This is a genomic window from Thalassotalea sp. ND16A, assembly GCF_000764205.1.
Classification (GTDB): Bacteria; Pseudomonadota; Gammaproteobacteria; order Enterobacterales; family Alteromonadaceae; genus Thalassotalea_A.
Window position 1 is genome coordinate 1 of record NZ_JQDZ01000097.1, and the last position, 57671, is coordinate 57671.

50 protein-coding genes are annotated in these 57671 nt (G+C 42.9%); 11 read left to right on the forward strand and 39 right to left on the reverse strand.

All coding sequences use genetic code 11. The annotated features are described in order from the left end of the window. Positions 1-261 precede the first annotated feature (261 nt). The 4 genes from ppnN (at position 262) to ND16A_RS05555 (ending at position 4286) form a co-directional block, all read left to right on the forward strand. Positions 262-1626 (forward strand): nucleotide 5'-monophosphate nucleosidase PpnN, encoded by a 1365-nt coding sequence (ppnN, locus tag ND16A_RS05570; protein WP_033078387.1) that lies wholly within the window; start codon positions 262-264, stop codon positions 1624-1626. Between the two features lie 30 nt (positions 1627-1656). Beyond that, positions 1657-2475: a flap endonuclease Xni gene (gene xni / locus ND16A_RS05565; protein WP_033078388.1), complete on the forward strand. Its 819-nt coding sequence runs from the start codon at positions 1657-1659 to the stop codon at positions 2473-2475. Positions 2476-2651: 176 nt separating this feature from the next. Then, the gene (locus ND16A_RS05560) at positions 2652-3041 is read left to right on the forward strand and encodes a DUF3192 domain-containing protein (protein WP_033078389.1); all 390 of its coding nucleotides are present in this window, start codon (positions 2652-2654) and stop codon (positions 3039-3041) included. Positions 3042-3278: 237 nt separating this feature from the next. Then, positions 3279-4286: an isocitrate dehydrogenase gene (locus tag ND16A_RS05555; protein ID WP_033078390.1), complete on the forward strand. Its 1008-nt coding sequence runs from the start codon at positions 3279-3281 to the stop codon at positions 4284-4286. A gap of 25 nt (positions 4287-4311) precedes the next feature. Here the strand turns inward: ND16A_RS05555 and rlmM are convergent, their stop codons facing one another. The 27 genes from rlmM to ND16A_RS05420 all read right to left on the reverse strand — a co-directional run bounded on the left by rlmM (position 4312) and on the right by ND16A_RS05420 (position 34076). Further along, positions 4312-5400: a 23S rRNA (cytidine(2498)-2'-O)-methyltransferase RlmM gene (rlmM, locus tag ND16A_RS05550; protein WP_033078391.1), complete on the reverse strand. Its 1089-nt coding sequence runs from the start codon at positions 5398-5400 to the stop codon at positions 4312-4314. Positions 5401-5425: 25 nt separating this feature from the next. After that, a complete protein-coding gene (locus ND16A_RS05545) occupies positions 5426-5821 on the reverse strand; it encodes a DUF423 domain-containing protein (RefSeq protein WP_033078392.1) in 396 nt (131 codons plus the stop codon). Between the two features lie 4 nt (positions 5822-5825). Further along, complete coding sequence (locus ND16A_RS05540) at positions 5826-6476, reverse strand: alpha/beta fold hydrolase (RefSeq protein WP_052073201.1); 651 nt, start codon at positions 6474-6476, stop codon at positions 5826-5828. Positions 6477-6732: 256 nt separating this feature from the next. Then, complete coding sequence (gene agaR / locus ND16A_RS05535; protein WP_033078393.1) at positions 6733-7506, reverse strand: transcriptional repressor AgaR; 774 nt, start codon at positions 7504-7506, stop codon at positions 6733-6735. Between the two features lie 124 nt (positions 7507-7630). Further along, entirely contained in the window at positions 7631-8473 is an 843-nt protein-coding gene (gene kdsA, locus ND16A_RS05530) for a 3-deoxy-8-phosphooctulonate synthase (RefSeq protein WP_033078394.1), read from the reverse strand. A gap of 12 nt (positions 8474-8485) precedes the next feature. After that, positions 8486-9730, reverse strand: a complete 1245-nt coding sequence (locus ND16A_RS05525) for a DUF819 family protein (RefSeq protein WP_033078395.1) — start codon at positions 9728-9730, stop codon at positions 8486-8488. A 124-nt stretch (positions 9731-9854) separates the two neighbouring features. After that, positions 9855-10667, reverse strand: a complete 813-nt coding sequence (locus ND16A_RS05520) for a SirB1 family protein (RefSeq protein ID WP_033078396.1) — start codon at positions 10665-10667, stop codon at positions 9855-9857. A gap of 64 nt (positions 10668-10731) precedes the next feature. Continuing rightward, positions 10732-11103 carry a SirB2 family protein gene (locus tag ND16A_RS05515; protein ID WP_033078397.1) on the reverse strand — a complete coding sequence of 124 codons (372 nt, stop codon included), beginning with the start codon at positions 11101-11103 and terminating at the stop codon, positions 10732-10734. Positions 11104-11796: 693 nt separating this feature from the next. Next, positions 11797-13005 carry a serine/threonine transporter SstT gene (gene sstT / locus ND16A_RS05510; RefSeq protein ID WP_033078398.1) on the reverse strand — a complete coding sequence of 403 codons (1209 nt, stop codon included), beginning with the start codon at positions 13003-13005 and terminating at the stop codon, positions 11797-11799. A 41-nt stretch (positions 13006-13046) separates the two neighbouring features. Continuing rightward, entirely contained in the window at positions 13047-14453 is a 1407-nt protein-coding gene (gene tilS, locus ND16A_RS05505) for a tRNA lysidine(34) synthetase TilS (protein ID WP_052073202.1), read from the reverse strand. A 317-nt stretch (positions 14454-14770) separates the two neighbouring features. Continuing rightward, on the reverse strand, positions 14771-15727 hold the full coding sequence (gene accA, locus ND16A_RS05500) for an acetyl-CoA carboxylase carboxyl transferase subunit alpha (protein WP_033078399.1): 957 nt from the start codon (positions 15725-15727) through the stop codon (positions 14771-14773). A gap of 170 nt (positions 15728-15897) precedes the next feature. Continuing rightward, the gene (gene dnaE, locus ND16A_RS05495; protein WP_033078400.1) at positions 15898-19377 is read right to left on the reverse strand and encodes a DNA polymerase III subunit alpha; all 3480 of its coding nucleotides are present in this window, start codon (positions 19375-19377) and stop codon (positions 15898-15900) included. Between the two features lie 3 nt (positions 19378-19380). After that, positions 19381-19980 (reverse strand): ribonuclease HII, encoded by a 600-nt coding sequence (gene rnhB / locus ND16A_RS05490; RefSeq protein WP_033078401.1) that lies wholly within the window; start codon positions 19978-19980, stop codon positions 19381-19383. Positions 19981-20026: 46 nt separating this feature from the next. Next, entirely contained in the window at positions 20027-21187 is a 1161-nt protein-coding gene (lpxB, locus tag ND16A_RS05485; RefSeq protein WP_033078402.1) for a lipid-A-disaccharide synthase, read from the reverse strand. A 20-nt stretch (positions 21188-21207) separates the two neighbouring features. Continuing rightward, on the reverse strand, positions 21208-21978 hold the full coding sequence (lpxA, locus tag ND16A_RS05480; protein WP_033078403.1) for an acyl-ACP--UDP-N-acetylglucosamine O-acyltransferase: 771 nt from the start codon (positions 21976-21978) through the stop codon (positions 21208-21210). A gap of 4 nt (positions 21979-21982) precedes the next feature. Then, positions 21983-22432, reverse strand: coding sequence for a 3-hydroxyacyl-ACP dehydratase FabZ (gene fabZ / locus ND16A_RS05475; RefSeq protein ID WP_033078404.1), 450 nt, complete (start codon positions 22430-22432; stop codon positions 21983-21985). A 52-nt stretch (positions 22433-22484) separates the two neighbouring features. Next, positions 22485-23528, reverse strand: coding sequence for a UDP-3-O-(3-hydroxymyristoyl)glucosamine N-acyltransferase (gene lpxD, locus ND16A_RS05470; protein ID WP_033078405.1), 1044 nt, complete (start codon positions 23526-23528; stop codon positions 22485-22487). A gap of 8 nt (positions 23529-23536) precedes the next feature. Further along, entirely contained in the window at positions 23537-24055 is a 519-nt protein-coding gene (locus ND16A_RS05465) for an OmpH family outer membrane protein (RefSeq protein ID WP_033078406.1), read from the reverse strand. 89 nt (positions 24056-24144) lie between these two features. After that, complete coding sequence (gene bamA, locus ND16A_RS05460; RefSeq protein ID WP_033078407.1) at positions 24145-26610, reverse strand: outer membrane protein assembly factor BamA; 2466 nt, start codon at positions 26608-26610, stop codon at positions 24145-24147. Positions 26611-26662: 52 nt separating this feature from the next. Continuing rightward, positions 26663-28030 carry a sigma E protease regulator RseP gene (rseP, locus tag ND16A_RS05455; RefSeq protein WP_033078408.1) on the reverse strand — a complete coding sequence of 456 codons (1368 nt, stop codon included), beginning with the start codon at positions 28028-28030 and terminating at the stop codon, positions 26663-26665. A gap of 1 nt (position 28031) precedes the next feature. Continuing rightward, the gene (gene ispC / locus ND16A_RS05450) at positions 28032-29237 is read right to left on the reverse strand and encodes a 1-deoxy-D-xylulose-5-phosphate reductoisomerase (RefSeq protein WP_033078409.1); all 1206 of its coding nucleotides are present in this window, start codon (positions 29235-29237) and stop codon (positions 28032-28034) included. A gap of 10 nt (positions 29238-29247) precedes the next feature. Then, positions 29248-30114 (reverse strand): phosphatidate cytidylyltransferase, encoded by an 867-nt coding sequence (locus ND16A_RS05445; RefSeq protein WP_033078410.1) that lies wholly within the window; start codon positions 30112-30114, stop codon positions 29248-29250. 12 nt (positions 30115-30126) lie between these two features. Then, the gene (locus ND16A_RS05440) at positions 30127-30879 is read right to left on the reverse strand and encodes an isoprenyl transferase (protein ID WP_052073203.1); all 753 of its coding nucleotides are present in this window, start codon (positions 30877-30879) and stop codon (positions 30127-30129) included. Between the two features lie 105 nt (positions 30880-30984). Beyond that, positions 30985-31542 carry a ribosome recycling factor gene (gene frr, locus ND16A_RS05435; protein ID WP_033078411.1) on the reverse strand — a complete coding sequence of 186 codons (558 nt, stop codon included), beginning with the start codon at positions 31540-31542 and terminating at the stop codon, positions 30985-30987. A gap of 72 nt (positions 31543-31614) precedes the next feature. Next, positions 31615-32355: a UMP kinase gene (gene pyrH / locus ND16A_RS05430; RefSeq protein ID WP_033078412.1), complete on the reverse strand. Its 741-nt coding sequence runs from the start codon at positions 32353-32355 to the stop codon at positions 31615-31617. A 262-nt stretch (positions 32356-32617) separates the two neighbouring features. Then, complete coding sequence (locus tag ND16A_RS05425) at positions 32618-33700, reverse strand: phospholipase A (protein ID WP_033078413.1); 1083 nt, start codon at positions 33698-33700, stop codon at positions 32618-32620. Between the two features lie 139 nt (positions 33701-33839). Continuing rightward, positions 33840-34076, reverse strand: a complete 237-nt coding sequence (locus ND16A_RS05420) for a hypothetical protein (protein WP_033078414.1) — start codon at positions 34074-34076, stop codon at positions 33840-33842. A 290-nt stretch (positions 34077-34366) separates the two neighbouring features. Between ND16A_RS05420 and ND16A_RS05415 the strand changes: the two genes are divergently transcribed. The 4 genes from ND16A_RS05415 to ND16A_RS05400 are packed head-to-tail and all read left to right on the forward strand — an operon-like array spanning position 34367 to position 38618. Beyond that, positions 34367-35497: an efflux RND transporter periplasmic adaptor subunit gene (locus tag ND16A_RS05415; protein ID WP_033078415.1), complete on the forward strand. Its 1131-nt coding sequence runs from the start codon at positions 34367-34369 to the stop codon at positions 35495-35497. 5 nt (positions 35498-35502) lie between these two features. Next, positions 35503-36222, forward strand: coding sequence for an ABC transporter ATP-binding protein (locus ND16A_RS05410; RefSeq protein ID WP_152593899.1), 720 nt, complete (start codon positions 35503-35505; stop codon positions 36220-36222). Then, a complete protein-coding gene (locus tag ND16A_RS05405) occupies positions 36212-37420 on the forward strand; it encodes an ABC transporter permease (RefSeq protein WP_033078416.1) in 1209 nt (402 codons plus the stop codon). Before ND16A_RS05410 ends, ND16A_RS05405 begins: the two co-directional genes overlap by 11 nt. A gap of 1 nt (position 37421) precedes the next feature. Next, positions 37422-38618, forward strand: a complete 1197-nt coding sequence (locus ND16A_RS05400; protein ID WP_033078417.1) for an ABC transporter permease — start codon at positions 37422-37424, stop codon at positions 38616-38618. Between the two features lie 50 nt (positions 38619-38668). Here ND16A_RS05400 and ND16A_RS05395 read toward each other — a convergent pair whose 3' ends face one another. After that, on the reverse strand, positions 38669-39241 hold the full coding sequence (locus ND16A_RS05395; protein WP_033078418.1) for a tRNA-(ms[2]io[6]A)-hydroxylase: 573 nt from the start codon (positions 39239-39241) through the stop codon (positions 38669-38671). A gap of 165 nt (positions 39242-39406) precedes the next feature. On the opposite strand from ND16A_RS05395, the gene ND16A_RS05390 reads away from it, so the two are divergent. Continuing rightward, a complete protein-coding gene (locus tag ND16A_RS05390) occupies positions 39407-40147 on the forward strand; it encodes an SIR2 family NAD-dependent protein deacylase (protein WP_033078443.1) in 741 nt (246 codons plus the stop codon). 54 nt (positions 40148-40201) lie between these two features. Here ND16A_RS05390 and torD read toward each other — a convergent pair whose 3' ends face one another. From torD to ND16A_RS05365, 5 genes are all read right to left on the reverse strand, one after another. Beyond that, the gene (gene torD, locus ND16A_RS05385; RefSeq protein WP_033078419.1) at positions 40202-40825 is read right to left on the reverse strand and encodes a molecular chaperone TorD; all 624 of its coding nucleotides are present in this window, start codon (positions 40823-40825) and stop codon (positions 40202-40204) included. Then, positions 40822-43314, reverse strand: a complete 2493-nt coding sequence (gene torA / locus ND16A_RS05380; protein WP_033078420.1) for a trimethylamine-N-oxide reductase TorA — start codon at positions 43312-43314, stop codon at positions 40822-40824. The genes torD and torA overlap by 4 nt, the downstream gene beginning before the upstream one ends. A 15-nt stretch (positions 43315-43329) precedes the next feature. Further along, the gene (gene torC / locus ND16A_RS05375) at positions 43330-44508 is read right to left on the reverse strand and encodes a pentaheme c-type cytochrome TorC (protein WP_033078421.1); all 1179 of its coding nucleotides are present in this window, start codon (positions 44506-44508) and stop codon (positions 43330-43332) included. Positions 44509-44548: 40 nt separating this feature from the next. Next, entirely contained in the window at positions 44549-44716 is a 168-nt protein-coding gene (locus ND16A_RS05370) for a periplasmic nitrate reductase, NapE protein (RefSeq protein ID WP_235282173.1), read from the reverse strand. A 438-nt stretch (positions 44717-45154) separates the two neighbouring features. Continuing rightward, positions 45155-45904, reverse strand: coding sequence for a TorF family putative porin (locus ND16A_RS05365; RefSeq protein WP_033078423.1), 750 nt, complete (start codon positions 45902-45904; stop codon positions 45155-45157). A 165-nt stretch (positions 45905-46069) separates the two neighbouring features. Here ND16A_RS05365 and torR point away from each other — a divergent pair, with 165 nt between their 5' ends. Continuing rightward, on the forward strand, positions 46070-46801 hold the full coding sequence (gene torR, locus ND16A_RS05360; RefSeq protein WP_033078424.1) for a two-component system response regulator TorR: 732 nt from the start codon (positions 46070-46072) through the stop codon (positions 46799-46801). A 12-nt stretch (positions 46802-46813) separates the two neighbouring features. On the opposite strand, the gene torT is transcribed toward torR, so the two are convergent. Then, positions 46814-47794: a TMAO reductase system periplasmic protein TorT gene (gene torT, locus ND16A_RS05355; RefSeq protein WP_235282175.1), complete on the reverse strand. Its 981-nt coding sequence runs from the start codon at positions 47792-47794 to the stop codon at positions 46814-46816. Positions 47795-47835: 41 nt separating this feature from the next. On the opposite strand from torT, the gene torS reads away from it, so the two are divergent. Next, positions 47836-50781 carry a TMAO reductase system sensor histidine kinase/response regulator TorS gene (gene torS, locus ND16A_RS05350; RefSeq protein WP_033078426.1) on the forward strand — a complete coding sequence of 982 codons (2946 nt, stop codon included), beginning with the start codon at positions 47836-47838 and terminating at the stop codon, positions 50779-50781. 88 nt (positions 50782-50869) lie between these two features. On the opposite strand, the gene ND16A_RS05345 is transcribed toward torS, so the two are convergent. From ND16A_RS05345 to ND16A_RS05330, 5 genes are all read right to left on the reverse strand, one after another. After that, positions 50870-51370 carry a GFA family protein gene (locus ND16A_RS05345; protein ID WP_033078427.1) on the reverse strand — a complete coding sequence of 167 codons (501 nt, stop codon included), beginning with the start codon at positions 51368-51370 and terminating at the stop codon, positions 50870-50872. 131 nt (positions 51371-51501) lie between these two features. After that, positions 51502-51942: an HNH endonuclease gene (locus tag ND16A_RS20350; RefSeq protein WP_052073205.1), complete on the reverse strand. Its 441-nt coding sequence runs from the start codon at positions 51940-51942 to the stop codon at positions 51502-51504. Between the two features lie 7 nt (positions 51943-51949). Further along, positions 51950-53170 (reverse strand): hypothetical protein, encoded by a 1221-nt coding sequence (locus ND16A_RS05340; protein WP_033078428.1) that lies wholly within the window; start codon positions 53168-53170, stop codon positions 51950-51952. Continuing rightward, positions 53167-53802, reverse strand: a complete 636-nt coding sequence (locus ND16A_RS05335) for a hypothetical protein (protein ID WP_033078429.1) — start codon at positions 53800-53802, stop codon at positions 53167-53169. The genes ND16A_RS05340 and ND16A_RS05335 overlap by 4 nt, the downstream gene beginning before the upstream one ends. Then, a complete protein-coding gene (locus tag ND16A_RS05330; RefSeq protein WP_033078430.1) occupies positions 53799-57527 on the reverse strand; it encodes an ATP-binding protein in 3729 nt (1242 codons plus the stop codon). The genes ND16A_RS05335 and ND16A_RS05330 overlap by 4 nt, the downstream gene beginning before the upstream one ends. Between the last annotated feature and the right edge of the window lie 144 nt (positions 57528-57671).

Consider the following 57671-nt stretch of genomic DNA (forward strand, 5'->3'; position numbering starts at 1 on the left):
ACTTCTGCGTTCTTTAAGCTGCATAATTAATGCTCCTGAACAGGGTTACATTAATTATGAGTCAACGATATGTTTTTCAGCTTATTGCTAAATCGCTAGGGTTACCTTTAATTTGAGTCAATTCGACCTCGTACCTAGTCCCTGCTTCCACCTTTTTATCTGCCACTATATAGACTACACTCAAACTATAGACGTTAAATTTCTGGTCTAAGTTGTTATTTTCCAATAAAAATTTCCATGTAAGACAAGTAGAGGTAGCTTATGCAAATTGAACTAAACCCGGTTGGCAACATGTGTCTACTATCCCCATTAGAAGTTGACCAACTACAACACTCCGCCAATAGCGAATTATATCAACTGTATCGTAATTGTTCTCTTGCCGTACTTAATGTCGGCAGTACCACAGATGATGCCGAAGCCATTTATGAAAGATATAAAAGCTTTGATATCCAAGTGCTTAAACGCGAACGCGGAGTCAAGTTGCGTTTAATCAACCCGCCCAGCCACGCCTTTGTTGACGGCAAAATTATTAAAGGTATTCAAGAACAATTATCGGCAGTATTGCGCGATATTTTATTTATTTCCAGCCGTTATTTAGCGAACCCGGCACCGCGTTCACCAGGCCTGAACACCCACATGGTGTTTGATATTACACGTAATGCCGATGCGATTAAACTCGATAGTGATCCTGGCGTTATTACTTGCTGGGGCGGCCATTCAATTCAGCATAATGAATATAAATATTCGAAAGAGGTGGGGTATCAATTAGGCCTGAGGGGTATTAATGTTTGCACCGGTTGTGGACCCGGAGCGATGAAAGGGCCAATGAAAGGCGCAACCTTTGGTCATGCCAAACAGCGTAATTATAGTGGTCGTTATATCGGTTTAACTGAGCCCAGTATTATTGCTGCTGAGCCACCCAATACCATAGTCAATGAATTGGTGATCATGCCCGATATTGAAAAGCGGCTGGAAGCGTTTGTGCGTTTAAGTCATGGCCTGATCATTTTCCCGGGCGGTGCCGGCACCGCCGAAGAATTATTGTTTGTGATCGGCGTGTTATTACATCCTGAAAATAAATTACAAAAATTGCCTGTAGTACTTACCGGGCCAAAAGGCTCTGAACAATACTTTCAGGCATTAGATCAGTTTATTGGCGACGTATTAGGCGCCGAAGCGCAACAACTGTATAGCATTATTATTGATGATGCCGAACAAGTGGCACAATATCTTAAAGACCAGGTAAAGTCGGTGATCAATTACCGCAAAGCCGTTGGTGATTCTTATCACTACAACTGGACCCTGGAAATTGAGCAGCAGTTTCAACAACCGTTTTTGCCAACCCATGACAATATGGCAGAGATGAGTTTGAGCAAAGACTTGCCGGTAAATGAACTGGCGGCCAATTTGCGTAGAATCTTTTCCGGTATTGTTGCCGGTAATGTGAAACCGGAATGGGTAAGAAACATTCGCAAAAACGGCCCGTATGAAATATCTGGTGACAAAGAAATTATGACACACATGGATAACCTGTTATCATCGTTTGTCAAACAACAACGAATGAAATTGCAGGGTGAATATACCCCTTGTTACCGCATTGTTGCTGAGCAAAAAGTGACCGTTTAAAACAGATAGCAAACTAAAATAATAATAACTATGCAAGCACACCTAGTTCTCATCGACGCCATGAACCTGATCCGCAGAATATATGCGGCGCAAGAGCGCCCCTATCTGTTGCTTGATGAGTTGTCCGAAAAGACCAAAAAACAAATCATTCACAATACCAAAGTGAACGCAAACAAAGCGTTGCAGAAGATCATTGACCAGCACCAGCCGAGTCATATCTTGGCGGTATTTGATTGCAAAGGATTGTGTTGGCGCTACAAACTGTTTCCCGATTATAAGAAAGGTCGAAAGAAAATGCCGCAACACCTGGCGGACAGTTTAACCGATATGCAAGACAGTTTTTTAGAGTTAAACATAGATTCACTCGAATCGGAGCAGGACGAAGCCGACGATTTAATTGCCACCCTGGCGGTTAAAATGGCATTAAATGGCCAAAACACCACGATTGTTTCCACCGACAAAGGCTTTTTGCCGCTACTTGGTCATCATGTAAAAGTGTATGATTACTTTAAAAAGCGTTATTTTGATGATCATTACGTGCACGATAAGTTTAATGTGAAAACATCACAACTGCTCGACTTTTGGACATTAACTGGCGACAGTACCAATAAAATACCAGGCGTTGCCGGTGTTGGCCCGGTTACCGCGGCAGAGTTGTTGCTCCATTATGGCTCGTTAAAAAATATTTTATCGGCGACTGATTTAAAAAAATCGGTGGCCAATAAATTAAAGAATACCGAACTGCAAATTGAATTAAGCCAACAGTTATTGCAACTGAAAAAAGACATCCCTTTAGGCTTTAATTTGAAGGATATTCGTCTACAAGTTGCAGAGCCTGAACCAGGCTAAACCGATAAAACCACGCAACTGGCAAGTATTGTTAACAAATTCGCCTCTTCACTTTTCTTCAACACGACGAAAACGTTAAAAATTAGTTACAATTTTATTGGTTTTTTATTAATCTTTGCCACGTATAATAAGAATAATAATTAGATTCATTGCTAAAAATTTTTTAAAGGATTGTTATGAACAAAAAAATAACCTTTCGAGTGATCATTGCTATTGCTCTATATGGTATTTTTGCAGCGGGCGTTATGCATTTTTATAAAGATACTCCGGTGAAAATGGAGTGGGATGAACGCGAAGGGTTTAATCGCCAATACATTGCCAAATTAAAACTTGATGTGGTTAATGTCGATAAGGTGATCGTTGATCTCGGCAGCCCGGATTTAACCGAAGCCAAAAAAGTAAATTCTGGCAATTACCAGGTGATGTTTTATCGCACCCAGCATAAACACTCCGACGGCATCACCACCCAGGATGAATGTACCGCGTTGTTATTCAAAAATGATGTACTGGTTGGCATCGGCGAAAGCGCTTATCTCGATTATAAAGAGCTAAAAGCCACAGAGTAGTTTTAATACTTTAGTCTTAATTGCTGTGATTTTCAGCAATATCGCGGCTAATGTCGGTAAATTAACTAGATATCGCCATGTAGTCATGGTATAAAACCGTCCTTTGAAGGCGGTTTTTTTATGCTATTTTTTACTACCGCCAGTTCCGCTACATCCTATACTAATTTGATTTAAAATGAGCAGATATTTAGTCAACTTAGTATTCAATCAATTTGGTATTAAAGGTAGGTAAATTCTATGACTCAGCGAACAATCACAGTGATCCCGGGTGACGGCATCGGCCCAAGCATTATTGATGCCTGCATTAAAGTATTAGACAAAGCCGGTTGTGATTTTAACTACGAATTTGCTGACGCAGGCCTTACCGCGTTAGAAAAACACGGCGAACTGGTACCTGAAGAAACCTTAAAGCTGATTGAAAAAAATAAAATCACGTTAAAGGGCCCGCTTACCACTCCGGTTGGTGAAGGATTTACCTCAATCAATGTCACCTTACGTAAACAATTCAAATTATACGCAAATTTGCGCCCGGTAAATTCGTTCAAAGGTACCCGGGCCCGTTACGAAAACATCGATATTTTAACCATTCGTGAAAACACCGAAGGTATGTATTCTGGTGTAGGTCAAACCGTTTCTGCAGATGGTGAAACCGCCGAAGCGGTGAGTTTAGTCACTCGTGAAGGTGCTCAGCGCATTGTTGAGTTTGCCTATCAAACCGCCCGTAAAGAAGGCCGTAAAAAAGTTACCGCCGTACATAAAGCCAACATCTTAAAATCCACTTCCGGTTTGTTCTTAAAAGTAGCTCGTGAAGTGGCAGCGCGTTACCCGGACATTGAATCGAGTGAAATGATCGTGGATAACTGCTGTATGCAATTAGTGATGAACCCTGAGCAATTTGACGTCATTGTTACCACCAATCTGTTTGGCGACATTTTATCTGATTTATGTGCCGGCCTTGTTGGCGGTTTGGGCATGGCACCTGGGGCGAACATCGGCCAAGATTGTGCAATTTTTGAAGCGGTTCACGGCAGTGCACCTGATATTGCCGGTAAAAACTTGGCTAACCCCACTTCAGTGATCTTAGCGGCTATTCAAATGCTTGAATATTTAGGCATGAATGATAAGGCAACCGCAATTCGCAACGCCATTAAAGATGTGATCGAGTCAGGCGATAGAACCACTCGTGATTTAGGTGGTAGCTTTGGTACTACTGACTTTACTGATGCGGTACTTGAACGCTTGTAAAAAAAGGACCTGACGGTCCTTTTTACTACCTATTCTCTAACACCCGCAAATGCACCGTAACTTCTTCACGATCATAATAAAGATGCTTAGCGTACATTTCGTACCTGATATTATTATCGCTTAACAGGTCTTTGATGGTTTGCAGGTTTTTCATCACCAACTGATAACGCCCAGCCGAAGGCGGTAATTTCAGGTTAAACATGGCTTCTTTACAATCACCATCGATCATCCAACTGGCCATTAACTTGGCCACTTTGGTCGGGTTTTCGATCATGTCGCACACCAGCCAATAATTGTTTTTTCGATGTGGTCTAAATTTAAAGCCGTCTTGTTCATAATGCTTTACCTGCCCGGTTTCCATTAACGATTCCGCCATCGGGCCATTATCAACGGCTTTCACCATCATCCCTCTGCGTACCAGTTGATAAGTCCAGCCACCAGGAGCAGAGCCTAAATCTACGGCATTCAAACCCGAGGTTAAACGCGTATCCCAATCACTTTTTGGAATAAAATGTAAAAACGCTTCATCAAGCTTTAAGGTTGAACGACTCGGCGAGGCATTTGGAAACTTCAAACGCGGGATACCCATCACATGCTCAGAGGTATTGCGCGCAAAAGAATAGCCTAATTGCACTTGTTGGCCAGATAAAAATAACGCATGTAACACTATGGCATTGTCACTGTAATTGCCGCTTTCTTTTTTAGCGAGCACACCAGATTTACGCAAGTATTGACGCAGTGGTACCGAGAGCTTTCGACAGAACTTGCTTAACGCCTTGCCATCGTTGGTATCAACGGTCTCAACTCTTAGTTCTTGGTAATGAAACCTTTCACCTAACGCTTCGCTAATCACTTCTACCCGGTTGTATTCCGGTAGTTCAACAGCATCGTCTAAAGTGGCAAACCACTCACGGGCAAAGATTAACCGGGTTAATGGCAGTTTTTGCATCAACCTTTGAGCCTGGCTTTCATCATGTAAGTGAAATTGCACCAGGCCTTCATTTTTGCTGAGTTTTAAAAAGCCATACACTTCATTCCAGGAGGCTTTTTCTTGAATTTCGGCGCCACACTCTTTTTCAAAGCCGGGGCGACAATAAAGGACAATCGCGGTCATTTATCTAGGTTTCCTTTTGATCTTTCTACTTATCTTTTACTGATCTTTCTACTTTAGTACTGGCAAAGCCCAATACTAACCAGCCAAGGGCCAATGCCATTCCTCCCAGGGGAGTTAATTTTGCTAGCATGCCAATGGTAATAAATTGTTTTACGGTAATTAAGCCGCTAAAGCAGACAATACCGAAGGTAAATAAACTTGCAGCACAAACGCTAAGTTTATCTAGCCGCTGCTGGCTATTTAACCGATGCAACAGCACACAAATGAATATCGCAATGCTATGAATAAAGGCGAACAATAATGCTGTTTCGATGTTTTTTACTTGTATTAAAGATAGCGTACCCTTGCTATGTGACAACCAGGCACTTAGTAATACAGAGATTGCCGCCATTATACCTGCAAATGCCTGAAAATAACGCATTAACTTAGCCCTTATCGATTAATAGTTGTGCACTTATAAACTCAACGATGATTTTTGCCGCCGAATTTTTATGTTGCTGATGGGTAAAGCCTGATTTTACTCTCGGTTTTAAGTCATGATCGCCATCTTCGACATATTGAACTTTAATGTTATCTTTGAGCATATAACTGGTTATTTCGTCTTTATTACCCAGCGCGTCTCTATCGCCCTGGACAATTAACACTGGCTTTTGCGCATTTTGCAGAGGCTCTAAGCGTAATTTATCCGGCTGCTTTTGTGGATGAAAAGGATAGCCTAAACAAAACACGCCGCTAACCTTATCTTCATTGGCAAGCATCGCCGCCACTCTTGAGCCCATAGATTTGCCACCAATAAACAGGGGTAATTCTCCCTGATATTGTTTTATTCTCTCAAGATAACTGGCTAGCAATACATCCATCTTGTTTGGTGGTCGGCGTTTGCCATCGATGAGACGTTGTTGCATATAGGGAAAATTAAAGGCGATGACATTTAAGCCTTGTTGGTTGAGCAATGCGCTGATTTCGACAATAAATTCACTGTCGATGCTGGCACCGGCGCCGTGGGCAAATATTATGCTGGCAATTGCATTCTCAGCTTTATTAAAACGAATAGTTAAATCGTCACTAGCGGCCATGTTCTTCTCAGCTGGCAAATAAAGCGCTAGTTTAATTTAACTGCCAAGCGATGCACAAGTCATTTTGCCAATTACCAAAACAAAAAGGCTGTACGTTGAAGTGCAGCCTTTTAGTTCAGGACGAACTGTATGCAGAATTGTCAGGGACGGCATTAATTCTGCTTTGTACAGGACCAACGATTAAGATTTAGTGATTTTAAAAATGATTGCTTCATATTCAAGTAAAGCTTACGATAGCATCAGGCAAATCTTAACCCTAGCCCTGCTCAACCATGATCAAGGTCACGCTCAACGTTTCCAGTTCATCTCGAAATTCTTGAGATATACCAGTATCCGTCACCAGAATATCAATCGCTTTTAACGGTAAAATAGCATGCAATGAACGGCGGCCAAATTTGCTCGAATCGGTTACCACAATGATCTGTTCGGCACTATCACACATGGCACGATTAAAGTTAGCCTCAGGTTCATGATGAGTACTAATGCCACTACTCAGATCGATACCATCAACAGCCAAAATTACCTTATTAAAATTATAAAGCTTCAATTTTTGTTCGGCCTGGCTACCATAAAAAGACATGGATTTTCTTCTTAATTTACCGCCACTAATATAAACATCACAATTATCGGTACGCGATAACTCATTGGCTATATTCAACCCGTTGGTCATCACTGTCAGATTCTGTTTTTCAATAAGGTTTTGCGCGACTAGTTCGGTTGTTGTGCCAGAATCGAGAATGATGGCATCACCATCCTGAATTAAATCGGCTACGGCTTTGCCCAGCAGTAATTTAGTTTTATAGTTTTCTTTGTGTTTTTCTTTTATCGAAAGCTCTTTAGTTAAGCGGTTACTTGGTACTGCGCCACCTCTTGAACGGACGATTAAACCAAGTTTGTGCAACTCATTTAGATCGTGACGAATGGTTACTGTAGAAATTTGAAACTGTTCGGCCAATTGCTTTACTGCTACATTACCATGCTTTTCGGTCAACAATACGATTTCGTGACGTCTTTCAATAGTGCTTAACATGTAAAGGTTTCTTCCTTATAAACTTAATGCCAAATCTCAATGCAACCTCTGTGGAAAGGGCAAAATTGTACCTAATCAACCAAAGTGTCGGTAACACTTTGGTTGCTACTTTTCGTTGCAGTTACTAGTCGGTAATTAGTGGTGCAAACGATTTAACTAAATCATCCACCGCTTTCATTTGCACCAAATAATTTTCTAAGGTATGTAATGGCAATGCACACGGGCCATCGCACAAGGCTTTATCCGGGTCTTCATGGGCTTCGATAAACAAACCGGCAATGCCCAAGGCCATGCCACTGCGGGCAAGTTGCGCGGCTTGCGCACGTCGGCCACCGGCAGAGTCACTTCTGCCACCGGGTTTTTGTAAGGCATGGGTGGCATCAAAAATGACCGGTGCCATGGTCGTCATTTCATCCATGGCCAGCATATCTACTACCAGATTGTTATAGCCGTAACAGCTGCCACGCTCACACAAGATAACTTTTTCGTTACCCGCTTCACTAAATTTTTTGATGATGTGGCGCATTTCATGGGCGGCTAAAAACTGTGGTTTTTTGACGTTTATCACTGCATCGGTTTTGGCCATTGCCACCACCAAATCCGTCTGCCTTGCTAAAAATGCCGGTAGTTGAATCACATCTACCACTTCCGCTACCGGTTGTGCCTGATACGGTTCGTGGACATCAGTGATAATTGGCACGTTAAAGGTCGATTTGATCTCTTCAAAAATCTTTAAACCGGCATCCATTCCCGGACCACGATAGGAATGCACCGAGGAACGATTGGCTTTATCAAAAGACGCTTTAAATACGTACGGGATACCAAGCTTAGTGGTCACCTCAACGTAATGCTCGACAATTTTCATCGCCATATCACGAGATTCCAGCACATTCATGCCGCCAAACAGGACAAAAGGTTTGTCGTTAGCAACGCTTACGTTGGCAAAATCTATCGTTTGTAAACCCATGAGTAATCCTTATTAAGAAACAACTTGTAAAATTTGACCACATAACCAGGCCATGTATGTACCTACGGTATAGCCTAAAACTGCTAATAGTACACCGACCGGCGCCAGTGACGGATGAAATGCTGAGGCCACGATAGGGGCAGAGGCAGCGCCACCGACGTTTGCCTGGCTACCAACGGCCATATAAAATAGCGGCGCTTTGATCAGTTTGGCGACAAACAACATTAAGCTGGCGTGAATGATCATCCAGATGGCACCAATAACGAAATAAATTGGCGCATCAACGATCATGGTAACGTCCATCTTCATGCCGATAGAGGCAATCAAGATATACAGCATTACCGAGCCAACCTTGCTCGCCCCTACGCCTTCGAGTTTACGTAAGCGACTAAACGAGAGAATAATACCCACTGTCGTGGCGAACACTATCATCCAAAAGAATTTACTGTGAAAAGACAACTTGTCTAACTCTGGGAAGTTGGTCACCATATACGGGGTGATGGCATCGGCAAACATATGGGCAAAACCCGTTACGCCAAAGCCAATAGCCAAAATTATCATCAGATCACTTAACTCCGGGTTACGTGAATGTTCTGAATGGAAGTTTTCAACTCTTTCCTTTAAGCGGGTAATTGCCGAAGTATCAGCACCGGCTTTTTCATCGATTTGCTTGGCCTTTGCCGCCATCACCAAAAGTATCGCCATCCAGATGTTGGCGACGATAACATCGACAGTGATCATCGCTGAGAAAATTTTATCGCCGGCACCATAAATTTCTTTCATTGCTGCCTGGTTGGCACCACCACCAATCCAGCTACCAGCAACGGTAGTTAAACCTCGCCATACCGCTTCCGGGCCTTCAACACCCAAAACGGCTGGCGATATTGCAGAAACAATTAACAAAGCAATGGGGCCACCAATGACAATACCGAGAGTACCGGTAAAGAACATGATCACCGCTTTTTTACCAAGCCCAGAAATTGCTTTTAAATCAACACTTAAGGTTAACAGCACCAAACAGGTTGGCAGTAAGTAACGGGAAGCGACAAAATAAAGGTTTGATTCTTCACCGCTGATCACGCCAAAGGTATTGAGTAATGAAGGCAAGAAGTAGCAGAGTAATACGGCCGGTACCACAGTGTAAAATTTTTGCCATTTAGGGTGGCTGCTATTGGCGGTATAAAATACCAAACCAAGTAAAATGGCTAATAAACCAAGAACCGAAGCATCGTTGGTTATTAAGGCGGTGTTGTGCATGTTGTCTCCACAAAATTAAAGGTATTCATTCTGCCCTTTCATATGGGCATGTTATTTATGATTTTTTCGAAAGACGGTCCTTGTTTACTGCACCGCCTCGCATCTAGCAATTGGCTACTGGCTTTTAGTGTACTATGGTGTCGTTGCTGCTGATCAGCTCTAGTTGCATTTGCAATATTTTCGCCTGCGGATCTTTCGGGCAGCGTTCAACAAAGTATTGATAATCATCAAAGGCTACTTTAAAGCAATCGAGTTGCTGTAGCAAAAAGCCCCGATCGCGACGGTGGTATGGATCGTCCGGATTCAATAACAATATAAGTTCAACACATTGTAATGCTTCAGAAAATTTTTGTTCTCTGATCAGTGCTGTTTTTAATGATAGCAGATATTGCACCATTAAATCTTTATCAGAAATCGCCTCTAAACTGCTTTGCTCCGGCGACGTATCATCATTATTTAAGCGTTGATCGAGCTCAAACCAGTTAATCGGATTGCCATCGATGCAGTGAAATATAATCGCATAATCATTATCACAAATAATGCGTAGCATCACTTGCTCTGGCACATAAACCGCTTCAATATTAAAACCACAAGCGCGGATCAAATGGATCAGTAACAAGTTTTTCAGTGCAGGCGCCATTGAGCGAAAGGCCAAAGCAGAATTTAACTGATGCGTCGTTACTGGCCAAAATGGTCGTTCGTTATCAACAAATAATTGTTCAATATAGATCAGCTGCAGTAATTGTTCAGCTCGGTCTAACGCATCCTCAATATCGGCAGTTTGCTGTTGAAAACGAACAATAAAGGCATCAATATCGGCCATATTGGTGGCAACAGTTTTTGCATCTAGAGCAAATAAGTTTTGCTCTAACAGATTCACTGCCTGCATATGGTTGATACGTTCAGAGGTTAATTCTGACAATAATAAATCTTTCATTAAAAATACAATGTTCTCAGTTTCAGCCTGTCAAACAGTCGGAAACATTAAGTTAGTTCTACGGTTAAAATAAAAAGTTTTGTTTAGTCATGGCGATACGCGCCACCAAAATTACCCAGCCCATCGCGCCTAAATAACCAATGACGCGCATGGTGTTATTTCGAGCTAATTTTAAGGTGTAATAACCGGTAAAAATGTAAGCGACAACGGCGACTAATTTTTCCGTCATCCAGTCCACTTGTCCAGGGTATAGCGAATACGTCACCATCATGATGATACCTAAGGTAAACAATAAAGTATCAATGACATGCGGGCATATTTTTAACCATTTTTGTTTAAGCTTGTCAGGGTTTGTCATTAACAAAGCGAAACGAAAGGTGAAAAGTGCCACACTCAGTGCCGCAAGAAACATGTGGAAATTTTTTACTAATAACATCTACAAGCCTGGATAGGGTTATACCAACTGCTGAACAGTAATTTATGTCGATTGGTATGAATAATAAAATTGGCGCTAGAATAGCATATTTATGACAGTTTGTAAGTACGCCAACATTCAAAAATATAAGTCAAACTTTAGCCACCAGCAGTATGTTTCTCAATCAAGATTTAACGCATATGCGTACGATTATAGAGCAATAGTTTTCGATGCTCATAAATCAACCAACCGATGCGAGAGCAAGGTTTTATTGACGTACAATCTTTTGTATAACGTTAACTCACAATGTTATCCACAACTTGCGTGGATAACTAATGGAACAAAAAGTGAGCTGCGAGAAATGAGATGCGGGGTACAAGGTACGAGGTACAGGGTACAAGCAGATTGCTGAGGTTAGAAAATTGTTTTATATGCTCTAACAATCGTTGTGCTTGGAGGAAAGGGTGATAAATGTGTAAATACAAACGCCACGATAATGACTTATCGGTGGCGGTTGTAGGTACAAGGTACAAGGTACAAGGTACAAGGTACAAGGTACAAGCAGATTGTGTAGGTCAAAAACTCATCTTAGCAACCGTTACAATCGTTTTTATTGGCTAGACCTTACAGACTAATTGGAATAATGAATCCCACTAGCAGCATTAAACATGCTGCTAGTAGCTCGTAGCCTTTTGTTTTTGCCTGTAGCCCAGGTTACATATTCTTGGTGATATGGTGTGATGCGGCGGCGGTAAACACGACATCGGTTGAACTGTTTAACGCCGTCTCTGCTGAATCTTGGATCACCCCAATAATAAAGCCAATTGCCACCACTTGCATGGCGATGTCGTTATTAATGCCAAATAAGCCACAAGCTAAGGGGATCAATAACAATGAGCCACCAGCAACCCCTGAGGCGCCGCAAGCTGAAACGGATGCGACAATACTCAATAACAATGCAGTGGCAATATCCACTTCAATTTGTAAGGTATGCGCAGCCGCAAGGGTTAATACGGTGATTGTTATCGCCGCCCCGGCCATATTGATGGTGGCGCCTAAAGGAATCGACACCGAATACGTGTCTTCATGTAAATCAAGCTGTTTACAAAGACGCATATTAACCGGAATGTTGGCCGCAGAACTGCGGGTGAAAAAGGCGGTTATGCCTGAACCGCGTAAGCAAGTAAACACCAAAGGGTAAGGGTTTTTACGAGTAATTAAGAATACAATTACTGGGTTTACCACTAAGGCAATAATCAACATTGAGCCAACCAATACCATGACTAAATGACTGTACTCGGCTAACGCGCTAAAGCCGGTAGTGGCTATGGTATTTGCCACTAAACCAAAGATACCAATCGGCGCTAAACGAATCACTACGCGAACTATCATGGTAATGCCATCGGCAATATCATGCACCATCACTTTGGTATTCTGGTTAGCTCGTTTTAGCGCAAAACCTAACCCCAGCCCCCAGGCGAGAATACCGATGAAATTGCCGGTTGCGATGGCATTAATTGGGTTATCAACAATTTTAAACGCCAATGTGGTTAACACTTCGCCTAAGCCTTGTGGCGGATTAGCACTTGCCCCAGCCAACTCAAGAGTAAGCGAGGTTGGAAATAAAAAACTCATCGTCACTGCCACAAATGCGGCGCTTAACGTGCCAACCAGGTATAGCCCGATGATTGGCTTTAACTCAGCGTCACTGTCGACTTTTTGATTGGCAATGGAAGATACCACCAAAACAAAGACCAAAATCGGCGCTACCGCTTTTAAGCCGTTGACAAACAAGCTGCCGAGCAACGAAAATGATTTAGCAATATCTGGCGCAATTACCGCCAGGACAATACCGAATATAATGCCAACGATAATTTGATTAACCAAGCTCGTTGATGTGATTTTTTTAAATAATGAAGCCACTATTTATAACCCTTCTTTTTGTTTTGTCTGTGCATCAGACGTTAATTATGCCAAGTGATCTTTAGGCAATTGTTGGTCGATTTCGCCACATATTCTTTGTCTATAAACAACGGCAATGCCGCGGCTAAATTGTTATCGATAAAAATAAACGGCAAGCGTTTGCGTTGCCAGGTTGGTACCTGTAACTCTTGTAATATTTTTTTCAATGGTCGCCGTTGTTGACGGTATTGTGGTAAACATTTAGGGTTTTGATGACTAAATGCTACCGTTAACTTCTCAAAAACATCAGGCAACTGAATTAACCACTGTGCTGTTAATTGTTGTTCTAATTGTTGCGCTATATCGTTTGCGCTTAAACTTTCTCTGCTGACTATTAATTTACCTAAACTATCGGGTAAATCAATAGTTAGCGCCTGGTTTAAAGCAATAAAGGTAAACTGTGTTTGCCATGCACTAATATCTTCAAACTCAGTAGTAAGGTGTAGCTGTTGCTGATAGCGTCGAAGATAACACTTGCCTAATTTCACTTCCGGGTTTTTATCCTGGTTGGCACTTAAGCAAGTGTTCAGCACTTGCTGTAATTGTTTTTCTGAAGGTAGCAATTGATTATTCTGCTTGATAAAAAACCGTAACAAGTTGCTTATCCGCGATTGGTTTAGTGTTTTGAGCAGTTTAATGTCTAAAACAGTTCGGCTAATTTCAACCTTATTTAAATCATCTTGCGCCATTTGCTCTAACAACTGTTGAGCCTGCTGACAATGGCGCGCACTGCGGCTTGCGGTATTTTTTATTTGCGGCCAGCGCTGTTCCAGCAGCGGAATAATGCGTTGCCGTAAAAAATTACGATCAAAGCTCTGGTCAGCATTTGATTCATCTTCGACCCAGTGCAATTGATGCTGCTTCGCATACTCTTCAATGTCTGTCCGACTCACTTCAAGAAACGGACGAGCAATTAAGCGCTGCTCACTAAATGTGCGAACACTTTGCATCGCCGACAAGCCTTGAATACCCGCACCGCGTTTTAACGCTAATAACAATGTTTCAAGTTGGTCATCTTGATGATGAGCAGTCAATATCACAGCATTTAAAGCACTATGCTGCTCTATTGCCTGATACCTTGCGTCTCTGGCCAGTGCTTCCAGACTTTGTTGATTTTTATTTTCAATAACAACGGCAATCGCCTGATAGGGAATGTCGAATTGTTCGGCACTCAGCTCAGTGAATTGCTGCCAAGCTAAGGCATGCTGAGATAAACCGTGATCAATATGAATGGCATTAACCGCTGTCGGTAGCAGCCGCTTCGCATTTAATTGTGCCAAACAATGTAATAATACTTGTGAATCTACACCGCCACTATAGGCCAAAGTGATCGGCCTGTTAGCCAGCTCTGGCTTTTCTAAGAAAAATAACAGCGTTTGCCATAGCGGATGTAAATTTAAATCAGTCATAAAACCAAATTAACATAAAATCATTAAAATTTAAAAGCTTAAGGAAGTTAAAAAAGCATCGAGCTACTGGCTTCGAGCCTCGGGCAGAACGCGTTAATTTAAACATAGTTCACAGCTAAAACAATTTGCCCGCAGCTAGTAGCTTTTCGTCTCATTTCATTCAGCACAACGTATGTTATGGAATGTAAATTAAACTTATCATCTCAATGTTCTGCCCGTAGCTAGTTGCCCGAAGCCCGTTGCCTAAAGCTTATAAAACCAAAAAAGGAAAGCATACACTTTCCTTTCATTAAGCTTTACTGTCGCTTTACTGTCGCTTAACAGTAACCGTACGTCATCAATTTTTGATAACGGCCTTCGATCAACTCGTCATTCGTTTGACCTTCAAGTGATGCCAAATCCGCTTTAATCGCTTGCTTTAAGCTATTTGCCATTAAATCAAAGTCTCGATGCGCGCCACCAAGAGGTTCAGCAACGATATTGTCAATTAAGCCTAAATCTTTAATGCGAGGTGCCGTTACGCCCATCGCTTCTGCCGCAGTCGAGGCTTTTTCTGCCGTCTTCCATAAGATTGACGCACAACCTTCTGGAGAAATTACCGAATAGGTTGAGTACTCAAGCATATTCACTTTATCACCAACACCAATGGCCAATGCACCACCGGAGCCACCTTCGCCAATTACCGTACAAACAATGGGTACGGTTAAACGAGACATCACTTTTAAGTTACGGGCAATCGCTTCCGACTGTCCACGCTCTTCGGCACCAATGCCTGGGTATGCCCCCGGGGTATCGATGAAAGTAATGATTGGCATGTTGAAACGTTCTGCCATTTCCATGATGCGTAACGCTTTACGATACCCTTCCGGACGAGGCATCGCAAAATTGCGACGCACTTTTTCAGTCGTTCCCCGACCTTTTTGATGACCAATAACAACAACGGGCTTACCGTCTAAACGAGCTGTACCACAAATAAGAGCGGCGTCATCTGAATAGGCTCTATCGCCGGCCAACTCATTAAAGTCGGTAAACATAAGATCAATATAATCTTGTGTATGCGGGCGGCCTGGATGACGAGCGATGCGTGTTACTTGCCATGGTTCAAGACTCGAAAATACCTTCTTAGTAAGTTCTTCACTTTTGCTGCGAAGTTGTGCAATTTCTGCTTCTAGATCAAGATCTAAATCCTGGCCTTGATTCACCAGTTGCAGTTCTTCAATTTTTGTTTCTAATTCTGCAATTGGTTGCTCAAAATCTAAAAAATTGAGTGACATAAAATATTTACCTAATAATTGTTAACGCTGTATACCCAATCAAACTCAAAACCCGTGTTTCAGCTCGTCTGGGTATAACTCTAAAATGTGGTAGCACCGCTCAAAAAAAGCAATATTACTATAAATACCCGTTCCACTTCAAGATACATCTTGAAGTGGAACGGGTATCACTAAAATTCTAAGGCGATGTTTTCTTCACCCAATAAAATCTTTAATTGGTGAATCAAGGTATCGTCCGGAGTTACCCGCCATTGTGTGCCTAATTCAATGATTGCCCGTGCATCGCTACGTTGATAAAACATTCGCACCGGACAAGTACCTTCCTTAAATGGCGTCAGTACTTGACTAAATTGGGCGACAAAATCAGCATCTAATTGTGCTTGATGTACATTTAAATCTATCGATTTAATGTTATTTTCACGCGCTTCACTCACCGTCATGACTTCTCGGGCGGTCATTGTAAGGCCTCCGGAGTAATCATCAAAGCTGACCTGTCCTTTACAGACTAAAATTTGATCCTTTTGTAGGATTTCTTCAAACCTGTCGTAGTCATCCGGAAATAATCGCACATCCACCCGGGCACTTTTGTCATCCAGTGTCACCAAGGCCCAACGCCGGCCTTTTTTGTTTATTAATACCCTAACACCTAACACTAAACCGGTTGCGGTAGACACTTTCTCTTTGCCACCAGGCTGTAAATTGACCAGTCGGGTTGAGCCATACTTTTTCAACTCATCCAAATAACGATCAATCGGGTGTCCGGTTAAGTATAGACCAAGGGTTTCACGCTCACCTTCTAGCCAAACTTCCTCAGCCCAAACAGGCACATCATTAAACGATTGGCGTTCATCTTCTTCTTCAACATTTATCAGGCCAAATAAGTCATCCTGGCCTATCGCTTGTGCTTTGGCGTGTTGATCGGCGGCGCGGATGGCTTGCTTTAGCGAGTCAAACATCGCCGCACGATGTGGCCCTAAATTATCCATGGCCCCGGCTTTGATCAGCTTCTCAAGCACACGTTTGTTGATTTTTTTCAAATCAAGACGGGCACAAAAATCGAATAAATCTTTAAACGGACCGCCTTGCTCTCGAGCTTCGATGATGGCTTCTATCGGTCCTTCACCCACGCCTTTAATGGCGCCAATACCATAAACGATTTGGTTCTCATCATTTACCGCAAATTTATATAAGCCCGCGTTCACATCCGGTGGTAATAAATCGATGCCCATATTGGCACATTCATCCACCAGAGTGACAATTTTGTCGGTGTTATCCATATCGGCCGACATTACTGCCGCCATAAATGGTGCCGGAAAGTGGGTTTTCATCCACAGCGTTTGGTATGACACTAAGGCATAGGCGGCGGAATGGGATTTGTTAAAACCATAACCGGCGAATTTCTCCACCAGGTCGAAGATTTTCATCGCCAACTCGCCATCGACACCACGGTTTATTGCGCCTTGCTCAAAGCCATCACGTTGTTTGGCCATTTCTTCCGGTTTTTTCTTACCCATGGCACGACGTAACATGTCGGCGCCACCAAGGGTATAACCCGCCAGTACCTGAGCAATTTGCATGACCTGCTCTTGATACAAAATAATGCCGTAGGTGGGTTCCAAAATTGGTTGCAAGTCCATGTGCTGCCATCTTTCATCAGGGTAACTTATCGCTTCACGGCCGAGCTTACGATCGATAAAGTTATCTACCATGCCTGATTGCAGTGGCCCAGGTCGAAACAAGGCCACCAGGGCTATCATATCTTCAAAACAATCCGGTTTTAGTTTTTTAATCAACGACTTCATGCCGCTTGATTCTAACTGGAATACCGCGGTAGTTTCGGCTCTTAGCAATAAATCAAAACTTGGCTTGTCTTCTAACGGAATGGCGGCAATGTCGATCGGCTCTTTGCCGGCTTTTAGCAGTTTTTCGTCGGCCATTTCAATGGCCCATTGTAAAATCGTTAAGGTCCGTAAGCCCAAGAAGTCGAATTTCACCAAGCCCGCTTCTTCAACGTCGTTTTTGTCAAACTGGGTAACCGGGTTATTACCTTCATCGTCACAATACAGTGGTGCAAAATCGGTAATGGTTGTCGGTGATATTACTACCCCACCAGCATGTTTACCGGCGTTACGTGTCGTTCCTTCGAGGATACGGCACATATCGATCAAGTCTTTTACTTCATTATCCTGGCTGTAAACTTGTGGCAGCTTCGGTTCTATTTCAAACGCTTTTGCCAGGGTCATGCCGGGATCGCCGGGAATTAACTTTGAAATTCGATCAACAAAGCCATAAGGGTGGCCTAATACCCGGCCTACATCGCGAATTACCGCTTTTGCCGCCATGGTACCAAAGGTAATAATTTGCGATACCGCATCTCGGCCGTACAATTCGGCAACGTGATCGATAACTTCATCACGCCTGTCCATACAGAAGTCGACATCGAAATCGGGCATCGATACCCGCTCAGGGTTCAAAAAACGCTCGAATAGTAAATCAAATTCTAATGGATCGAGATCGGTAATTTTTAACGCATAGGCAACCAGGGAACCGGCACCAGAGCCACGTCCAGGACCTACCGGAATATTATTGTCTTTTGACCACTGGATGAATTCCATTACAATCAAGAAATAACCGGGGAACCCCATATTGTTGATAACGTCGAGTTCGATTTGTAACCTGTCATCGTATTCTTTACGAATTTCAGCAAAGTCGTCTGCGTTTTTATCAAATAAAAATTCAAGACGCTCTTCCAGACCATCTTGTGACACTTTCACCAGGAAGTCCTTAATGTCGAGATCGCCGGTTGGAAAGTCGGGTAAGAAGTACTCGCCTAAACGCACAGTAACATTACAGCGTTTGGCTATTTCTACTGAATTGGCTAATGCTTCCGGAATGTCGGCAAATAACTCGGCCATTTCCTCTTCACTACGCAAATATTGCTGATTAGAGTAGTTTTTCGGGCGGCGCTTGTCATCTAAGGTAAAGCCATCATGAATCGCAACCCGTATTTCATGGGCGTCAAAATTTTCAGGGCTTAAAAACACCACTTCATTGGTCGCCACCACAGGTAAATCTTTTGCCGCAGCAAGCGCTATGGCGTGATGCAAATATTCTTCTTCTTGTGCCCGGCCGGTACGGATCAGTTCAAGAAAGTATCTGCCAGCAAAGTGTTGTTGATAAAAGGCGGTACATCGGTCAACCAACTCAGTCTTGCCTTTCAGCAATGCTTTACCCACGTCCCCTTGCCTGCCGCCAGAGAGTATAATCAAGCCTTCGCCATATTCAACCAGCCAATGCTTGTCTAACACCGGTTTGCCTTGAATTTCACCTCGAAGATAGGCGTTAGAAATAAGTTCAGTGAGGTTTTTATAGCCGATATTGTCACTGGCAATCACCACCAAACGAAATAACTCGCCTTCCAACTCTTCACTCTGTACCCAAAAGTCGCTGCCGATTATTGGCTTTATGCCACTGCCTTGGGCGGCACCATAGTATTTTACCAAGCCACAAAGGTTAGTTTGATCAGTCAGGGCGATTGCCGGCATGTTTAATGCGCTGGCCTTGGCAATGATCGGCTTAACTTTATTTAAGCCATCGCACATCGAAAAATCGGAATGCACGCGCAGATGGATAAATTTAGGTTCTGCCATTATTTAGTTTTGCCCGTTGATAATTTTAGCGACCGGTTTAAAGCTTTTACGATAGCAATCGAGTACACCGAATTCGTTGATTTTCTCTAAATGTAGCTTGGTTGGATAGCCTTTATGATTGGCAAAACCGTATTCAGGATGAAGCTTATGCAAAGCTATCATTTCATCGTCACGAGCCACCTTGGCAATAATCGAGGCCGCGCTGATCTCGGCAACTTTAAGATCGCCTTTCACCACAGACTGGCATGGTAAGCCAAAATCGGGGCAGCGATTACCATCCACCAACACATAGTCGGCGGGCACATTCAAACCCGCTACCGCACGTTGCATGGCAACCATGGTGGCTTGCAAGATGTTAATTTGATCAATTTCTTCTGGCTCACTACGACCTAAACACCAGGCTAAGGCCTTTTCTTTGATCTCAATAGAGAGTGCCTGACGCTTTTTCTCAGACAGTTTTTTCGAGTCGGTTAACCCGATGATGGGATTGTTAGGGTCTAAAATTACTGCGGCCGTGACTACTGCGCCGACTAACGGGCCTCGGCCTACTTCATCAACTCCGGCAATAAAATTTGCTTGCGGACGAATAAATTCTTCACTCATGATACAGCTCTTTATTGTGCGACGATGTCGCCCCTACAGGGAATTTTTAATTATTATTTTTATTGGTACTGTTAAGCAGTTTTTCTACCGCATCGGCGGCTTTTTCACTGGCATTTTGTTTTAATGCCAGATGAATTTTTTCAAACTCAGCCAGCAATTCACTTTGATCCTGAAATAACAAAGGCTCAACTTCGTTGGCTAAATTTTCCGGCGTAACCTGCTCTTGCAACAACTCCGGCAGCAAGGTTTTTTGTGCCATTAAGTTCGGTAGTGAAAACCATTTAAGTTTCACCATAATGCGCCCAACAATGGCCGTTAGCCAGTTAAATTTATACGCCACCACCATGGGCCGTTTAATTAACGCCCCTTCCAGAGTTACCGTGCCGGATGCTGACAGCAAACAGTCCGCTGCCGCCATTACCAATTGGGTGTCATTATTGAAAATAGTGATATCCAGCTCAGGAGCAGTTTGTTGTTGTATTTCAATAAATTGCTGTTCGCGCACATCATTAATCACCGGCGCGATAAGCTGTAAATCGGGGTGCTGTTTAATCAGGATTTGCGCCGTTGCTAAAAAGTCAGGCAATAATTTGGCAAGCTCACTCGAGCGGGATCCAGGCATAATGGCCAGATATTTTTTACCTTGCGCTAACTGCAGTTTTTCTCTGGCAACCGCTTGATCTGAATATAAAGGAATGTCGTCTGCCAAAGGGTGACCAACAAAAGTACAGGCAACATCATGCTGGTCGTAGAAATCTTTTTCAAACGGCAGTAAAGACAGCACCATATCGGTAGCTCTGTCGATTTTAAAGATACGTTTTTCTCGCCAGGCCCATACCGAAGGACTGACGTAATGCACGGTTTTTATACCTTGGAGTTTTAATTTTTCTTCCACCGTCAGGTTAAAATCGGGCGCGTCGATACCAATAAACACATCCGGTTTATGCTCGCTAAAGTAATTAACAATGGACTTACGTACCTGCATTAATCGACGTAAACGGCCGAGCACTTCAACAATGCCCATTACCGCCAACTCTTCCATAGAGAACAGGCTTTCAAAGCCCAGTGTGTTCATTTTCGGACCGCCAATACCAATAAACCTGGCATTGGGGTAACGCTGCTGCAACTCTTTTACCAGGCCAGCACCTAAGGTATCCCCAGAGTGCTCGCCAACGATTATTGCAAAGGTAGGTTTAATTTCAGACAAGACAAATCCTGATACGGCTATTAACGAACGATGCCTCGTTTAGAATTTAAGACAAAATCAACAAAGGCTTTTACTTCTGCTGTATCTTTTGCCATAGCAGCCAATGCTGCCGCAGCTTCTTCAACTTTAAGACCTTTACGATACACTTCCCGATACGCTCTTTTCACTTGTAAAATAACGTCTTTATCGAAGCCTCTACGCTTTAAGCCTTCAGAGTTTAAGCCGAATGGTTTTGCCGGATGGCCTGCAACCATAACATAAGGCGGAATATCTTTTAATACGATAGCCCCACCGCCAACAAAGGCATGTGAACCAATATGACTGAACTGGTGCGCCCCTGACATGCCGCCAAAAATCACCCAGTCACCGACGTGGCAATGTCCGGCTAACGTGCACAAATTGGCAAAAATACCATTGTTGCCAATCACACAATCGTGAGCAACATGTGCCCCGGCCATAAACAAGTTATCATTGCCAATAATGGTCACTGATTCATCCTGAATGGTACCCCGGTGAATGGTACAATTTTCACGAAATACGTTGTTATTGCCAATTTCCAGCCGAGTTTTTTCACCAGCGTATTTCTTATCCTGACAATCTTCACCGACACTCGCGTATTGGAATATATGGTTGCCATTGCCAATTTTAGTCGGGCCTTTTATCACCACATGCGAATGTATAACGCAATCATCGCCAATTTCAACGTCATTAGCGATGTAAGTCCAAGGGCCAATTTGTACATTGTTGCCAATTTTAGCGCCAGTTTCAATAATCGCTTGCGGATGAATCATCTTGTTAGACCCCTTTTCTGGCACACATTAAATCGGCAGTACAAACCACTTTACCATCAACTTTTGCAATGCCAGCAAATTTCCACATACCACGACGCTCTTTAACAAACTCAACGTGGATGTGCATCGTATCCCCAGGAGTTACCGGGCGTTTAAAACGGGCATTATCGATGGAAGCAAATAAGAACATTTCACCGTCTTTGCCATCTACTGATTTAAACCCTAATACGCCACTGGCTTGCGCCATCGCTTCGAGGATCATCACCCCGGGGAAAATTTTAAAATCGGGAAAATGCCCTTGAAAGACCGGTTCATTTACGGTCACGTTCTTTATTGCATGGATGGATTGTCCCGGTACATAATCGAGTACCCGGTCAACCAACAAAAACGGGTAACGGTGTGGGATTAATGTTTGAATTTCTTCAACTTCAATAACGTTATTGGTCGTTTCCAAAAGATTTCCTTATGAGCAACGATGAGCGCTAAGCGCCCATATATTGGTAATTTTATGATTTGCCGGAATCTATTTCGTCTTGCAGCTGTGCAAGCGATTTTTCCAGCTCGGCCATTTTTTTATGCATGGCATCTAAATGTTTATAACGAGAAGCGTTTTTTCGCCACTCTTTATTTGGCAATATCGGCATTCCAGAAGAGTAAACACCTGGCTCTTTTACTGCTTTGGTAACCATACTCATACCGGTGAAAACACAACCATCGGTAACGTTTATGTGACCATTGATGCCTACCAGTCCGGCAATGGTACAATTTTTACCGATAACCGAGCTGCCCGCGATGACGCTACAGGCAGCCATGGCGGTACCAGAACCAATTTGGACGTTATGAGCAATTTGAATTTGATTGTCGAGAATAACGTTATCGGCAATTATGGTATTTTCTAATGCACCACGATCAATTGTAGTACATGCACCAACTTCAACATTGTTACCAATGATCACTGAGCCTAATTGTGGAATTTTCACCCACCGGCCTTGATCGTTGGCGTAGCCGAAACCATCACTGCCAATCACAGTGTTCGCTTGCACCAGGCAGTTTTTGCCAATTTCTACATTATGATAAATGCTGACGTTTGACCAAAGCTGGGTACCCGCTTTGATCACAGCATTTTTGCCGATGAAACAGTTTGCGCCAATGGTCACGTTATCGCTTAATATAACACCATTTTCGATCACACTATTTGCGCCGATGCTGACGTTGTTGCCGATGCTGGCATCACTTGCAATCACCGCACTATCGGCAATTCCATTCGATGCTTTCGGCGTGGTATCCAGTAATTGTGCAACCAATGCAAACCCCAAGTAGGGATTTTTTAAAATTAGCGCATTGGTCTGACAATACTTGGCACTTGCCTGCGAAACGATGACGGCACTGGCTTCGGTGGTTTCTAGATGCGGTCTATACTTTGCATTTGCTAAAAATGCAATTTGCCCGGGTTTAGCATCGGTAAGAGTCGCTAACGAAGAAATTTGACAATCTTCATCACCGTTTACACTGCCACCCAGCTTTTTCGCTAAATCACCTAAAGAAATCATATCTCTGCTTATTTAGTTTTTGACGCTAGTTCAACAACCATAGACGAAATATCGTGATCTGGCTTTGAAAAAGCAACCGCTGATTGTTGAATGACTAAATCGTAGCCTTCTTTTTCAGCGACGTTATCCACCGCTTCTTTTACCAATTGTAAGATTTTCTGCTGCTCTTCTTGCTCACGACGTTTCAATGCTTGTTGTAATGGTTGAGCTTTACCCGCATATTCCTGACGAAGTGTATTGATTTCAGCTTCAAGGGCTTCAATTTCTTTTTTACTTAAAATGGCTTCGTCACGTTGACGTTTTTCAATTTTATATTTGATATCACCTTCAAGTTTTTTCAGACCATCAATTTGCTCTTTAAACTCTGTGCTGATGGTTTGTTGAACGTCGGCCATTTGTGGCAGCTGGCTGATCACCTGCTGCACGTTTACAATGCCTATTTTTTGATCTGCAGCTAATGAGTTGCCGGCGAATAACATGCTTGAAGCCGCGGCTGTAAAAGCAATTGATTTGATTAATTTGTTCAACTTTTTTCTCCTAAGTGTAACCTGTTGGTGTAGCGGCACCGCCCCTACTTTATTATTAAATTTGTTCTAAATTTTCGATATATTGAAAGTTAGAATGTTTTACCAATATTGAAACTGAAGAATTCAGTATCATCACCTTCTTCACTTTCCAGGCGCTTGGCAAAGTTAAATACCATAGGTCCCATTGGTGATAACCACTGTATCGATAAACCGGTTGATACCCTAATTCGCATCGGATCAGAGTAATCATCTATTTCCTGAAATTCAATCGGATTGATTGCCTCATAATCCGATAGGCTAAATTCCGTATCCCAAACGTTTCCGGCATCGACGAAGAAGCTGGTACGCACACTGTTGCTATAGCTTTCATCTAAAAATGGCGTCGGAACGATTAGCTCTATACCGCCTAGCATCATGGCATTACCACCAACACTGCGTTCAGATACTTCAACCGCATCTTGATCTGGCGGACTTACTTCACCACCATCGCCAGGCACACCGGGGCTTACATCGGGTCTGCGATAAATTGCGCGCGGGCCTACGGTATTGTTTTCAAAACCACGTAGCGTGCCAGAACCACCAGCACGGTAGTTTTCCCAGAACGGTAATAATTGATCATTGCCACGAACATCACCATAACCATTGCCGTAACCAGCCTCAAAACGAGCGAGGAAGGTCCAGCTATGATCTCGTGATATCGGGAAGTAATATTTTGAATCATATTTTACTTTAAAATACTGTACATCCGATATTTCCGGAGCGGTAACTTTACCGGAAATCACCTGCGATGAACCTGCAGTAGGGAAGGTACCACGGTTTAATGTTACCCGTGATAACGTCGCATTCAGATCATAGGTTTCAAAATTTAATTTTTTATCCGGATTGTCCGGGTCTTTAAACACTTCGTAAAACTGTTTTATTTGCTCATAAGTTTGCAAATTTGAAATGTCGGAATTTTTATAGCCGACACCAAGATTTAAACGCACATATTCATTAATCGGAAAGCCCATGTTTATGCCAACACCATAAGTGGTGTTATTATAATTTTCTAAATTGGCTTTACCGGCGTCAAATTCGCTGTAGAAAACGTTGCCGCCAAGAGAAATGGCATCAATGGTAAAGTAGGGATTGGTGTAGGATAAATTGGCACTTTGTGAATATTTCATCGTGTTTATCTGAAATGCCAATCGATTGCCCGTACCTAAGAAATTATTTTGCTGAATACCGGCGTTTAAACTTAAACCCGAGTATGAACCGTAACCAACACCAGCAGTAAATGACCCCGAAGGCTGCTCTTTTACCGTAAAGTCAACATCAACCAGATCTTCTTCACCTGGAAGCTGTGTGGTTTCAAATTCAACAGATTCAAAATAGGGTAATCGTTGCACCCGCATTTTCGAGGCTTCTAACCAGTTGTTCGATAACCAGGCCCCTTCCATTTGGCGCATTTCCCGGCGCAAAACTTCTTCAGAGGTAACATCGTTACCATTGAAATTAAGACGATTGACGTAAACCCGTTTGCCTGGATCAACCTTAATAATCAACTTAACGGTTTTGTCTTCATCGTTGATTTCTGGAATGGTTTGTACTTTCGGATAGGCATAACCAAAACGGCCGAGAAATTTGCTGATCAAATCTTCGGTGTAGGTAACTTCCGCACCATTGTATAACTCATCATTTTGGATCGGCGTGATGGCTTTGATAGTACCTTCATAACCGGCCATATCGCCAATGAATTCCACTTCACTTACTTTGTATGTTTCACCTTCCGTCACGTTTAAGGTGATGTATACCCCTTCTTTATCTGGCGTCATCGACACTTGCGTAGAATCTACGGCGAAACGTAAGTAACCTCGGTCGAGGTAATAACTTTCGATCGTTTCCATATCCCCTTGCAGGGTTTGTTTTTGGTAACGGTCTTGCGCCATGAAATCCCACCACGGCGAGTCGTAGGTAAGTTCTATTTTGTCCAGTAATTGCGCATCACTGAATAGTTCGTTACCAACAATATTAATTTGTTCGATGGCGGCAGCATCGCCTTCATCAAAATCAAAAGTAAGGTTGATCCGGTTACGCGGCAAATGAGTAATTTTCGTCGATACCGTGGCGTTGTATTTACCGACACTGTGGTAGAAATCTTCAAGACCCGATTCAATTCCGGTTAAGACTGAACGATCGAGAGTTTCACCGATACGAATATTACTGCCATCAAGGGACTCTTGCAGTTGTTCATCCTTAATGTCGTCATTACCTTCAAAGGTAATATCGCTGATGGTCTCGCGTTCTTTTACCCGAAAGACGATTTTATTGCCGTCACGAAACACTTTAATGTTGTGAAAGTGGCCGGAAGCATAAAGAGACTTTATCGATTGTGAAATACGAAAATCAGTCAGCTCATCACCAACCCTAATAGGTATGTGAGTCAGTGCAGCACCAAGTGCTACCCTTTGCAGACCTTTGATTTGAATATCGTCTACTACAAACTCATCAGCTGCCTGTGCGTTACAACCAATGCTGCCTAATAAAATTGCTAAGGCGAGTTTTTTTATTGTCATGTTATTCGTCAACTTTTCTAATATTTTTTGCTATCACTTTACGGATAGTCATTTAGAGCCGGGAAAAATCGTTAAAAATAGCGATGCTCATTAACGATAATAAAATTAGTGCTCCAATTTTAAATCCAACTTCCTGAAATTTCTCTGGTACCGGCTTTCCAGTCAAAAGCTCTATAACATAATAGAGTAAGTGACCACCATCAAGTATTGGCAGTGGTAAAAGGTTAATTATGCCTAAATTTACACTGATTAACGCTAAAAAGTACAAGAATGGTGCCAGGCCAATGCCTGCACTAGTTCCTGCGCCTTGCGCAATTGAGATAGGCCCACTTAAATTTTCCACACTTACCAGACCAGTGACTAACTTACCGATCATGTTAAAACTCAGCTCGACTAAGTTCCAAGTACTGTCAACTGCCTTTCCTATTGCCGCAATCGGGCCGAAAGACACATCCTGTTTGTGGCTGTCAGGCCAAGGCTCGATATACGTTTGTTGCCCTGCGACCCCAATGAACCCAGTATTACGACCATCGTTTTGTTGGCGAGTTCCCACCAACAGTTCAATTTCTTGTTTTTTTCCATCTCGCGCCAGCTCTATAGTCACTGACTTGTTCGGATTTTGTTGAATAATATCAACAAAAGGCTGCCAATTGCCAACTAAATTAATGCCATTTACCGAGATTATTTCATCACCCACTTGCAACCCGGCCAATTCACCGGCAGCATCAGGGGTTAATTCACTGATGTTAATTTTCTTTTTTGGCGTAAATGGTACTATACCCAGACTGTGCATTGCCGAAGTTTTGCTCGGTTCATAGTGCCAGTTAGTGGTATCAAGCTGCTTGTTCGAGACATAAGTGCTATCAAGCGCACGGGTAGCAATGGTGATTTTTGCTTCGCCAATTTGCGCCGCCAGCGCCATATTTACGTCTTGCCAATTTTCCACGTCCATGTCGTTGATGGCGACAATCTGGCTGTTTTCGGCTAACTGTGCCTGGGCCGCAATCGAATCGTGATCGATACTGCCAATAATCGGTTTTAAGGTGGTAGAGCCAATTAAGAACATCAGATAAAAAGCAACGATGGCAAAAATAAAGTTGGCGAGAGGGCCGGCCGCGACTACGGCAATACGTTGATACACAGATTTATTGTTAAACGCAAATTGCTTGTCTTGTTCAGCGACTTCATCAACCCGCTCATCCAGCATTTTAACATAGCCACCCAATGGGATTAACGCAACGACGTATTCCGTGCCCTGCTTGTCATATTTACGCCATAAGGTTTTGCCAAAGCCAATGGAAAACTTTTCAACTCTGATGCCGCATTTTCTCGCCACCCAAAAATGGCCGTATTCATGTACCGTAACCAATAAGCCAAGGGCGACGACAAAAGAGCCCAAATTCCACAAAAACTCTAACATGTTATAACTTACCTTTAATAGTCAACACTTGTTGCTCAGCCAAATTTCGAGCTTGTTTATCCAGGGCAAGCACCGCATCAATGTCAACAATTTCTACATCGCTAAAAGCCATCATAACCGCTTCATTTACCTTGCTAATATCGGTAAAAAGGATGTCGCAATTTAAAAATGCAGCGACTGCCACTTCGTTTGCCGCATTTAGCGCCGTACAAGCGCCCTGGCCTGCTTTACAGGCATCTATGGCCAGTTTTAAATTTGGATAACGGGCAAAGTCGGCCTGGCCAAATTGAAAATCTTTACATTTGAAAAAATCGAAAGGCTCAACACCGGAATCAATACGCTCAGGATAGGCCAGAGCATGTGCTATCGGCGTGCGCATATCTGGATTGCCCATTTGGGCGATCACAGAGCCATCTTTGTATTGTACCATCGAATGAATCGTACTTTGTGGGTGCAAAACTACCTGGATATTGTCAGCATCTAAGTTAAACAGCCATTTGGCTTCAATAAATTCCAGACCTTTATTCATCATGGTCGCCGAGTCTACCGATATTTTACGCCCCATATCCCAATTGGGGTGGGCGCAAGCTTGCTCAGGAGTGATGCTGTCAAACTGCTCCAATGGGTATTGACGAAACGGCCCGCCAGAGCCGGTGAGTAAAATTTTGCTAATACCTGAATCGTTGATATCGGCTCTGCCAATAGCGGTTTGCATATTGCCAGGCAAACATTGAAAAATGGCGTTGTGTTCACTATCAATAGGCAACAACTGGGCATTTGATTGATGCAAGGCATCGATAAAAATTTGTCCGGAAGTGACCAGCGCTTCTTTGTTGGCAAGTAATACTTTTTTATTGGCATGTACCGCCGCCAATGTTGGTAATAACCCCGATGCGCCAACAATGGCAGCCATCACAATATCGATGTTATCGCTACTGGCAAGCTCAATTAGCGCTTGCTTGCCGGCAAGCACTTCGATGCTATGGATATCGTCTTTGAGTAATCGTAATTTTAATTGTTCGGCGGCATATTCATCCACCATTACCGCAGTTTCAGGCATAAACTCAACGCACAAACGATGCATTTCAGCCACACTTTTATTCGCCGACAAGCTAACTACGTTATATTTATCTCGATGGCGCTGCACCACATCCAGGGTGCTAATACCAATGGAGCCTGTGGCTCCTAACACACATAAGTTTTGCATGTGTTGCTACCTACCAGCCAAATAATACAAAAAACAGAGCAAATACTGGTGCCGTAGCGGTTAAGCTATCGATTCTGTCAAGAATGCCGCCATGACCAGGTAATATTGTTCCACTATCTTTAACACCGGCTTGGCGTTTAAACATACTTTCGGTCAAATCACCAATTACCGATACGGTGCTAATCACCAACGCTAAGCCAACTGCCATCAATATTTGTTGTGCCGACCAGGCAAAGATTAAACCGGCAATTATTGCAACTAAAGCCGCAGCAATGTTGCCGCCAATAAAGCCTTCTATGGTTTTACCCGGGCTAACATTTGGCATTAATTTATTTTTGCCAAAGCGTTTGCCTGCAAAATAAGCACCAATATCGGCACTCCAGACAAAAGCAAACAGCAACAATAATAAGTAGGTGCCATGGAATTCATTCATTAATTGACCATTGGCACGCAAGATTAAAAATGCTAACCAGGTTGGCGCTAAGGTTAAAATGCCAAATAAACCACGAATACTACGATGGCTGCGCCAAAAAGCAGAGAATTGCGGATATTTAAAGATCATAAAGAGCGCAAATACCCACCACATAGCCGAAACATATAATACATTCAAGGCAAGCGGATTTATGCTGCCGGTTAACGTCCATAATTCTTGTGGTGGGATATACTTCCACAGCGCTAAAATGCAGAGAATTAAGGCACTAACAAAACCCAAACGACGGGCTTTAGTGTCAAAGCCCATTAATGGCCCCCACTCCCAGGCACCAATAGCGAGTACCACGAGTAATGCTGCTGCCAGATTTGGCAGAGACAAAAAGAAGATTGCGGCAATGGCAAGCGGTGCCAATATGAGTGCCGTTAAAATACGTTGTTTTAACAAACGTGAATCCTTTTATTTTGCTTTTACCTGTTCACCGGTTTTGCCAAAACGACGTTCCCTATTGGAATACATCGCTAATGCATCGATAAATGCACTCTTGTTAAAGTCAGGCCATAACATCTCGGTAAAGAAGAATTCCGCATACGCTGCTTGCCAAAGCAGAAAGTTGCTAATGCGATAATCTCCGCCAGTTCTGATCAATAAATCAAGATCAGGTAAATGCGATAAATTAATATGATTGTTGAGCATATGCTCATCAATGTCTGCAACATTGATGTCGCCGTCTACGGCCAGCTGAGCGATTTTTTGTGTTGCCTGGCTAATATCCCAGCGGCCACCATAATTGGCAGCGACCGATAACACCATGGCATCATTGTTTTTAGTTAGTTGCTCTGCATCAACGATTTTTTGTTGTAATTTTTTTGAAAAGCGAGATTTATCACCAATCAGTTGAAAACGAATATTATTTTTATGCAGTTTTTTCACCTCACGGGTTAAAACAAACATAAATAAATCCATTAATACATTCACTTCATCTTGCGGACGTAGCCAGTTTTCACTGCTAAATGCAAAAAGAGTCAATGCTTTTACGCCTAATTCACGGGCACCGCTCACACAAGCGCGTACCGACTCTACGCCAGCACGATGACCAGCTACCCGGCCTTTACCTTGCAATTGAGCCCAACGCCCATTACCATCCATGATAATCGCCACATGCTGTGGCAAGGGTATATTCTCACTATTTTCAGTATCAATAGTTGTCACATAAAATCCATGTATTAAAAGGCCGTAACCACGCTAAAATTTAGTTGTAAAATTAAACGCAAGTGGATACGGCTTTAGCAATAGAAAACAATACCAATACCGGTATTAGATTTCCATTAGTTCTTTTTCTTTGGCAGCTGCTAACTCATCCGCCTGCTTAATGTATTCATTAGTAATTTTCTGAATATCATCTTCTGCACCACGTGCTTCATCATCACTAATGTCTTTGTCTTTGTTTAACGACTTAATGTCTGAGTTAGCATCTCGGCGAATATTACGGATGGCAACTTTACCACCTTCAATTTCACCACCAACAACTTTCACTAAATCACGACGACGTTCTTCCGTAAGCGGCGGTAAAGGAATACGAATTAACGTACCTTGCGATGACGGATTTAAACCCAAATCAGATTTCATAATGGCTTTTTCTACGGCGCTGATCATGGTTTTATCAAAAACCGTGATCGCAATAGTACGCGCATCAGGAGTTGAAACACTACCCACCTGGTTTAGTGGCGAATCTACACCGTAGTACTCTACCGTGATGTTATCTAACAATGATGAATGAGCACGACCCGTTCTTATTTTATTTAATTGTACTTTTAACGCATCAATACTTTTGCCCATACGGGTTTTGGCATCATTTTTAATTTCGTTAATCAAAATCTATTTCCTTTTTAACTTCTGTGCCCACCCCTTAATCAGCGATAGAGCATTTGGATTGTTAATTATAAATTATTTAAAATTTTCTTCGTGGTCGATCAGAGTGCCCTCTTGTGACCCTAAAATAATCGATTTCAACGCACCTTCTTTATTCATGTTAAATACACGAATTGGCATTGAATGGTCTCTTGCCAGAGTGAATGCAGCTAAATCCATTACTTTTAATTCTTTCTCAAGCACGGTGTCATAGGACAATGTTGAGTATAACTCGGCATCAGGGTTGGTTACCGGATCGGCCGAATAAATACCGTCTACTTTGGTACCTTTAAAAACCGCGTCGGCTTCTATTTCTATACCACGTAAACAGGCAGCTGAATCGGTAGTAAAGAATGGGTTACCGGTGCCAGCAGAGAAAATTACCACTCGGCCAGATTTCAATAAACTAATCGCTTCTGCCCAATTGTAGCTGTCGCACACTCCGGTTAAGTCGATAGCTGACATCAAGCGCGCATTAACAAAGGCACGATGCAAGGCATCACGCATGGCTAAACCATTCATCACTGTGGCCAGCATGCCCATTTGATCGCCGACAACGCGGTTCATTCCAGCTTCGGCTAAACCTGCGCCACGGAATAAGTTACCACCACCGATCACAAGGCCAACCTGGACACCCATTTCAATTAATTCTTTAATTTCCTGGGCCATACGTTCGAGGATTTTTGGATCAATACCAAAGCCTTCATTGCCCATTAGGGCTTCACCACTTAGCTTTAATAAAATACGACGATAATTTGTTTTGGTGTTGATGCTCATAAAATAAACAATCCTGTGATAACTGTGACGATACTTATTTCGGCAACCCTACGTATTAAGCCTAATACGAGTAAAACCGCCCAAAAATGTATAAAAAATAGCCTGAAAATCAATGGCACAAGGGCAAATTGATTCCGCGGCTATTTTAATACCAATTAGCTCATTAATCTACTCACCCAGCAAGATTAATGCAAATAATATCAAACCTCGAAATCAATAAAGGCCGCAATAGCGGCCTTTTTATTGGTTTCGAGGTTTGATATTACAATATATCCGTTAATGCTATGCCCACACCTATGCGACTTTGGTTATAGTTATAGTCAATTAACGATTCACCGTAACCGGTAAAGCCTTGAACATAGCCACGTAATCGTCCCCACAATGGGAAGGTGATTCCTATCTCAGCAGCGCCCTTATGAGTAGCAAAGTTTTGTCGAAAACCCAGTGAGAATTCCAGAGTGTCATACTGATAGACTATGCCACCTTGAAAATACCCCATATATTCATGAATGTCTGGGTTATCATCGCCTTCCGGATCTATGGAGCCATCTTCCATAATTTCTTTTTCATCTTCATCTAAGCGATACCAAGGTTTTAATGAAAAAGCAAAATCCCCCTTTTCAAACAAAAAGTTCATGTAAACTCGATTCCAACTGCGTGAAATCGCCGTTGAACGGCCATTAGATTGATGTTCAATACCCAACGCAATCCCGGTATTGCCCTCGTACGGGTGCCAATCAAGTCCGGTCAGATAAAAAAATTCAGGCTGGTAATTGGTTTCTCGAAACGGTTTCGAAATTCCATCCGAATATATCTGCCACCATGACTGCAGGGTCATACCAAAATAAAGCGAATCACCTTCAAAAAACATGTCATCGTAATTTAACGGCACTTTGATACTTAATTGATATTTTGCTTCATGATCTTCAATATTTTCAGCCCATCCAGAGTCTGGAGCTTGTTCGGAATATACTTTACGGTTTATGTTATCGGATACCGAAATCGGCAAAATGTAATTCATCTTATGTGGAGTGATCACATAAGGGTTGAACTCAGTTTTTTGTTCACTGATAAAACGCTTAGAAATAGCGCCAGCGGTTGAAGTATCTCTTGGGCCGTTAACTTCTACATCGCATTCTTGACGAATTTGTGAAACTATCACTTCACCGCCAACTTCATTAAGCTTTTCAGCTAAACAGGCTTGAGTTTTAGCATCTTTCTCGGCTTGCTCAACGCTTTTCACGACTACGGATATCTCACTTTCCTCAGCACTTACCAATGTTAAAGGTAGCAATGCCAAACAAAACAGCGTGACTTTAACAACTGAATGCTTTTCTATATACATACGATTACGGCTCCCTTGGAATCTTTACCACTTGCCGTTTATTGCGTAAGACCAAGTAAAGTAAAGATAAATTTATTGTTATCAACATTGATCATAGCAAAGTTTAAGAAGAAATATAGGCGAACTCAAAAATTAACGTTTAAATAAAACCTTGCGCAAATGTTTTATATAACTGGTTGGCAATTAAATAATCCCCTTCCATTTCACACACTTCTCCTCTGCGCAGCAATTCTACAATGAAGGGTTTATTACCAGCAATCGCCTGCTGGCAAATTTGCTCATTGCTAAACAAGTTAAAATCAACGATTTGTTCAAAACTCTTATTGCCATTTATTCTTCTTAATTCACTGACCATTTTATTTACTTGCACCATCATTGCTCTCCCTACTGACTAGTCGTAATCATAGTACAGCTTAGCGAAATAACACGGCGATAAAGTGACAATGCGATGAGCAATAATGATCAAAAGTGACAGAAATTGGCTGCGGGCTACGGGCTGCGGGCTACGGGCTACGGGCTTCGGGCAGATAGCGTTAATTTCAATATCACCTGCAGCAAACACCATCTGCTAGTAGCTCGTAGCCAGTTGCTTTTATTTCCCCCCATTAAGTTGTTGTTATTTAATAGCTAAACTAAGATTGTGATAGTAATAATTAAGGAACGTAAATGGCGAAATGGTTTAAGTGGCTATTGGCATTAGCCATACTCTGTGGCGGAATTTGGTGGTTGAATCAAGAGCAGCCACTCCAGGTTGATATTGTCTATGCCGAAATGGGCTTGGTGGAAGCAACGGTTGCCAATACTCGTGCAGGCACAGTAACCGCTTGTCAAAGAGCGCGAATGTCGTTGCCTATTGGTGGCCAGATTGAACAGATAAACGTGAAAGAAGGTCAGCTGGTTGAACAAGGTCAATTGTTACTGTCATTGTGGAACAAAGACAGAAAAGCCAAACTTGCTGAAGTTAAAGCGCTGTTTTCAGCCAGCCAAAAAAACCGGCAACGAGCCTGCATCGTTGCCGGCAACGCCGAGAAAGACGCAACCAGACAACAATCGCTGTTAACGCAGAAATTAACCTCGCAAGAAAGACTGGATTCGGCATTAGCCAACGCCGAAGCCTTTCAAGCCAGTTGTGAAGCAGCCTCAGCGGAAGTCGATGCCAAGCAAGCTATGGTTAACACCATCGCCGCCAATATTGAACAAACTTATATGCATGCCCCGTTTAGCGGCACCATTGCCGAAATTACTGGCGAAGTGGGTGAATATACTATGCCGTCACCACCAGGAGTGCCGACACCACCTGCCATTGATATGCTCACCCATGATTGCCACTATATCAGTGCCCCAATTGATGAAGTAGATGCGGCGTTGTTAACCCCGGGACAATTGGTGCGCATCAGCCTGGATGCGTTTCGCCATGAAGCAATTATCGGCCGCTTGCGCCGGGTTTCTCCGTATGTGCAGGATTTCGAAAAACAGGCACGTACCGTGACCGTAGAAGTGGATTTAACGGAACATAGAAATCCACATTTACTCGCCGGTTACAGTGCCGATGTAGAGGTCATTTTAGCCAGTAAAGAGAATATACTGCGCCTTAATAGCGATTTGATCATCAATGACGAATACGTGCTGCTGCTAAATAGTGAAAATATCATCACTAAACAGGCCGTTACTATCGGCTTAAGCAATTGGCAATACAGTGAAATTCGCACGGGCCTTACATTAACCGATAAAGTGATAAGCTCGGTCGGTTTAGCCGGGGTTAAGCCTGGAGTCTTGGCGACGAGCAATAAAGGCTGACGAATTTGAACTCTGCATTAATAGATATACAGCACCTGAACAAAACCTACATAGTTGGTGAACAACCATTGCAGGTATTAAAAGACATCAACTTGCAAATAAAACAAGGGGATTATCTGGCGATTATGGGGCCGTCAGGTTCAGGAAAGTCGACACTGCTCAATATGATTGGCTTGCTTGACCGGGCCGATAATGGCGAGTACCTGCTCAAACAGCAAGCAACATTAACCATTAATGAAGAGCAACGAGCCGCGTTGCGCCGTGCTCATATCGGATTTATTTTTCAAAATTTTCATTTGATCCCACGACTCAGCGCGGCGGAAAATGCAGAATTACCGTTAATGTTAGCGGGTATGGCTCGCAAACAAAGACGAGCTAAAGTGCAACAGGTATTCCGCCGCCTGGGCATAGCTGAGCGCGCCGATCATTTACCCAAGCAACTATCCGGAGGGCAAATGCAACGGGTGGCTATCGCCAGGGCTATGGTGCTGGAGCCACAAATTTTGCTGGCCGATGAACCCACCGGCAACCTTGATCAAAAGTCAGGTAGAGAAGTGGTTGAACTGCTCGAAGAATTGAATCGGCAAGGCATTACCTTAATTATGGTGACCCATGATCAGCAATTAGCCAAACGAGCGCCACGACAATTGACCATGGTTGATGGTGAAATCACTGAGGACACACAACAAACGCAACAATCAAGGCAACAACAAGATGCGCTTTGAGGATAACTGGCAATACAGTTGGCAGGCACTGATCCGACATAAATTGCGTACCGTATTGTTGCTCATTGCCGTCGCCATAGGCGTCACTTCCGTATTGCTGTTAACCAGTTTAGGCGAAGGTGCACGCTTGTTTATCGAAAAAGAATTTTCCCAATTAGGCAGTGAAATCATGGTGGTGTTACCCGGCAAAAAAGAAACCACCGGTGGCGGCTCGGTGCCAGTTTACGGTTCCACGCCGCGAGATTTAACCATTGAAGATGCTATCGCGATGAAAAAAATCAGCACAGTAAAAGCCATAGCGCCAATTATCGCTGGTACCTCATTGTTGAGTTACCAAGGCAAAAGCCGAGAGGTTATTACTTTGGGCAGTTCAAAAGAGATTTTTGCCGTGCGCAAACTCAACTTAAGTAAAGGCAAAATTTTTAACAGCAAAGCCAGCGATTTGGCCAAGCCGGTTTGTGTATTAGGCGCCACCATAAAACAAGAGTTATTTGGTAACCAAGCCGCGGTTGGCCAATGGCTACGCTTTTCCGGACAGCGTTTTCGGGTGATTGGTGTCCTGCAAGAGCGTGGCGAGTCGATGGGGTTAGATATGCGCCAAATGGCAATAATACCTATCCGCTCTGCCGAAAGTTTATTTAATTCCCCAGCTCTGTTTCGGGTATTGCTTGAGCTAAAACACGCAAACACCGAGCAGTATACCGAAGACAAACTTCGAGCATTAATTAAAAAACGCCATGAAGGTGAAGATGACATCACCATTTTAACGCAAAACTCATTAATGAATGCATTCAACAAAATACTGACTCTGGTTACTGCCAGTATTGGTGCTATTGCGGCAATTAGTCTGGTCGTCGCCGGCTTCTTGATCATGAACGTTAGCTTTGTCTCGGTGTCGCGGCGAAAAGAAGAAATTGGACTATTAAAAGCACTCGGAGCCACGGCCAAAGAGATCCGACTGATCTTTCTAACCGAGGCCTTGTTATTAGTGAGTTTAGGTGTGTTAACCGGCTTAATTTTAGGATATGGCTTGACCGCCTTGGCGGCAATCATTTGGCCGGTTTTTCCGGTATCTATCCCCTGGTGGGCGACGCTTGCCAGCATCGTTGTGGCATTGGCCATTGGTTTGTTATTTTCCTGGTTGCCAGCCGCGCATGCTGCTAAACATGATCCGGTATTAGCACTGAGGGGAAATTGATATGGGTTTTAACGATTTGCTCATTTGGGTCAAAACTTCATTAATGTCACAAAAGCTGCGTGCAGGTTTAACCATTGCCGGCTTTGCTACCGGCATGGCCGCGGTAGTATTGATGAACTCGATTGGCGAAAGTTTACGCATGTACGTACTGCAAGAATTTACTCAATTTGGCTCTAATATCATTGCCATAACACCCGGCAAAACAGAAACGTTTGGTATGGGCGGATTATTAAAAACGGTGCGACCATTAACTTTGGCCGACGGCGTGTATTTAAATAAGCAAAAACATATTAACTTTGTGGTACCGGTAGTCGCTGGTAACGCGAAAGTAAAAGCGCATAACCGCGCACGCTATATAGACATTATTGGCGTCAACAGCCACGCCGACAAAGCCTGGAAACTTGATGTTGCGCAAGGTAAGTTTTTACCCAACGATGATTTAAAATCACCACGAAGTTTTGCCGTGCTCGGGGCAACGTTAAAACAAGAGCTGTTTGGCAACTCTATTGCGCTTGGCAAATTTATTCATGTCGGCAGCCAGCGCTTTAAAGTGATTGGCGTATTAGCACAAAAAGGCCAGTTTATGGGGCAAGATCTCGATGATGTGGTGTATATTCCTGCCGCTACGGCATTGCAGTTATTTAATCGTAACAGTCTGATGGAGCTTGATATTTTTTATCAGCCCGGTTTAACCGCGAGCGAAGTGGTGGCACAAATCAAGCCGAAACTGATTAATCGCCATGGCCTTGAAGATTTTACCATTATTACCCAAGACGATATGCTCAGCAGTATGGATAAGATTTTATCCATCATCAAAATGGCAGGATCGGCTTTGGGAATGATTTCATTACTGGTTGGTTCGGTCGGCATTGCTACCATTATGACCATAACAGTAACCGAACGAACCGCAGAAATTGGTTTGTTACGGGCGTTAGGTTTTTCGGAAAATCAGGTAAAACGCTTGTTTTTAACCGAAGCAGTTTGCTTGGCCGTAGTGAGTGGCTTTATTGGCTATTTACTGGTGTTTAGCTTAATGTTGTTGGCTAAATTAGCTCTGCCAACAGTGCCGGTCGATATTAATATTATGGTATTAATTGGCGCGTTATTGGTATCGGCGTTGATCGGCTTAATCGCCGGTATTTATCCGGCAAGAAATGCGTCCCGGCTGACACCAATAGACGCATTAAGAGCCGAATAAACGGTTGCCGAGACTTCAGTCTCGTGTTCGTTTTTCCAAGGTCAACTAAATTAGTGCAACGCCGCCCTAAATGGCAAACTCTCACAGATTCGCGCTTCTTCAATGAGAATTTCTTCTAAACGGGCATAAACTTCCGCTTCGTCAAAATATTCCAGCGCCAGTTCAACAAATAAATTTTTATGCTTTTCTTCCGATTTGGCAATATCGTCATAAAACTTTTTATCTTTGCCTGCCGGTAATGCTTGTGCAATTAAAGAAAAACGCTCATAACCGCGGGCCTCAATTACGCCGGCTATCAACATACGGTCAAGAAATTTGCCATCGCGTGAGTGACGGAACATTTTTCGGATCTCGTTGATATAGGGATCTTTTTCATCATTGGCCAAGATCACACCGCGTTGGGTCATCAGCTTTAACACTTGCTTGAAATGGATCAGCTCTTCCAGTGCCAAGTCGGTCATTGCCCGCACCAGTTTCTGTCGGTCCTGGTAATGAGACAGCATAGACATCGCCATGCCCGACGCTTTCTTTTCGGCGGCGGCGTGGTCTTGTAAGAATGAGTCAAAGTCTTCCAGACAAACATGTGCCCATTCAATTGGAGTGTGGTATTTTAGTTCAAACATCAGGATATAACATTACGCTAATAAAAAATTTTGCTTATTTTACACCGAATTTTAGCTTGGTTATAGTGAAACATCGCAGCAAGGGTAATTCCCTTAATTTAACTGAGCGCATAGCATTGTGTTGAATTCAATATGAAAAGTCCCAGCAACGAAACCAGAGCAGATATGAACACACTTTATATCACCGGCGCAGGCGTCAGCAGCGAAAGTGGTATTCCAACATTTCGCGGTGAAGACGGCTTTTGGACCATAGGCAGCAAAAACTATACCCCGATGGAAATGGCCACCAGAGCGATGTATGAAAACAATCCGGTGGAATTTTTATCCTGGTATTATCACCGCTTCGCCACCTACCGAAACCATGGGCCTAATGATGTGCATGGCTGGTTAAACAACAAGAATTTGATCACCCAAAACATTGACGGTTTAGACGGTAAAGCGGGCAATGAGAACTATATTGCGATCCACGGCCGCCTTGATCAAATGACCCTGTTTCACCACCAAGGCGATGAAGTAGACACCATGCAAACGCCATGGGATGACGTTGATGAAAGCAATTTAACCGAGTCGTTATTAGATATTTTCCAAATCAGCAAGCACAGCCAAACCCCGGTGATTAATCAATCATATAAACCTTATGTATTGCTGTTTGATGAGTTTTATACTGACTTGTATCGCATTACTGAGGCGAAAAATAGAATGATGGCGGCGGAAAAAATGGTGTTTATCGGTACTTCGTTCAGTGTCAACATCACTCAAATGGCGTTAAGGGCCGGCATTAACAATCGTATTCCGATTGAAATTGTCGACCCAAACCCGATTGAATTACCTTACAGCCAAGTAACTTATCATAAAATGAAAGCGAGTGATTACATCAATACCATTCCGTATAGGACTCAATCTTGAGCTTATACCACCAGCATAAGTCTATAGCCAACTGAGGGCTTAAGCAGATTGCTATTACTCAGCATTGTCAGCGTTTTCGTTGACTAAATTTTCTCGGTCAAATTCTAACCAGGCACGGCTTAACGATGCCAACGCGCTATAGAAGCCTTGTTGATCATGTTGTTGCACTTGCTGGGCAAAGCTTTCTACCCAGGTTAACAAATAGTTGTCAATAAAACTCAACTGCTCTGCCCTACTCGCATTACTACACAAATAACTTAAATAGGCGAAAATGACAGCAATATGATCGGCCGGCTCAGGAAAGTCGCTATGTAACTGCATTTCATGCTCAGTCAAAAAGTTCACCATACTCTGGTGGTACTCACCAAACAATTCTGCACTGTCTTTCTCCAGGTACTGCCCGGCATAAGGCGATGCGCTATGCTTACCAGACACTAAAAATAAACCACAGAAATCTGCCGCGAGTTCTAACAGGTCACGTTCGCTTGATAGTGACTTCAGCTTGTCATTTAGCACGCCAATATGGGGCTGAAAACTGTCCTCATTAGCAAGATGTTGTAAAAACACCTGCCCTTGCTCAGACATTAACTCACTAAGGAGGTCGCGCTCAACTTCCTTAGCAAACAACGATGACAACAAGCCATAAAACATCGCTCTGGCTGAATTTATTGAGTTCATATTGTCACCTCTACCGGACCGGAGAAAGAGCTCACCTCTGGTACCTTACCGCGAAATTTTTCATAATCGACCAAACATGTGTAAGCAGAACATGCTTGCGCAAGTTTCGAAGAACCTAAGTCTTGAGTTAGCGTATTTGGATCGCCATAACTACACAAAGCCCCCACTTTCGCACCGCCCTCTTTACTGCCATCTTCTCCCACCGGACCATACCAGGCGCCTTCGTGAATACGGATCACGCCTTTCGGGTAATTCTCTGAGAGTACAGCGCCAGCAAGCAATTGCCCCCTGTCGTTAAACACCCGAACGATATCGCCGTTGTTAATACCACGTTGTTTTGCATCCCCGGGATTCAGGTAAACCGGCTCCCGGCCATTCACTGTGTAAGTATTTCGATATTGTTCTGATTCACACATTTGTGAATGCAGGCGTTTATCAGGATGACAAGATTGCATCCAAACAGGGTGCTTATCGGAGCCAGGTCCGCCATGGCTACGTTCCGTTTTTTCCATCCATATTGGGTGGCCTTTACAATCATCGTATTGGTAACGGTCAATTTTACGACTAAAGATCTCAATCATTCCCGACGGTGTGCCTAACGGGTTAATTTCAGGATCCTCTCTAAAATCAGCGTGACGAGTCCAAAGCTCACCTTCGCCAAAGTGAACATAACCATCGCGCCAAAACTGTTCGAAATCAGGCATTGGAAATTTGCCTTCGTTGGCGCCTTTGCACTCATCATAAAGCTGCTTCAGCCAATCAAGCTCGGTCATGCCGCGAGTGTATTGTTTTTCTTTGCCTAATATGCGGGCGAAACGGCTGAATATTTCATAATCCGACAAGCTATCAAATAATGGCTCAACCATCTTTTGCATCGCCAACAAACCACGATTGGCATAACTGCCATAAACATCAATATCATTGCGTTCCAACGTGGTACATGCTGGCAATACGATGTCTGAGAAACGGCATGTCGCCGTCCAGTTAATGTCGACGGTAACCACACATTCGAGTTTTTGAAATGCGGTTTTCATCCGGTTTCTGTCTTGATGATGATTCCATGGGTTATTACCCGAAAATACCATCATTTTAATGTCCGGATAAGTGACTTTGTCGCCATTAGCGTCAATCACTTTGCCCGGTTCTAAAATAGCGTCAACCCAACGAGCAACCGGAATGGTGCTGCTTGCGCCTTTAAAGTCATGGTTGTCAAAAATCGGTTTTTGACCCTCATCGAGATTTCTTGGAAACGCTCCGGGAGCTGCCGCGCCAGAAGAAGGAACGCCAATACTCGAGTAATGATGACCATAACTGATACCGCCACCTGGCAAGCCAATTTGGCCAATCATTGTCGCTAATACTGCAGCCATCCAGTAAGGTTGTTCACCGTGCTGTTGTCGTTGTATGCACCAACCCATCAGCATTTGGGTGCGCCCTGCCACCATTGTTTTCGCTAAAGAACGGATCACATCGGCTGGCACTGCCGTTATTTTTTCAGCCCATTCGACGGTTTTTGCAATACCGTCATTGGCACCGGTTAAATACGGTACAAATTGTTCAAAGCCTAAGCTATAACCTTCAATGAACGCTTTATCATGCAGATCATTAATATAGAATTCATGAGCAATTGCCAGCATCAGAGCAACGTCGGTTTGTGGGTTAATGTAAATTTTTTCACAAGCTAAATAGTCTTGCGTTTTTGATGCCACAGGGTCGATACTAATGACACGGATTTTCCCCTGTTTCACTTTTTCTTTTAACTGCGCTAAATACTCATAGCTTTCATGGGTTTCCGCGTTCCAGCCAACCTGCAAGTTTTTAAACGGATCATTGGCCCACAGTATAATTGTGTTGGCATTATCCAAAATCAGTGGCCATGAAGTGCCTTGCGCATAGACTTCAGTAGAGCCTAAAATATATGGCAGTATCGTTTGCCCGGCCCCGGTGGAATAATCACCTATTTTTTTAACAAAATTACCATGCATGCCTACCGCTCTTTGCATATGACTGGTACTGGAATGTAATTGCCCAGTTGCCCGCCAGCCGGTTTGTCCGGCATGTAAACCCGATGGTCCGTATTTAGTTTGCACTTGATCCAACGATTCTTTAAACAAGGTTAAAGCTTTATCCCAAGTCACCCGAACAAAGCGAAAATCTCCACGCTGTGTGGTATCACTTTGATGGCCTTTTAACAGAAAGTCTAAACGCACCATAGGGTATCGAACACGTGACGGGTTATACACCAGGCCACGTACGCCGTTGATCATGTCCGTTGGGTATTTATCCAAATCGAACGGTTTTACCTGATCAATAACGCCATTTTTACGCTTAACCTTGAAGGCACCAAAATGAGATCCAGTGGTTAACCAGTCGTCACGGTTTTTTGCCCCAGCTTTAGCCAGAGCCGTTAATGGCGTTAGTATTGAAGCGCTGCTGATAACGGTAAATGATGTTGCCAACATGCCCTTTAAAAAATCTCTTCTCTTCATGATGTCAGGCTCCTATTAATGTTCTTTTTTAACAAACGTTGATGAATGTTGTTGTAAGTATTTTTGAACTAATGCTTGCGTATCTTGATCCATATTGACAAAAGCAATCATCCCCTGGAACATACCTGGCCAGGTGTTGGCATCAAAATGAGCCTCATCCGGCTGGGTATGACAAACACTACAGCTAGATCTAAAGGTATCTCTGGCGTAATCCCATAATGGTTGCTGCTCGGCAATTAAATATTCGGCATCGGTCCAAAGTTGTGTTTCAACGCGTTGCCATTTAAGCCCAGTCATGTCGTCTTCTTTCTCTTCAAAGCCATTGATAATGCCATCCGTTTTCGCCGCATCCTTTGACAATTGTGCGGTCAGCATATTGATGCCAAAATCGTAGTAAATCACCCGACCCGCGCCAATTTTCTTACGCCAGCCTGAAATCGCAATCTTGACTCTGCGGTCTGTGCTTTCCAGAACTTTCACCTTAGTTGCCACATTTAAGGTACCGGCTTCAACATCACCGTTCTCGCTAAAATATAACGGTTTGGTTAAGGCACTATAGTAATCTTGCTGTAGATTAAACGAATTAGGACCTGTCCCCACTTCGGCAATTAACTCTGGCGCCCTGGCTGTGCCCATATCGGGTAACGTATGAGCAATGCCCTTATGACAATCGACGCAACTTTGATCATTCTCTGCCGCTCGTTTCATCTGTTTTTGCGCGAGCTTGGACATGCTATCCCACTTCATTGAGTCGTAGTCATGGCAACCTTTACAGGCCAGAGAATCATCCCGGTCAAAGCGGGCCCATTCCCTTGATGCCATTTCCATGCGTTTGCTTTCAAATTTTGCATCAGTATTCACGGTTTGGAAAAACCAGCCCCAAACGTCACTCGAGGCTTCCATTTTGCGAGCAATTTTACGGCCCCAACTGTGTGGCACGTGACAATCAGGACACGTTGCTCGCACCCCTGAGTGATTTGACCAATGCACGGTTTTTTGTAGCTCTTGATACGGTTTGCTTTCCATGCTGTGACAACTAATACAAAATTCTTCCGTATTGGTCGCCTCGATTGCAGTATTAAAACCGCCCCAAAAAACAACCCCCATAATAAACCCGGCTAAACTGATAGTTCCCAGGGTTAAAAATGTTGCCGGCCGGTTAAGTGTTAGCCAGAGGTTTTTAAGCCATCTCATTTTCGCTTCCTCATTCTTGTTTTATTAAACTGCTGCCAACTTAGTGGCTAACAACGCCACCGAAGGCCTGAATTACCCAAATCACCAGGCCATAAGCACCGATGCCAAATACACTTAACACTGGAAATAACACGACGATAATCAAACCTAATGCTCTTAGTTCGCCGGTTCTTGTTTTCTGTTTTTGTTCCGCTTGTTTTGTCTTCACCTCAAAACTCCTTACCTTTATTAGCATTAATGCCGAAACTTTTTTGATGATTGAAGTGTAAATAGTTAATGTGAATAAGGTTGGCTGTGGCTGTGAACATGATTTAACAAATTGTGAAAAGATATGAACAGAATACCCCTATAAAGGCTTCCAGCCTGCCGGGTATAAACGCTTCTTGCTTCGAGCTAAGAGCTTCGGGCTTCAGGCAGACTTGTTATTGTTACACGATAGGTGAATTCATCAAATACACAGCCCGTGGCCAGTAGCTAGTTGCTAGATGCTAAAAACAATCCCCCTCAAAGGGCTTCCTGCCTGCCGGGTATAAGCACATCCCTGTGCAAAAAAAAGGGTAACCTTTTTTCAGGTTACCCTTTGGCATCTCGGGAAAAATGCCTATTGGCTTGATTGATTTTTCTACAACTACTTTTCTACCACGATTTAAAAGCTTTTACGGACTGCAAAAACAAAGCGTTGATCGAATATTTTTCGCCCCTGCTCATCGCCATAAACTTTGTGAGAGGAGTCAACATCGGTATCGTGATAACGTAAGTCTAAAGTTAAGCCATAAAAGATTTTACTTACCCCTAAATTCCAGTGAGTCCAGCCTTCTGCGCCATCACCGCTTAGCTCTTGATAGCCAACAGAGCCTGAAAGCGTAACATCATTGGCAAAGCTCATGCTTGGATGAACTGCATAGTTAACGCCACTCCAACCATCCACGCCAAACCAGTCGTTTAAGGTTGGGGTGACTTCTAATTCCACTTTTACACCATCGAAATCTTTTGCCACTTTCATCCATAACTCGGTGTAATCCATGTCTTTCACACCCGGGTAGGTGTAATGGAAAACAAAAGCGTTATAGGTAAAACCACTATCACCAAAGCTACCAAATTTTCCGATATAAGGTGCAACTACCGCATAAATATCTGGGGTTGACTCAAACTTATTGGTGGCACTATATAAGCCGGCATAGGTACCACTATCGTGAGTCCAGGTAAAGCTGCCTTTAACCGCAGGGATCTCTCCATCGGCAACTTCTGACTCACCACGAAACACATAATCGCTGGCAATTTCTAACGAGCCACTGAAACTGCCATTAAAAAGTTTCTCCGGTGTTTGTTCAGCACTTGCCACAAACGAAGTTGATAGTACAATTGAAGCAACGAGTAAGTTGTTGACTGCATTCATTAGTTAATACTCCAAGGTTGATATAAATCAGTTCAAAAATTATCTACTGGGCTATTGTATTAAGCAGATGTGAACAGCATTGCAGTAACAAGTGAACACAATGTATAAAAATGTGACATAACTGGGTTACTAATCGCTGAGTGACTACAGAGTAGGAAATTAAAATTGAAAGATAAGCATATTTTGGTCGTCGAAGATGAAGAATTAACTCGCACTAAGCTTGTTGGTTATTTTCAACATGAAGGCTATCAGGTAAGTGAAGCTGCCAGCAAAGCAGAGATGCTCGTGGTATTGGCGAATAATGACATTAACCTTGTCATGCTAGACATTAATTTGCCCGATGAGGATGGCTTGATGATCACCAGAACCTTGCGCAGTCAATCGAGCATAGGGATTATTTTGGTTACTGGCCGAACCGATGATATAGACAAAATTGTTGGCTTGGAAATGGGCGCCGACGATTATGTCACTAAACCCTTTAACTTGCGTGAATTGTTGGTGCGAGTGAGAAACTTGTTATGGCGTATGTCTTTAACTGAGCAGAAAGAAGAAAGTATAAATCATGCCATTGAAGAAGAGGAAGATGACGACTTATTTCGCTTTGGTTCGTGGAGTTTTGACATCCCCAGACGTAAGCTTTGCCAGAACAATGAACAAATGAAACTCACCAAAGCAGAATACGAGATGTTGGTCGCCTTTATTGCCCATCCGGGAAGAGTGTTAACTCGGGACCGGTTATTAAATTTGATCGATCATCGGGTAGAAGCTCCGAATGACCGTACCATAGATGTGTTGGTGCGCCGACTACGCAATAAAATAGAAACCGACCCTAAAAATCCTGAATACTTTATTACCATACACGGTGAAGGGTATTTGTTTGCGGCCAACTTGAGCTAGGGTCTGTTGACCCTAGGGCTTAATGCTATAAACAGGTTTAAAGTAACTCGGCGATAGCGATAGTGCGGTCGGAAATTGCTCAAGGGTTTCCCTGGTTAGCGACAATATTTTAGGCGCCTGATCAGGGCTGATTTTTTTGTTCAATAAATAATCCACAGCCTGATCTATGGCCATTTTACCTTGCAATACCATTTGATCCGAATTGGCCATTAAAATTTTTCCGCGTCGAATACCACGATATACCCCGTGACTTAAATAATGACTTAAAATTTTCGGCCTTGTCGCTATAGGCAAATGCGCAACTTCCGCGATCGCCATTTCGGCCATTACCGCATTACCAGCCAAATAATCCAGACTTTTATATTCAGCCAAGGTGCTACTTAGCAGTGAAAACTGACGAATTTTTTCATTGAGCCCATACTTTATTGCAACCAGTTGCACATCACTATTTTCCAACGAATCCTGTAAGCCGAGCGTAGCTTGTCGGCTGCCTCCACCTTGCTTTGGTCCAGGAAACCAAGCCAGTTTAACTTTATGTTCTGCCGTTGTTTTTGGGTGCTTACGGGCAAGAAACTCACCTAATTTCGCCCCCATTTGATACCATGACACACCCGTTCTGGCGGTTAAACTGACCGTTGATACTTCATTTACCAGAGCAAATAAAGGTGTGTTGTCGTTTAGCGTTTCGAGTTTTTGACTGAGCTTTTCATAATATACCGCCCCAACTAAAATGGCATCCGCCTGCCAATCGAGACATAGCTCAATTTGCCGCCATTGCTCCTGAGCATTTTGATAGCCCCCGGCTTCCAGCACTTTTAATTCAATAGCCCTTTGTTTTGCTCGCTCAGACATGCCAAAATTAATGCTAAGCCAGTAAGAGTCTTTAAGGTGTGGATACACGGCACAAAGGCGTGGCAATTTTTTCGCATCGACATCTGCAGCCCAAACAGGCAGACTAACAAGTAAAGATAGTAGCAAGTACAAAAATTTCACCAACAATTCTCCCTTATAAAGAGTAATAGTAGGAGCTTACATTGCGTTTTCGTCAAAGTATAGGTAACAAGTTACTATTAGCGTTTAGTTTTGTTGCCGGCTTGCTGATATTTATCAGTGTTGTTTCATGGTATAGCTTAAATCTTCTCGCTGATACCGGTGAAAAAATTACTCAACAAACAATGCCGACACTGTCCAGTGCTCGAGAATTAGCAAATATCAGTTTGCAAATAACCCACCGCACAACCTTACTTAAAAATGCCAGTAGTGATCAGCAAAGACAGAAAATCAATGAGCAGTTAACGCATCTTAATTTGGCAATAGAGAAAAAGTTTCAGGCACTCGATCGGCCCGAACAACTGGATCGCAACATCAATCACTTAGTCACATTGAAAAAAAATATCATCACCAATATTACCCAACTCAATGAAAATGCCAAGCAACAAATTTTACAACAGCAGCAGCGAAAAAGTTCATTTAGCCTGGTCGCATCTGCCGTACATAATATATTCCAATTTTCTCAATCTCAGGTAGCCAATGCTTCCACCTTTGCCTTAGTTAAGTTAACAGGTCTCTATGATTTAATTGAACAGCCAACGAATAAAAACCGGGCACAGCAAGATTTAGATCAGATCATCGATGAAGACCTTAATTTGCTAGACAAAATGTCAGCACTAGAACGTCACAGCCTGGAACTTGAACAAATTGCAAACTTGATCTTCAATGCCGAAAAAGTCGAACAACTGCAACAGCTAATAAGTCAAAAAGATCAACACATCGCGATTATTGAGCAACTATCAAACGCGATAACAGACCCTTATCGGCTTGCGCGAGTGAGTTCTTCAATATCGAATCTTGGCGAATTTACTCAGCTGATCAAACAGCAAGATACTCATTTGAAACTTGAGCAAAAGCAAAATCGATTGCACCTGTATATATCAAGCCAGTTGAGTAAGCTAAATCAAGGCATTTTGGCGCTGGTCGAAAAGGAAACTCAGCAGGCTCAACAAACCAGTCATCAACATCAAGAATTAGTGTCGTGGACACTAAACGTTTTCCTGGTGACGGCCATATTATCGTTAATTGTCATCATTGGCGTTATGTGGAAGGTTGTTTACCAAGGGATAGTGTTCAAGCTGTCAAAATACACGCAAGCAATCAAGAAGCTTGCCGAAGGGGATCTGCAAATCAATGTCGAATCTGCTCGCGATGAAGAGTTAAATCAACTGGCATTGGCGCTCGATATTTTCCGTGATAATGCCATTAAAAAACAAACCCTCGAGCAAGAACAAATTGCCATTGCGCGCGAGCTGCGCCTGCATCAAGAAAACCTGGAGCAACTGGTAGTACAAAGAACCGAACAGCTGACACAAACCAATGCAAGACTGAACCAGGAATCTACTGGTCATGCCTTAGCGAAAAAACAGGCTGAAGACGCTAACCGGGCCAAATCGGTATTTCTTGCAAATATGAGTCACGAAATACGTACCCCGATGAATGGCATGATAGGTACGTTAGAGCTGTTATCCGATACCCCTTTATCTGCGCAGCAACAAGCCTATGCTGAAACCATACTGAATTCCGGGGAAAACCTGTTAGACATCCTCAACGATATTCTTGATTACTCAAAAATTGAAGCCGGCCATATTGAAATAAGCAAAGGTGCTGTCGATCTTCAACGTCTTGGTAATGATGTTATCGAGCTAATGCACTCAAGAGCAGATAGCAAAGGTTTAGCACTATCCTTTACGGTCACCGTTGAACAATCTATGTGGGCTTTGGCTGATTTAGGTAAACTCCGCCAAATCGTGATTAATCTGATCAACAACGCGATAAAGTTTACCCGCAAAGGCAGCGTTACTCTTATTATCAACCAGCAACAAAAGCAATTACTCATTAGTGTTAATGATACTGGCTGTGGTATTGCTGATGATAAACAGCAACAAATATTTGAGGCATTTAGCCAAGTCGCTAATTTCAACAGTGCTGCTGGTACCGGACTCGGTTTAGCGATATGTCAGCGTTTGGTAGCAGCAATGCAAGGAGAACTGAGTTTAACCAGCACTCTCGGTCTTGGTAGCTGCTTTACCGTGCAAATTCCTTATGAAGCGGCTCCGCAAGGGTTGGTGACGGAACAAAGAACCTTAAACAATCAAGTCACTGAACAGGCTAAGCATTATCAAGTATTAATCGTTGAAGACAATCCAGTTAACTTGGATGTAGCCTGTGCCTTAATAGAAAAGCTTGGTCATACCGTTATCTCTGCCATCAATGGCACGTCTGCGCTGGAGCTATATTCAACTGAAGATTTTGATTTGGCGTTACTGGATATCAACCTTCCGGATATCGATGGTGTTGAGCTGGCGAAACAATTACGAGTCATGGCTGAAAAAAAGCAAAAAGCATTAAAAACTATTGCCGTTTCCGCACACGTTTTTAAAGAGGATGTGACTAAATTTATTGATTCGGGCTTTGATGGTTTTATAGCAAAACCAGTACAAATGAAACGCTTGAAAGCGACCATAGATAAAGTGATGTCTGTTGGCAGAGCAAAACACCTACAACAAGTACCCAGCCAACAAATACTTAAACAGCAACCGGAAAAAGCCAATACTGCAGCCATCGTTCAACAGCAAGCAGCGATAGGTACTGAGCATGATGGTCTTATCTTTGATAAAGACATTCTACAACAAGATCTCGAATACCTGAGTAAAGACAAAATAATTCATCTGGCACAGTTATTTTGCCAGCAAGCGTTAACAGATTATCGCGACTTTTCCTCGTTAAACGCAAACCAGCAAGAAAACTTACTGCACAAGTTAAAAGGAGCAGCTAGCGCAGTTGGCCTGATAGCTTTACAGCAATTATGTCAAAAACTTGAAACACTCTGTAAAGCCAGGCAGTTAACCGATTCAGAGTTATCAAACTTGCAAACAGTAATGAAGCTGTCGGTGAATAACTTACAAGAGTTCGTCGCAGAGTTATGACCGGTATCCGGAGTTCACTACCCCTAGTAAGGTGATTAATTTGGATTCAATCTTACCGGTCAGTTTAATAAATCCCTTTGCTCTGGATTTATTTATCAACGACTTTTGCCAGCAAAGACTGGCGAATTTCTAATTTATCACTTGTCCAGGTGGTGTCAAAATCATAAAATTGTTTTACTACCAAATCCTCTGCCGATAGGTTTATCCAAGGTTGTTTTGACTCGGTGTAGATATGCACATCTGGCGCCAGCAAATCTGGGTTATCAAGCGTGCCAACACGAATAAATCGGATCAAGTCTTTTATCCCCATCATGTAGTAGTTACTCCAAATGGCCACTTCGCACTTAGGACAGCGAGCAATTTTTTGTCCCCTGCCACTGGGTGACGGAACCATGATTTCGTTAACCTTGCCACTTAGCAGTTCTACCTTGCTGGCTTCAAAGAGCGCATTTAAAGCGAATGACGCCCCCGTTTGACGCTGGCACTGACGACAATGACAACAATGCACAATTAATGGCTCGGAAACAATTTTGTAGCGCACATACCCACATGCACAACCGCCTTCACAATCACCTGTAATTTTGTTCATAATTTTCCCTGCTTGTTATACCGCTTATTATTCCACTGATATAAATTACTATTAGAGCCGATAACAGAAAGATTTTCTGTCAACGGGTAAAACACTCATCGGTAAACGGTCTTACTATCCAATACTACAGTTTAATCGCGCCAGTCTTCATTGAATTTATTAGATTTCCCGATATTACATGGCTGACATAAGATCTGCAGGTTATTCAATTCTAATTGCAAATGCGGGTGAGTTGAGCGCGGCTTAATATGATCAACGTGCAATTGCGCACCGCTTTCCTTCGTAGCTCCACACAAACAACACTTAGCAGGTAAAATGCTAAGTGCCTCAACTCGCAACTCTAACCAGGCCCTGGTTTGATAAAAGTTAAGTTTTTTAGGTGGCTGATAAGGAACTTGCTCGGCACAAGTAAAGTTTTGCGCGGCTGAATCTGGAGAATATAAAATGACATGCCGCAATTGCTTTGTGTCTTTGATTAATAAGTAATGATAAATTGCTTTGTAAGCACCATTTAAGGTTTTATATTGCTTTGCTTTACGCTGCTCGTTATTAAAAAAACTGACATTAAACATTTTCTATCTACCTGAGTCCTAAGGCCACATCTTCAATAATAAAATTACCGCTAAATAATGGATGCACATGGCCTTGGGTGTCAATTTCAAAAAAATCCTGCTCTTCACTGTTTAATCCCTGAAAACCATTAATGACTCCGTACACCCACACTTCCGGGTTTATATCTAATTGCTCTTGCTGGTGATATTCGAGGGCAGATAATTGCACTCCGGAGTCGATAACCTGACAAAAGTAGTTTTCAACCGCATTTTTAATGATGTTACTGTCAATATCGATGGATTCAATATCGTTAACATCAAACCCTTGCGCTTTGCGAAGTTCATTATTGCCAACATGGGCATGGCGAATCTGCTTGATACGGCTAACAATGTCGGCAAACAGGTGTTCATGCTCAATGTTATTGACATCAATGTTGGCCGGCTTAATGATTGCCTTGGCCTGATTAAATAATGGTGGCACATTATGTGCGGCAGAGTAATCTTTAATTTGGTGATCTGGCTTTTGTTGCTGATGTAACACAAAACCCTTTAACAGTTGCGAACGATGTAAATATTCTCTAAATTTTCCAAGCAAATCAATCAGTTTAGATTGGGCAATACTCAATTCCTGACTGATTTCACTATGGCTGCGCTGCAAATGCACCACCAGAAGGCGTCGTAGTTCACGAGAACTACCGGCAATGGCTGCCAGTTCGTCAAATTGAAACATTTCAAGTTGCTTACGCATTTCAGTAAGTTGGCTTTGGGCTAACTCATTTTCACGAATTTTGGCGTTAATTGAGGCAACATAACCAAACTCATTATGGATGCGTCGCCATAAATTACGCACATTCGATTTTAAACTATCGACCAGGCCATACACTTGCTCGGTTAAATCTTCCATATACACTTCAGCTTCAGCATAGTTTTGATGATGCAGCGCTTCTTTATAATGCGAAGTAACGGTTTTAATTGCCGCCAATTTAGTACCCATATTGGCATCGAGCTGACGGTTACGTTCATCCCTAAGATTGTTCTCGAGTAAGCCACGAATAGAACTTCTTAAGCGTAAATCTTCACCGGGCTCGGGCCGCCAAAGCACGCCTAAATTGATTAATTTATCTAATACTTTACCGTCAAAATCAAGCTCATTGACTCGCCCCGACAGGTACGTTTTCATGATCACATCGGCATGTTTTGCTAATGCTTTTAAAAACTTATTGCCGGCAACGTGCAAGGGATGACTCACAGCAGGTCTCCTTGCTTAATCGCTTCTTCGGCCTGCTGTGCCAGATTTAAGTGTTCACTATCGTCAATAAATCGGATGACTTCAAACAAATAATCGACTTTACCGGTTGCCAGATAAATTTGATTGTCCGGATTTGGTCTTAACAAATAGCCGAGCTCGGTTAAGCGTTTAAACACTAATTTTAATTGCGCATCAACCGAACTGCTGGTGGAGTTAAATAAACTGTATTTGGCAATTTTTGCTAATTGTTCACTAAAGGCTGGGGTATCTTCAATTACCGATTGCAGCTCATTCAAGCGCACCACTTTGCCTTCACTTAATGGTGCGTTATCGCCTTTGGCCTCTTGCACTAACACTAGCCATTCAACCAGCGGCAGCAGTGATGCGGTGATCTCACGAAATTTCTGAGCAACCACTTTGCGCTCACCTTCGTCAATCACTTGATAGGCGCAAAACAGTACTTCGCCATCGTTGGCATTGGCAATGGTGCGATTCATCATGTTTAGTTGCTGTTCTAATTCGGCAAAATTTTCGCTGTTTTGTAAAAACTGGAATGCCATTTCATCGCTGGTTTTGCAAATAAAGTCTCCACTGAGTAGGGACTCCATGACTCGTCCTTTTAAACTGATCATGCGATTTCCTCAACTTGTTGGCGTTGTTTTAAACGTTCACTGATAGGGTTTACTTTCGGTTGTACCATTCTCAGCTTTTGCTGTTTCGCATTTTTTTCAATTAAGTAACGATTTTCAAAAAAATGTAACACGTCAGATTCAGGATTAGGAAATGCACCAATCACGGTAATTTGATTGGCCTTACAGGCATCAAATATTTTCTTCACATTTTTATTCGCCAAGGTGCCTATTTCATCAATGGGCCAATGGACAATGGCTTTTGAATGGCCGCGCAATAACCGAGTAAAGGCCAATAAAAATTTACATAAGATAAGGTAAGCCATACCATGGCTTGATGATTCATTGAGTTGCCTGTCGGTTCTGATTATCAGTTCAGAATTCCCTTCTTTTAAATGCAGTTCAATATCAAGTAATTGAGCTATGCCACCGCCTGCGCCGCCAAGGGTCGCTTTACCTAATACCTCAAGCACTTCTTTAATGGTTTGGGTATATTCTTCATCAGGCAATGACGATTGTTGAGAGTCGAGCCATTGTTGATGCAGCTTATTAAAACGCATCAGTTTTGGCCAAAAATCAAATTCGGCTATTTTGGAACGAATTTTCACTTGCGAGTCGGAAACGCCATCAAGAAATAGCTCTTGATCAACCTCATTGGTAATGCGACGAGATTGCGACGAGATGCGTTTATCGATATCGGCCAATACGTTGTAATACTGAGTTAAGTCATTACCAAAATTCAAACCATTATTACGCACACCTTCTAAGTGTTGCGGTACCATTACCGTTAATAAGGTCTCAAGTTCGCTGACCATTTTACGTGAATCAAGCACGTCTATGCCCTGGGCGTTTTCAATTTGACAATCTCTGCGGGCACGCTCCCAGGTTTCGGTCAGGCTGATCCCTGATTTTTGTCCGATGGCGGTATCAAAATAACTAACAAAACTGTCGATGTCAGTGCTAGCACGGCGTTGTAGATCAAACAACTCTCGGCCTTCGATTAATCTCGCGCCTGCAGTTGCCGACTCCTCGAGCGGTTCGGTATGGGGCAAATGTAGTAAGGCAAACTGCGGTTTTAAGGTATTAATGCCAGAGGCTAACTCTTTTTGCTCTTGCAAGGCTTTTTCTAACTGCTGCAACTGTTGTTGTAATTGCTGTTTTTGCTGCTGATAGACGGCGACTTTTTCAATGAGTAAGCGTTCAGATTTTGCTTTCGCATCTTTTGCCGTCGACAGGGTTTTCAAATAGCTGGCTTTTTGTTTGGTAAATACCAGTTCATACCAGCGCACGTATTCATTTACGCTATCACGATGCTTGTTCGTCACCTCGATGTCATCTTTTAACTGTGCAATCGTCAGTTTTAATGCGGAGATTTGCTCAACATCCACTTCCCGTTTGGCCAATTCGTCTTTATACCATTTTTTACACGCTTTTAAGCCATCCTTATGGTGTTGACTACTCGATTGTATTTGGCTGATTATTTGCGCCAACTTCTGCTCTATATCGCCAATAAGCTGTTGCCAGTGTAGCTCGTGCTCCATTTTTTCATCATGACACTGAGTTTTGTGCTCAAGGCTTGCGGTTTGTTTATTTAGCGTTAATTTATCGGCTATTTTTTGATATTGCAGCAAGCTCTGCTGACGATCCTGTTTACGAATATTCAGCGCTTGTTTATGCTCTTCTTTGAGCTGGCTACGTTCTTCTTGCACCCGTTTTCGGGCACTTTGTTTGAATTGGCACTGCGAGCTTATACTCATTTGTTTTTGCTCTAATTCACGTACCGTTTTATTAATCGCTTCCAGCTCACTCTCTCCCTGGAGTTGCACATTCTCGGCAGTACGTAATTCTTGCTCAGCAAGGTCAAATTGTTGTTTCAGTTGGGTTTCAGTTTGTACCAGCTCAGAGTCGACAATGGCGTTGGTATCTAGCAACAAGCCATACAGACTTGCTGCCGTTTGCCCTTTCGCAACATCAGCATTGACCTCATCGCCAAGTGCTGGCGATAAATCGGTACGTGTTAATAACTCCGGGTTGATCACTTTTCCAAGTTGGTTTTCCCAGCCTTGATATTCGTTGCGTAAAAAGTCTAATAAAGTGTTCGACTCAGGGTGCAACCAACGTTCAATTTCGGCTAAACGGTTGTTGCAGGTAAAGACATTGCTGCGCGCTTTATTCAGTTTTTCGTTACTGCCAATTTGCTGATATTTAATTTGTTGCAACTCATCCTGAATGGTCGATAATTCCATCCGGGCCTGGTCTTCTTCCCCCTGTGCTTGTTCAAGAGTTGCCTCTTGCAACGCCATCGCCTGTTGCTCGTCACTCGTTGGCCCACTTAAATCGATTTCGGTTTTAATCGTTTGCAGTAACTGATTATTGTCATTGATTTGGCGATCAAAGCCCTGGTTAACCTCAAGCAATCTTCGTTCTTGATTAAGGTGTAACTCTTGCAAGGCTTTATGCTCTTGTAACTGTTTGTCACTGAGTTCGTCACGACAACGATCTTTTTGGCTATTGAGTTGCGCCAATTCTTTACTTTGCTTACTTTCCAGCTCAGCCTGACGCTTATGATAAGCGGCTTCCACATCCTGGTGCTCTGCGGTAAGCAGTAAATGCTGCTCGGTGGCCGATTGCAACTGTGATTGCCAGGTTGGAATATGATCTAAATTACCTTGATGGCGCTCAATGTCATGGTCTTGCCAAACATTAAACTCTTCATCAATCTTATCAAGGTGCTGTTCGCAAGTGTTCACCTCCGCTTTGGCAACAGATACATCGCGGTTTAGTTCGTCGCGTTGTTGCTCAAAACCCAGGTTTATGTCTTTTAATTGTTGTTTGTAGGCGCTGTGGTTGTGCTCAGCTTTGGTGATAGATTCACCCAGGAATGATAAGTCTGTCGATAATTGATGCCTTAATTGGCTTAATCTTGTTTCTGTTTGTTCTAATTGCGCATTTACCTTTTGCAACTTACGATATTGCGGCATCAGTTCATCAAATTGTTTGATTAACGAACATTCTTTGATCCAGTCATCCACTTGCGCTTTCGATATTTTGCTACTTGGCGTTTCCACGCCATCTTCTTCCAGGATGGCAGCGATCATCGCCTTGATGGTTTCCATCTTGCCTTCTTTCGAATGCACCGCTTTGATCAGCTTTTCAATATGACGTAAACGGGCATCGGCTTCACACAAACTAAAATAACGTGACGATGTTAACAAATCACGCTTATTACTGCTTAGTGCCATAACGGCTCGGTCATTTTGGATCACTGAGCGATATTCTTTATTATTTAACGCTTTACTGAAATGCACATTAGCACGGCGCATATTGCGTAAAATCTCAGTTAACGCTAATGAACATTTTCCCTGACCGGCATCACTAACTAAGTCGGCAGCAATAAAATCATCAACATCAAAGGCTTTTTCAATGAAGCGAAAGACCACCCCGGAGTTTGAGGAAGTAAGCACGGCCATACACATTTTGTCATCAAGGCGTTGATATTCATAAATGATAAAACTCGATTCTCGGGGTAAATACCAGGTTTGAAAATTATCACGAGTGGCAGGCACCACTTTATTTGGTGCTTCGCCGTAAAATACCGGAATTAAGCGTTGCAGCGTGGTTTTACCTGAGGCATTGGTACCACAAATGTTGGTGTGACCATTTACTTTCAGTTCAACCAAACCGGGTAAATGAGTATCGATTAATATAAGCCGTTTTAAGCCAGACATAATTGTTATTTTAAGCCGTTCATTAGTATTAAAAACTATATTATGACTGCGCGGCAGCGCTGTAAATAGGCAGAGTTCTAAAATGCAATATTTTTATATCAATTGCACAATTATCCTGCGAAAGATAAGCATAATCGAAAGGTA

Bases quoted from the DNA above. Each gene is read 5' to 3' on its own strand.
- ND16A_RS05420 (WP_033078414.1), bottom strand. From the start codon at position 34,076: ATGATGGTGCAAGTAAATAAAATGGTCAGTGAATTAAGAAGAATAAAT.
- lpxD (WP_033078405.1), bottom strand. From the start codon at position 23,528: ATGATTTCTTTAGGTGATTTAGCGAAAAAGCTGGGTGGCAGTGTAAAC.
- ND16A_RS05525 (WP_033078395.1), bottom strand. From the start codon at position 9,730: ATGCACAACACCGCCTTAATAACCAACGATGCTTCGGTTCTTGGTTTA.
- ND16A_RS05395 (WP_033078418.1), bottom strand. From the start codon at position 39,241: ATGTTTGAACTAAAATACCACACTCCAATTGAATGGGCACATGTTTGT.
- ND16A_RS05345 (WP_033078427.1), bottom strand. From the start codon at position 51,370: ATGAACAAAATTACAGGTGATTGTGAAGGCGGTTGTGCATGTGGGTAT.
- rnhB (WP_033078401.1), bottom strand. From the start codon at position 19,980: ATGAGTGAAGAATTTATTCGTCCGCAAGCAAATTTTATTGCCGGAGTT.
- pyrH (WP_033078412.1), bottom strand. From the start codon at position 32,355: ATGAGCATCAACACCAAAACAAATTATCGTCGTATTTTATTAAAGCTA.
- ND16A_RS05415 (WP_033078415.1), top strand. From the start codon at position 34,367: ATGGCGAAATGGTTTAAGTGGCTATTGGCATTAGCCATACTCTGTGGC.
- ND16A_RS05405 (WP_033078416.1), top strand. From the start codon at position 36,212: ATGCGCTTTGAGGATAACTGGCAATACAGTTGGCAGGCACTGATCCGA.
- accA (WP_033078399.1), bottom strand. From the start codon at position 15,727: ATGTCACTCAATTTTTTAGATTTTGAGCAACCAATTGCAGAATTAGAA.
- ND16A_RS05560 (WP_033078389.1), top strand. From the start codon at position 2,652: ATGAACAAAAAAATAACCTTTCGAGTGATCATTGCTATTGCTCTATAT.
- ND16A_RS05330 (WP_033078430.1), bottom strand. From the start codon at position 57,527: ATGTCTGGCTTAAAACGGCTTATATTAATCGATACTCATTTACCCGGT.
- torA (WP_033078420.1), bottom strand. From the start codon at position 43,314: ATGAAGAGAAGAGATTTTTTAAAGGGCATGTTGGCAACATCATTTACC.
- rlmM (WP_033078391.1), bottom strand. From the start codon at position 5,400: ATGACCGCGATTGTCCTTTATTGTCGCCCCGGCTTTGAAAAAGAGTGT.
- ND16A_RS05555 (WP_033078390.1), top strand. From the start codon at position 3,279: ATGACTCAGCGAACAATCACAGTGATCCCGGGTGACGGCATCGGCCCA.
- rseP (WP_033078408.1), bottom strand. From the start codon at position 28,030: ATGTTAGAGTTTTTGTGGAATTTGGGCTCTTTTGTCGTCGCCCTTGGC.
- ND16A_RS05390 (WP_033078443.1), top strand. From the start codon at position 39,407: ATGAACACACTTTATATCACCGGCGCAGGCGTCAGCAGCGAAAGTGGT.
- ND16A_RS20350 (WP_052073205.1), bottom strand. From the start codon at position 51,942: ATGTTTAATGTCAGTTTTTTTAATAACGAGCAGCGTAAAGCAAAGCAA.
- torD (WP_033078419.1), bottom strand. From the start codon at position 40,825: ATGAACTCAATAAATTCAGCCAGAGCGATGTTTTATGGCTTGTTGTCA.
- ND16A_RS05515 (WP_033078397.1), bottom strand. From the start codon at position 11,103: ATGTTATTAGTAAAAAATTTCCACATGTTTCTTGCGGCACTGAGTGTG.
- ND16A_RS05545 (WP_033078392.1), bottom strand. From the start codon at position 5,821: ATGCGTTATTTTCAGGCATTTGCAGGTATAATGGCGGCAATCTCTGTA.
- ppnN (WP_033078387.1), top strand. From the start codon at position 262: ATGCAAATTGAACTAAACCCGGTTGGCAACATGTGTCTACTATCCCCA.
- ispC (WP_033078409.1), bottom strand. From the start codon at position 29,237: ATGCAAAACTTATGTGTGTTAGGAGCCACAGGCTCCATTGGTATTAGC.
- bamA (WP_033078407.1), bottom strand. From the start codon at position 26,610: ATGACAATAAAAAAACTCGCCTTAGCAATTTTATTAGGCAGCATTGGT.
- ND16A_RS05425 (WP_033078413.1), bottom strand. From the start codon at position 33,700: ATGTATATAGAAAAGCATTCAGTTGTTAAAGTCACGCTGTTTTGTTTG.
- dnaE (WP_033078400.1), bottom strand. From the start codon at position 19,377: ATGGCAGAACCTAAATTTATCCATCTGCGCGTGCATTCCGATTTTTCG.
- ND16A_RS05540 (WP_052073201.1), bottom strand. From the start codon at position 6,476: ATGGCCGCTAGTGACGATTTAACTATTCGTTTTAATAAAGCTGAGAAT.
- torC (WP_033078421.1), bottom strand. From the start codon at position 44,508: ATGAGATGGCTTAAAAACCTCTGGCTAACACTTAACCGGCCGGCAACA.
- ND16A_RS05520 (WP_033078396.1), bottom strand. From the start codon at position 10,667: ATGAAAGATTTATTATTGTCAGAATTAACCTCTGAACGTATCAACCAT.
- ND16A_RS05335 (WP_033078429.1), bottom strand. From the start codon at position 53,802: ATGATCAGTTTAAAAGGACGAGTCATGGAGTCCCTACTCAGTGGAGAC.
- ND16A_RS05365 (WP_033078423.1), bottom strand. From the start codon at position 45,904: ATGAATGCAGTCAACAACTTACTCGTTGCTTCAATTGTACTATCAACT.
- agaR (WP_033078393.1), bottom strand. From the start codon at position 7,506: ATGTTAAGCACTATTGAAAGACGTCACGAAATCGTATTGTTGACCGAA.
- xni (WP_033078388.1), top strand. From the start codon at position 1,657: ATGCAAGCACACCTAGTTCTCATCGACGCCATGAACCTGATCCGCAGA.
- kdsA (WP_033078394.1), bottom strand. From the start codon at position 8,473: ATGGGTTTACAAACGATAGATTTTGCCAACGTAAGCGTTGCTAACGAC.
- lpxA (WP_033078403.1), bottom strand. From the start codon at position 21,978: ATGATTCATCCGCAAGCGATTATTGAAACTGGCGCTAAAATTGGCAAC.
- ND16A_RS05400 (WP_033078417.1), top strand. From the start codon at position 37,422: ATGGGTTTTAACGATTTGCTCATTTGGGTCAAAACTTCATTAATGTCA.
- tilS (WP_052073202.1), bottom strand. From the start codon at position 14,453: ATGACTGATTTAAATTTACATCCGCTATGGCAAACGCTGTTATTTTTC.